Here is a 57,671-nt window from a genome sequence, read left to right as displayed (position 1 = left end):
CCTGTAAGTGCAGGCCAATTGTGTCGGTAAGCGCATAACTTGCACGAACAACACCGCCAACGCTCTTGAAACCACCTTCAGCGGTATAAGGGCCGGAAGGACCACCAGCTGGAACACTGAAGTATGTGTTCATGTAAGAACCATCCGCAGCATCAACACGCGGACCAAACACAAACGTCAGTCGATCAGTAACCTCAGTGATCACATCAATACCGGCACGACCAACAAATCCGCGGTGACCGTTGAAGCCATGGCGCACCTCAATAAAGGCGCGGAACCAATCATGACGGAAACCACCACCAAGACCAATTTCACCGGCCCAAGGCACACGGCTCGTACCATCCAAAGAGCTGGAATCTGAAGGGTTACGCTCGCCTACAAAGCCAAAGGACGGGTAGATAAAGACGCCCTGCGTTTCTCCTTCCTTCACCTGACCAAATCCCGGCAGATAAAATCTCGAGAAAGCAATCAACGGCAACGGATAGATGATGTACTCATCGGCGCCGTCATATTTTGGATTAACAAATCCAGCAACACCGATATCCATTACGTATCTCTTGCTGGCTTGCTCGTCAGTCAGGTCGCCCGGCGTGAAATTATCTTCTGCCAGCGCGTGACTGGAAACGGAAGCAAGCGCTAAGCCTGCAAGAATACGAAATGAGGCGGTCATAGGTGCAGCCTTGATCGGAAGAAACAATTACCACTTATGATATACGTTTTGACCCGATTTGCAGACCTGTAGTTTCAGGAGTTTTCTACAGACTGTTGCGCATAGGCACCACAAAAATGAACCAGAGACAGTTTTTTCATCCCTTTTCACATTGGGTGAGTAAAACATGGTCATCAATTCCACGTGAAGCTGGCGTATTTTCTTCAATATCTTCAGTAAACACCCTGATGAAAAGCCCAGTTGAATCAAAGAGCACACGATCTTTGCAGATATTTTCCTAGGCTTCTGGACAAACGCAACGTCAATTTCAAATATCGGGAAAAATAATCCGCTTGGTTTCAGAGCCTTTGCCGATTATTCCTAGAAAATTCAGTGATAGTGGCTGTTTCTCTATCCAACACGAAACAAAAACAAAACCCCAGCCATTTGAAAGGTGCCAAACACATGTTTCTCAGCGTCTTTGAAATTTTCAAGATCGGCATTGGTCCGTCATCATCCCATACCATGGGCCCGATGACTGCCGCTGCACGTTTTCTGGATGAACTGAGAGACGGACGACGGATATGGCCCGGTGCCGGCGCACCAAAGCGCCTCCGCTGCACGCTTCACGGTTCCCTGGCATGGACCGGCAAAGGCCACGCAACCGACAGAGCCGTTGTGCTGGGTTTGGCAGGCTGCACCCCGGAAACATTGGATCCGGATGAAGCCGAAGCCCTTGAGAAGAAGATCGCCAAAGAAAAGAAAGTCCACCTGCCAGACCTGCCTGAGCTGGACTTCGATCCCGACAAAGACGTGATCTTTGACTTCGAAAAGAACTTACCCGGCCACGCAAACGGCATGGTGATCGAAGCGTACGATGCGCAGGATCGCCTCCACCTGCAGGAAACCTTCTACTCCATCGGCGGTGGTTTCGTTCTGACGGAAGAAGAGCTTGACCGCATGAAAGCAGCGGAAGCGGCTGGCAATGATGCTCCCGATGAAATCAAAGGCATGCCTTATCCATTTGCGACAGCAAAAGAAATGCTGGAGATGGGTCAGAAATCCGGCAAGACCATCGCTCAGATGAAACGCGCCAACGAGATCACTTCGCTTGATCCACAAGAGCTGGACAGCAAGCTCTGGCAAATCTGGGAAGTTATGGACGGCTGCATGGAGCGCGGCCTCAACACGGAAGGTGAGCTACCGGGTGGCCTGACCGTGAAACGCCGTGCAGCAGCCATCAAGCAGCAGTTGGAAGATGAGCGCGGCAACAACATGAGCATGCCTCACGTCGCCAACGACTGGCTCTCCGTTTACGCTATGGCGGTGAATGAAGAAAACGCAGCAGGTGGCAAAGTCGTCACCGCACCAACAAACGGTGCAGCAGGCGTAATCCCAGCAACCGTCAAATATTATCGCGAACACTGCCCGGGTAGCAACGACGAAGGTATCAAAACCTTCCTGCTCACCGCAGCAGCAGTCGGCGGCATCATCAAACACAACGCATCTATTTCCGGCGCAGAAGTTGGTTGTCAGGGCGAAGTCGGCTCAGCGGCGGCTATGGCAGCAGCAGGTCTCTGTGCAGCCCTTGGCGGCACCAATGAGCAGATTGAAAATGCTGCTGAAATCGCGCTGGAACATCACCTTGGCATGACCTGTGACCCGGTTGGTGGCCTCGTTCAGGTGCCATGCATTGAGCGCAATGGCCTTGGGGCCATCAAAGCAGTTTCAGCGGCCTCGCTGGCACTGCGCGGCGACGGCTCTCACTACATGCCACTCGACAACTGCGTAGAAGCCATGCGCCAGACCGGCGTTGAAATGAACGACAAGTATAAAGAAACCAGTAAAGGCGGTCTGGCAGTCAACCTGCCAGAATGCTGATCAATCAGGCTACGGTGGCGGCAGGTTTCTGCCCCACCATCATCTGGCGTTTTGTGCCATAGCCTTTGATACGCTCAACATCAAAACCCGCAGTCTGCAAATTCCGGCGCACCCATCCGGCAGCGGTGTAGGTGCCGAACGTGCCGCCAACAGCTGTTTTCTCACCAACAGCCAACATCAGATCTCTGCCCCAAAGCTCAGGGTTCCGTGCTGGATTGAAGCCATCGAGGAACCAGGCATCCACCGGGAATGACAGCGATGGCAGCATCTCGCGCGCATCACCAACACCCAACAGCAACCGCACCCCATCGATGGTAATCGGGTTCCAACCCGGCTGAGGGTTCCAGGCTGCCAGAAGCTTGTCTTTGAGAGTTTTAAGCTCAGGCCATTGAGAGAGCGCTTTGTCAATCTCTGCTGCATCCATCGGATAGAGCTCAAACGAAACATAAGTCAGCTTCGTCCGCTCCGCCTCAGGCAAGCTTAGCAAAAGCTCCAGAGTGGCCAGAAAATTAAGTCCGGTTCCAAATCCCAACTCAGCAATGGTAAATGACGGGGCCCCCTTCCAGCGTTCTGGAAGCTTGTTACCCTGCAGAAATACGTAGCGCGTTTCGCCTAATCCACCGGCTTTGGAGTAATAAGTATCTCCAAACTGCGACGCATACGGCACATTCGCATCATCCCATTCCAATTTTGGGCGCTCTGTCATATGTCTAAGCCAAATCTCTAACGTACAAATCGGTTGGGCTTATACCCCAACCTGGGAAATAAAAAAACATGACCTACGATATAGTTGTTGTTGGTGGGGGAATTTTCGGACTCAGCGTCGCTAAAGCCGCACTCGGAAAAGGCTTGAAAGTCGCTCTTCTGGAAAAGAACACAATTGCTTCGGGTGCAAGTGCCGGTCTTGTCGGCGCTTTGATGCCTCACGTTCCTAGTCAATGGAACGACAAGAAGCAGTTTCAGCTGGACGCCCTGATCGAACTCTCCGATATCGTAGCAGAGCTTGAAGAAGCCACAGGCATGACCGTCGGCTACAGCCGTGCAGGCCGATTGATCCCACTCTACACAGAACACAAGCTCGAACATGCCCTCTCCCGCGTTGAAGAAAGCAAGCAGCGCTGGAGAAGCGATGAAACCGGCTTCACCTTCAACGTGGTGAAAGAAACACCATTCAGCGACTGGCTCACACCGGAAGCAGCACCGCTTGGCATCATCTGGGATACTCTGGCGGCACGCGCCAATCCACGCCTCGTTTCAGCTGGCCTCAAAGCTTTCCTCGAAACCCGCATCGATATCATGGAACACACTGAGTTCCTCAACTTCAATGAGACCACTAGCACTGTCTCACTCGGAAACGGCGAGACCCTGAAAGCAGATCGCGTCGTTCATTCGGCAGGCTATGAAGGATTTGGGCGGCTCAGCGAGATGGCAGGCAAAACCATCGGCATGGGCGTAAAGGGACAATCCCTTCTTCTGGAATACAAAGCTGAAAAACCTCTGCCGGTAATCTACGATAATGGTATCTACGTTGTCTCCCACGCCAATGGAACTGTCGCTATCGGCTCCACCTCTGAGCAGGAGTGGACCAGCAAGGAGCCTGTAGAAGCTGACATCCAGACCATGCTCACCAAAGCAATAGGCTTCTGCCCTTCCCTCAAAGGCGCTCCAATCATTACCCGTTGGGCTGGCATCCGTCCAAAATGCAAAAAACGTGATCCATTGGTTGGCCTCATTCCAGACACTAAGAAAACATGGGTGGCAACCGGTGGCTTCAAAATTTCCTATGCCATCTCTCACCGCATCGCAGCTTGCCTGATGCAGGAAATGTTCCCGGAACAGGGCAAACCAATTCACCTGCCAGAGAGCTTCAAGCCTACCTTCCACTTTGGCTAAAGCAAATCACCATAGCCCGTAAGCGGTTTCCCCCTCCATTTCAGGGGCATACCGCTATCGGCAATTGGCATTTTTTCATGGGCTCATTGCGGAAATTAGCTCTAAATATAGAAAAATGAGGCATACTGGATCTTGCAGGTGCCTCAGTTCAAAGTTACATGAAGAACAACTCTGTTTCCTGAGCTCTGTCTTAAAGGAAGCAATTTAGAAAGTTCATCTCCGCAAACTTGGAGTTTAACCAGTCCATGCGCGCTATCCTTGATGTCGTTTTCGTCATTTTAAATCTTTATTGGTGGGTTGTTATCGCAAACGTGATCTTCTCGTGGCTCTACGCGTTCAACGTGGTGAACTCGAGCAATCAGTTCATCGCCATGATCGGACAGACCCTCTACAATCTGACAGAGCCGCTCTTGCGGCCAATTAGACGTTTCCTTCCACCAATGGGTGGACTGGACCTTTCCCCGATCATTCTGTTGCTCGGTATATTCCTTATTCAGCGCATCATTGGCCTCTACATCTACCCCTACGTCTTCTAAGTAGTGGCAGACGAACGCCCTTGGAAACTGCAGGCTGACGGAATTCTCATTACCGTCCGCCTCACCCCCAAATCCTCCAAAGATCAGATTGAGAAAATCGGCACACAGTCTGACGGACGTCCGCTTGTCCTGGCAAGAGTTCGCGCAGTGCCGGAAAAGGGCGCAGCCAACAAAGCCGTTGCAGCCCTGTTTGCAAAAGCACTTTCTGTTCCAAAATCTTCAGCTGAAGTGATTGCAGGCTCCACGGCCCGCATAAAAACTCTGCGCGTTCAGGGAGATCCGCAGGATCTGGCAAAAAGGCTAGAAGATCATCTCTCCTAGCCTTTAAAGCATTTAGTCTTCTAGCTTACGTGCTTCTTCTTCCAACATGATCGGAATACCGTTCCGAATTGGGTAAGCCAGCTTAGCAGCGCGAGAAATCAACTCCTGGTTCTCAGCGTTGTACTCAAGCGTTGTCTTCGTCACAGGGCAGACCAACAACTCCAGAAGGCGTCGGTCCAGCTGTGGCGCTTCAAATTCGCTCATAGAGCCCTCATTCATCTCTTATCATTACCTGCATCACTGAAGAGTGCTGCCAGCACCACCGTTGCCTCGTGCCAGCTCCACTTCAGCCAGCGCAATCAGCGTATCCGCACGCACTTTCAGATTCTCTGTTTCCAACAGAGCCTGCTTCTCTTTAGGTCCATAAGGACTCATCATGCACAGCGCATTGACCAATACCTCGGTCGAAGCAGAATTCACGCTATCCCAGTCAGCTTCCAGATCATTAACGCTCAAATACTCCTTGAGCGTTGAAAGCAGCAGCTCACGGTCCACATCGTCTTCACCAAGGCCTGTCTTCAGATCACTGGCAAATCGGGTCGGATCCACGTGCCCACGACGGAATGGCGCACGTTCTTCCAACTCACCACGAAGCTCAAAGCGGGAAACACCGGAAAGCGTAATCAGATAGCGGCCATCGCCACTCTCCTGAAAACCGGTAATACGCCCCATACAGCCAACGGTGCAAAGCTTTGGCCGTCCGGCCAGCTCTTCATCGCTTGTATCAAACTGCGGCTGAATCACACCAATCATCCGGTCAGTGCGCAAAGCACTGTCGATCATCGCGGTGTAGCGCGGCTCAAAAACATTGAGAGGCATATGGGAGCGCGGGAGCAAGATAGCTCCCGGCAAAACAAACAACGGCACAACCTGCGGCAGATCATCCAGACCTGCGTAGGTCGCATTTCCAACAGTCATCGAGGCCACTTAAGTGCTCTCCGCTCTTATCATTAGGCCAAGATTACGAGAATAAAATTGAGGAGAGTTTACGGCGACCATAAACAGCACCTGCATCTTTGAAGCCCCAAGCCTCAAAAAACTGCAGCAACTGCTTGCGTGCACCATCTTCATTCCACTCGCGGTCACGGCGAATAATTTCAATCAGTTCATCAACAGCGCCGGTCTTGTCGCCCTTGCCGCTCAATGCAAGCGCAAGGTCAAAACGGGCCTGATGATCATCTGCATTTGCTTCCACACGCCCACGCAGCTCAGCAAGATCGTCCAGTCCTTCTGACTGCTCAGCCAGTTCCAGCGCAGCCTTAGCCGCAACAAACTGCTGAGAGTCCTGCTTGTCTTCCGGGACCATGTCGAGCATCTGCTTGGCATGTTCCTTCTCACCAAGCGCGAGATAGCACATGGCAAGGCCGCTCAGTGCATGCACGTTGCCAGCATCAATGGAAAGCGCGCCACCGTAAAGCTGCGCAGCTTCCGGATAGCCTTCCGCATCTCGAAGCTCATCAGCCTTCTCAAGCATCACTTCCAGATCGCTTGGGCCAATCTTCACGCCGATGCGGTCGAGGAACTTTTTAACTTCACCCTCAGTCTGCGCGCCCATGAAGCCATCAACTGGCTGGCCACCTTTAAACGCAAACACAGCCGGGATCGACTGAACACCCATCTGACCCGCAACTTCCGGGTACTCTTCGATGTTCATCTTCACCAGCTTAACAGCGCCATTCGCTTCCTTGACCACTTTCTCAAGCGTCGGAGTAAGCTGTTTACACGGACCACACCAAGGTGCCCAGAAATCAACGAGAACAACCTGATTACGGGAGCCCTCGATTACATCCTGCACAAAGGTCTGAGTGGTCGTATCTACAATCAAGTCAGCCGCAGCTGCAGGAGCAGCGGATGGGGAAGCCGCACCAGCCTGTGTGTTGGTCTGGTAACCACCGCCATATCCACCACCAAGGGAGCCTCCAAAGCTACCACCTACGGAATAACCGGATCCACTCATTCTCTTGACCCTTTACCTGAACTGGGAGCTGCTTTTATCAGCGCTCCGCATATCAAAATCTTTAACTGCTGCCTAAAATGGTCTTAGACGAGACCAATTACAATTGGCGATCACTCAGTTTTTATAGATCTTCAGTGACTTTCTGCGCCTCTGCAGACACCGCAAGCACTCTTGCGTCATGCCCACACGCCTTTGCAAAAGCCATCAGCCCATCTGCCGAAATCGCTGTCGAAGCATTGTTCAGCAGCGGATGGAAGTTCAGAACTTCCTGCTCCATCATGTTCGCGTCAAACACAACAGAAACCCGTTGCGCCTCACGATCATTGATCAGAGAAAACGGCGTCACAGATCCCGGCGTTACACCCAGAACCTCTTCCAACAGATCAGCCTTACCAAAAGATACGCGACCAGATGCACCAATGATGCTGGAGATCTTTTTCAGATCAATCGTAGCATCATGGAGCGCAACAACCAAAAAGAGATTCCCCTTCTTGTCTTTCAGAAAGAGGTTTTTGGTGTGCCCACCGGGAATACGATCATGCAAGTCAGCAGACTCAGCAACCGTGAAAACCGGTTCATGATCAATGGTAGAAACCGGAATGTTCAGCTCTTCCAAAAAGGACATCAGTTGCGAACGGCTTGCTGGCATGTAGAAGAACCTCCCCCAAGTCTCTGAGATAAACCAAGTGTTTGCCACATAAATGCTGCACCGTTTTAAGGCACCCATAAAAAAAGGCAAGCAGTCCATAAGAACTGCCTGCCTCTCGCAAACCGGGGGCGAATAGTTTGCTTAGTGAGCCGTCATGACAGACGGATCAGGGAGTGGTGTAGAATCTGTCCGAACCGGAAGGATCGGATACTCAACAACCGGCTGCTCACCTGTAAGGGTCTTCAGGAAAGCAGTGATCGCATCAATATCTTCATCAGTCAGTTCTGCACCCAGCTGAGAGCTGGCCATAATGGCAACTGCCTGTTTCAGATCCCAAACTTTACCGGAATGGAAGTAAGGGGCTGTCAACTCGATGTTACGCAATGGAGATGCACGGAAAACGTACTCTTCTTCAGCGGTTTGAGTGACAGCAAAGCGGCCTTTGTCGTTTGCCGGAAGAACATCAGCGCCTGGTTTCTCAACCACACCGAATGGATAGTACCCTTCACCACCAATGTTCACACCGCCATGACAAGCAGCACAACCAGTGTCCATAAACGCCTGAAGTCCCTGCTTTTCCTGAGCACTGAGCGCATTTTCGTTGCCCTCAAGGAACAGGTCAAACTTGGATGCTGGCGTGATCAAAGTTGCCTCATAAGCTTCGATAGCCTTCGCCATATTGTCGAAGTTCGTCGCTTTATCTTCACCGGGAAATGCTCTTGCAAACTGCTCGGTGTAGCCAGGCATACTGTTCAGCACAGCTTCAACCCGCTCTGGCGTACTGGCCATTTCAACACCAGCCTGCACAGGGCCTTTTGCCTGCTCCTTCAGATCTTCAGCACGACCATCCCAGAACTGAGCAAGGTTGAACACAGCATTCAGAACGGTAGGCGCGTTGCGCGGCCCCTTCTGCCATCCATGGCCGATGGATGTTTCCAGATTGTCATCCCCACCCATGCCAAGGTTGTGACAACTGTTGCACGACAACAAACCAGAGAGCGATAGCCGCGGATCAAAAAACAGCTTACGCCCCAGATCGATTTTTTCGCGGGTGATTGTGTTGCCTTTTACAGCAGGTACAGCGTGCGGGATCGGCTTGAAGTAAGAGCGCGCCTCTTCCAACAACTCAGACTGAGCCAAGGCTCCTCCCTGAGCAGCTAAGCTGAGAACAGATGCGCCAATCAATGTCTTAATTATAGCTCGCATGAATTCCTCCATCATCACGAGATAATGGATTTTAGAATCGCTATAAACAAAAGCACATTGATGCAACCGCTTGACATTTACTATAGGATTTTCAAAACTAAAAACCCAGAATAACGCTACCTACAATGATACAATATTTATACTTATAAAAAATATTCAGAATATGAATTGAAGATATACTTATAAATACTTCAATATTAGCAAAATCTAATCATATAGCATGCACAGTTCATCTCTTTTTGGATTTAGAATAACTCTAATATAGTATTCTGATTGAGTACTCTCAAAACCTGCAACTTGCATTTCCTAAGGGCAGCACTGGATCGCTGAAAAAGTTCTCAGCAAGTATACAAATCTGTATGTGCGACATACTGCCCCCACTTACAAAATGTGATCTCCTCCACCCAGCTACAGTTTTCTTAGCCATGATCTCACAGGTAATTTTTCCGGTTGGACAATAAATTTCCTGATCCCATTGAGATATATGAGAGAACTAATTTCCTTTTTGCAGCTCATCGCCTCAGTTTCCGACAAAATCACATAGGTTATTTTGCGCAGATGCAATTATTTCCACAACAGGAAAAACACCTTATAATTTCACCTAAGCCATTGTATTTAAATAGATTACAAGATCAGCCTCACAACAGTTACGTCCACAAGCACTTGGAAATCCCACAATGAATTTCAAATTCCTTGTTGCATTCACCCCGAGCTTTTGTCATATAGCTCCCACCTCACCGACGGGGCCGCAACAAACGGTCCTAGCGAAACAGAATGCGGGCGTAGCTCAGGGGTAGAGCATAACCTTGCCAAGGTTAGGGTCGTGAGTTCGAATCTCATCGCCCGCTCCAGTTTCTCTAAGAAGCTGAGTTTTCGCGAAGTTGGAATTTTTTGGATATGCGGGCGTAGCTCAGGGGTAGAGCATAACCTTGCCAAGGTTAGGGTCGGGCGTTCGAATCGCCTCGCCCGCTCCAAAAAAACAAAAGAACCGCCGCTAGGCGGTTTTTTGTTATCTGGACTTCTCTTTCCATACAAAGCGTTACACGGTTTCTTCCTCTTCCAGCCAAGGAGGGAATGGCGTGTTCTCAGCAGACATAATGTTCATGAACTGTGATTGGAAGTAATTCGTCCGCCCCAACACAGGCATGAACTTCTGCCGGAAGAGGCGAATAGCAGTATTGTTGGAAGCCAGAAACCGCGTCCCAGAATCCACTGTCTTCAAAACTTCCGCAGCAACTGGCCTTCGATCCAACATATATTGATGCGTAAGACCGGTAGAAACCTGCCACGCCAACCACGCAGCGTCCTCAATCCCTAAGTTCATCCCTCTCCCACCGAACGGAGAGTGTATATGCGCTGCATCCCCAACCAGAAACACGCGGCCTTTCTGGTACAGGTTCACCAGCCTGTGCGAGATGCGGAAGGTTGATTTCCAGTTGACCTTATTGACCTTCAGGATCGGCGGCATGTTCTCCAATGGATCAACATGATCCGCAACAATCCTTGCACGGGTTGCAGAAAACGGGATGACCCCAAAGATATTCGGCGATCGGTCAAACATAGTCGGCCCATCCATGGAAAGCGTCGGCTCCAGCTCCACATCTGCCAGCCCCCAATCCTGCGGGTAGGAGCTGCCTGAGAAGGTTAATCCCATCTGCGAGCGCACAACAGAGTGCGCCCCATCAGCACCTATCACCATTGGCGGATGAAGCACTTCTTCCTTACCGCTGCTTGTTTCAAGCACAGCAGTAACCTTGTCATCCTGCTGCTCCAACCGCAGCAGCTCACATTCCCGTTCAACTGGAACGCCTTGCTCAGTCAAATGTCGCTCAAGAACAGTCTCAGTCTCATATTGAGGCAGAGCCAGCATGAAGTTGAACGCCCCACCCAACTCAGAAAGGTCCACTTCCAACAGCTCATCACTGGGGCCACGAAAATGGACATGGTTCATCCGCCAGCCCTTCTCCAGCAACCTGTCAGTCACGCCAGAAGGCTTCAGAATTTGCATTGTCCTGGGGTTAATCGCGAGTGCGCGGGACTGTGCATGAGGACGCGAGTTCTTATCAATGATGCGGGGCGTGAACCCACGCCGCTTCAACTCAATTGCAGCAGTCAGCCCACTGGGCCCTGCTCCAACAATCAAAATGCGTCCTCTTTGCATTGCAATCCTACCGTACAGAAGGCTTTACGCGGCAAGCTTATGCAAAAGACGCTGTAGGAGCGTTGAACCAGTAGCACGAACTTTAATCACTCTCGGAGGAGCTTGTTTGCCCTTCTTGACCAGACGTAGGATTTAGCGTTTACCTGCGCCATCAAGCTCTCGAGCATGTTCTAAAGGATGGTAATTGATGACAACGCCCTGCCCGTGCCAATCAGGAAAAGACTTCGAAGTCTGCTGTCAGCCCTTTTTGGAAGGCAAAGCCATGCCTGAAACCGCAGAGCAACTAATGCGCTCCCGTTACAGCGCTTATGCGACACAGAACGTTGATTACCTGAAAGAAACACTCTGGCCGCGCTATCAGAAAGCCTTCAACCCTATCGAAATTGCCGAATATGCCCAACAAACCCAATGGGTTGGCCTCGATATTCTGGCAACCGAAAAGGGACAGGCAGATGACGCTAAAGGCAGTGTCTTGTTCTGCGCTAAATATCTGGCCCATGGGCAGTTTGGAGAGCAGCGCGAACTCAGCCTCTTCAAAAAACGCAAAGGTCGCTGGTACTACGTTGAACCTTTAGAAGAAGGTGCTCGCCTCTAAAGGCACTTTTCTCATTCTATAGACGCAATTTCTGACGAAGACCCACTCTAAAACAAGGTCTTCGTTTTACTTGATGCAGATAGCTGGCTCCCAGCAGCCAATGCCCCTCCCAGCACCAACTAAAATTCCAAAACTAGGCCCAAAGTGGGAGGCATGACCGAGGGTAATCCTCACTTAATCAGGCCTACTCCGTCTATTTCAGCTCATTTCAGAGTGCATTTCCTAAGCCAGCTATGAGTTTCCCACACCTTTAGGTTGCACGCCTCAGCACCCCTCTTTTTCCGATAAACATACCTTAGCGTAACGACTTAGCAGAATCGCTACAAGGTTCGCACCAGCTCCACTGCATCCAATCTTATTAAAATTCGAAAAAAAACTATTTCAAAATATCAGATTCTATGTGTATGACGCACAAATACAAACACACACCGGACATCTTATAAATGAACGTGATTCACGCTAATAGAATGGAATTCATGAAGTGGAGATCATTAATACAAAGCACACCTAATACAGTAGGATCAGGATGTGAAATCTACGAATCTACTAAAGAATTACATTTAAACGACGGATCGCTAGCTCTCATAAGTAAACCTAATCATGAATGCATAGAATTACTACAAAACTTTTCTCACAAAGAACTTACAGAAACTCAGTACCTTCAGTTCCGTGCCTACAAACTTGTCGAGACAGGTTTTGGAGGCCGCCGATTTTGGGCAGTTAAGATCGTTGCAGGCAAACATCCAAAAAATCCTGGCTTGCGATTGGCAACTGTTGGATGGGTCAAAGGCACCACAATGAAACGCGCGTTCACCGAAATAAAAAAAGTACTCAAAGGTGACGCACAAATCTGCAAAGACCCACGCCATTAAACATCAAAATAAGCTGGCAAATTGCCAATGCTGAACACATCACTCCAAATCACTGAAATGCACGCGCCAATATAACTTTCTTCAGCCTCAAGTCCGAAAGTTCCCTGCGAACGGCCCCCGACCACACCAAGCAACAAATCAAAATCGATGGTTCATAAAACAGGCTACGATCGCAGCACCTTCCCCTTTAACTCCTTAGCAGGCAAACCAGCCACAAAGCTCATGCTTAAAGAAATCCACTCCCGAAGCGTCGCCTGATCACACATCTCAGCCGCAACAAACACCAGTCCACCCATTCGCCGACCACCAAGCTCCACAATCTCGGCCCCTTCACGCCCGAGAGCCTCCGCTTCATTGTCTTTGCCAACCCGAAACATGAAGCGAGGCTCTTCACTCTTAATCCGATGCGCCCCAGCCAGCATGTTCCCATCCAGAAAGAAGCAAAGACCACCCATCATCCGCTTCTCCGAAATCCCCATGATCCCCTCCAACTCCACCCGAAGCCGATCACTCAATTCCTCATCATAAGCCATGGAATCTCTACTCCTGAGCCACAACAGACAATTCTTAAGACACCGCACAAGAGAACAGCCTGAATTACAAAATAACTCATCCCAAACTGGAGGGGATAAATCGCTAGTGGAAGTTTCGCCCTCGCGGCAAACTATGACGCGCCTTCTGGGCGAGTTCAGCATAATCTTTTGCCACTTCCGGAACTTCCTGCACCAACTTCGCTAATCCCCGCCCAGGCTGGATTTTCGCAGCTAACTCAATAACAGGACGACGCACTTCATCTGCATGAGCCAAACCGGCATCTGCAAACTCAGCAACTGACAACTGCCCAAGCAGATCTGTCATATCTTCCAAATGCTCGGCGACCACATGGATGACACCTTCAGCACTCTGAAGTCGCCCTGTTACCTTGATAAAACGGGTGCCAAGTACCAGCGCACGATATTTTTCAAAACATTTTGGCCAGACGATCACGTTCGCAATACCGCTCTCGTCTTCCAGCGTCATGAAAATCACTCCCTTCGCAGATCCCGGCCTCTGTCTCACAAGAACAAGCCCAGCCACCGAAACTTTGCGTCCAGCACGCAAATCTTTCAAATCATCGCACAAAATAACGCAAGACTGCGCGAGGGACTTTCGCACGAACCCAACAGGGTGGCCTTTCAGAGAAAGCGTTAAACTTTGATAGTCCGCCATAACATGCTCACCAGGCAACATTGGAGGCAAGTGAACATCTGGTTCTGGCCGCAATTCATGCAAGTTAGCTTGATCAAAAAGAGGCAGTCTTTCAGCCGCCCCACCAGCCTCCAAGCCTTGTGCAGCCCACAATGCTGCTCGCCGATCCAAACCAAGTGACCGAAACGCATCAGCTTCTGCAAGCTTGGCAATAACAGAACGCGGCAATCCCGTTCTCAGCCAGAGGTCACGAACAGAGTCATACCCACGACCTCGCACAGCAACGAGTTTTTCCATATCAGCTTCAGCTAAGCCTTTGACACTCCTGAATCCCAGCCGTACAGCGTGATCAGATTTAATCGTGCCCTGCATTTCCTTATGCCGAGGATGCAAGCGCCGCCACGCCTCCGCATCAGGCTCCAATACAGCATCCCAGCAGGAGAGATTAATATCCACTTCCCGAACATCAACACCGTGCTCCCGCGCATCCCTCACCAGTTGCGCAGGGGCATAAAATCCCAGAGGTTGAGAATTAAGCATGGCAGCACAAAACACATCAGGATATCGTGCCTTTAGCCAGCAAGAGGCATAAACCAGCAGAGCAAAACTCGCTGCATGGCTCTCAGGGAAACCATACTCCCCAAACCCCTCAATCTGCTTAAAGCATCGCTCTGCAAAGTCTTTTTCATATCCACGGTCAACCATCCCATTGACCATTTTATCCTGAAACGTCTTAATGGTTCCAACACGACGGAAAGTCGCCATAGCACGCCGTAAACGATCAGCTTCACCGGGAGTAAATCCGGCAGCTACGATAGCAATCTTCATCGCCTGTTCTTGAAACAGCGGAACTCCAAGTGTCTTACCCAGCACGTCTCGGAGTTCTTCTTTAGGAAAGTTGACCGCTTCTTTCTTTTGCCGACGCCGCAAATACGGATGCACCATGTCACCCTGAATAGGGCCAGGCCGCACAATCGCAACTTCAATCACCAGATCATAAAAAGAACGCGGTCTTAGCCTCGGCAACATGCTCATTTGAGCGCGGCTCTCAATCTGAAACACCCCTAAAGTGTCAGCCCGGCAAATCATATCGTAAACTTCAGCTTCTTCCGCTGGTAAGCTCGCAACTGTCCAATCTTGATTATAGTCTTTTCTTAATAAATCCAAAGCCTTACGAATAGCTGTCAACATCCCGAGAGCAAGCACATCAATCTTCAAAAGTCCAAGAGACTCCAGATCATCTTTGTCCCACTCAATTGTAGTGCGATCCTCCATCGCAGCATTCATCACCGGCACGACTTCATCCAGGCGCCCCTGAGTAATCACAAAGCCACCAACATGCTGGGAGAGATGGCGAGGAAAGCCAATCAATTCCTTGGCATACTTAAGAACTTGAGCAACCACAGCTTCCTGAGGATCTAAACCAGCCTCTCGTACCTGTTCCGCATTCCCACCTCCAGAAGAACGTCCCCAAATCGTTCCTGACAAAGCCCCCGCTGCATCCTCCGACAGGCCAAACACCTTGGCAACTTCCCTTAGGGCAGAACGAGATCGATAGGTGATGACTGTCGCAGCGAGCCCTGCCCGCTCTCTTCCGTATTTCTGATAGATATACTGAATAACCTCTTCTCGCCGCTCATGTTCAAAATCGACATCAATATCGGGAGGCTCTTTACGTTCAGGAGAGATAAAACGCTCAAACAGCAAACCAGCTCGTTTAGGGTCAACCTCTGTAATACCAATGCAAAAGCAAACAACAGAGTTCGCTGCGGATCCACGTCCTTGGCACAAAATGTTTCTGGATCGCGCAAACCTAACAATGTCATGCACTGTCAAAAAGTATGGAGCATAGTCCAACTCTTCAATTAAGTTCAGCTCATAGGCGATCGACTCTCTTACGCTTTCAGGAACCCCTTCAGGATATCTGATCTGCGCCCCTTTCTTCGCCAATCGAGCAAGTTCTTGTTGAGGAGATAAACCTGACGCGATTTCCTCTTGAGGATAGTCATAACGCAATTCCGAAAGGCTAAAATTTATCTCATCCAAAATTCTCAAGGATTCCGTCAATGCCTCAGGGCAATCATGAAATAACTGCTCCATCTCCTCATAAGTTTTCAGGTACCGCTCAGCATTAGCTTCCAGCTTACGCCCAGCACTTTCAAGTGTTTCATGCAGACGAATGCAGCTCACAATATCCTGCAATGGACGCCGCGCAGCTTCATGATAGAGCACATCATTTACAGCTAGGATGTTGAGCCCACATGCATCCGCCAACTCCATCATTTGTAGCAGGAAGCGCCTATCACTAGCCCCATACGTCAAGGCAACAGCCAGACGCACCTGCTGTCCGAATACTGCAAGCAATGCTTCTAATGTCGTTTTGAGTGCTGAGAGGTTAGTTTTATTTTCCAAGCGGTTCGCAATTGGAGCTACAACAAATCCTGGTCCCTGTGCCAATAGGTCTTCAAGACGCAAATGACACTCTCCTTTAGGGGCCCGGCGATTACCAATTGTAAGCAATCTTGTTAGACGACCATAAGCTTCCCGATCAATGGGCCAACACAGAATTTCAGGAGAACCATCGACGAAGCAGAGTCGCACTCCAGTCACCATGCGCAGCTCTGCAGTATCAGCAGCAACATGAGCACGCACAACGCCAGCAAGCGAATTGCGATCACACACACCCAGCCCACTTAAACCAATACTTTTCGCTGTAAAAACAATCTCTTCCGGCTGCGAAGCACCGCGCAGAAATGAGAAGTTAGTTGCGCAGCAAAGCTCCGCATAACCGGAGCCGCGCATCAAAGGCGATCTCATGGTAGCTCCATTTGAAGTGTACTTTTTAAAGCGGCAAATCAAGTCCGCATATGTCAGGCATACAAACCTTGCAGATACCAGCGAGGCACTTCATTTTGCGCCCCATACAAGCCTTCCCGATAGAGCCAGAAACGTCTACCTTCCCGGTCTTCTACACGGTAATAATCACGAACACCTGCTGCACTGCGCCACCAAGGAGGAGCAATTCTTTGCGGCCCCTCGCTCGAGGAAATCTCGTAAGACGCCTTTCGCCAACGAAAACGTAATGGAGGCCCTTCAGGTACCATCGCCACAGCTTCGACAGGCTCTCCACGTGGTAACATTCTTAAGGGATGCTCCAAGGGGGCTTCCTCTTTTCGCTCACCATCAACGTCAGCCCAATAAAGAGCGTTTTCACGAACGGTAGCGGCAGGTACCAATGCACTTTGCACTTCAGGTAAATGCTCATCACATGGCAGGAATCGGCTAACTTGAGCCAAGCCCAAACGCGCGCCCAGACGATCGACCAGCTCAGCTAAATCATCTTCATGATGACTATTACCTTCCAGATTCAATTGGGCAGCAGAACAACACTGTGCCTCAAGCACCGCCAAACGAATTAAGTCATAACCAAAACCGGCATCTAGCTCATCACCAACTGTTTTCAGCCTCTCTCTGAAAAGCTGCAAAATAAGATTGGGTGCACGTATTGGACCACTGGTCCCTACTGCAAGGCGATTTACAACTCCATCAACCCGAAACAGCACCAACTCAAAGGCCCTGCCGCCTTCCTGGCGTTTCTCAAGCTCTTTCTGTAAGTTTTCTGAGAGGGACTGAATAACAGCAACAACATCATCCTCTCGTGCAATTGGCTCAAAAAAGCGCCTTTCGACAACAAGAGCAGGCGTATAAAGCCTGGGAGAAATCGGTTCTCCCTCCATTCCCAAGGCCTGATCCAGTCGCCTTACAAGATTCTCACCAAACCGGTTTGCCAGAGGGGCACGTGGCCTGTCTAACAGATCACCAATCACTGTCAGACCAACACGCATGAGGGAGGTTACAATACTCTCTTCAACCCTCAATAACTCAATGCTTAACGGTTCCAAAGCATCACGTTGTTCTCTGGGGGCAATAACACCACCATCACTTCTAGCGATAGCCCATGCAGCGCCAACAGTATCGGCAACGGCCCCAGACACGTGAAAGCCTTGCAGTTTAAGACGATTGAGGCAGTCATCGAGCATTGCCTTCTCACCGCCGAAAAGATGAGCACAGCCAGAGATATCCAACAATAAAGTGTCATCACCAACAACAGCAACAAGTGGCGTATAACGGTCGCACCAATCAGCTAATGCAGCCAATAAGGATTCATTAGCTTCTGGAATATCTTCTTCAGATTGCACATCTGGTACGCGCGCCCGTGCATCACTCAGAGCCTCTCCTGGAGATAGCCCTTCTTCTTTTGCCGCACCATTAACGCAGCTTAAACGGTAGGCATTTTTAACTTTGCGATAAACTATGATCGGCTTAACGGTATGCTCGCAAAGCCACGACTTGCCCAGTTCTCTCCGGCAAACTCGATCCGTTGCCAGTTCGGCGAACCATAGGCATAGAATGCGTTGGTGCTTCTTTGAAACAGCGTTTTGCATGGTTCCACTCCAAGTCACAGAAGCCTGGTCGGCCATCTCTGTTTTTCTCCAAGGTCACCCGCCATCCTGGATTACCAACAAAAGCACGAGAGGGCATGAACCTTCGTGCACGAACTGCCCCTGAAAAGCGTGAAGTTTTGGGTGCAATACGCCAACGACTTAAAGCAGCACTCGGATGTGCCTGCGCACCATGACGCGCAAGAAGCACCGGCACACCCGATTGCTCTGCACGTAAAACCAATCTCCGTGTAACCGTCAGATCAAAATTCCGAAAAGAACCAGCAATTTCCCCCACAACAGCACAAAGCGTAGAGCACTGTGCACCTTCCTCCATCGCCCATAAAACCTCTTCAGTTTTATTAGGTTGAACGAAAACAATTCGTGCCGGATCTACACCAAACTGCGCCAAGCCAGGTGGATAAGGAATCCCGGTTTCTTGCTGCACAGTTCTGTCTGTAACCCAAAGTATCGCACCTACTCGCTGCTTACTTATCAGGCTCAAAAGTGCGCATAAGAACCCAGACAATGCACCTGAAAGGCGCATCTCACTGGCATAGAATTCATGGAGCGATGCACCGTTGAGACCATCTCTGGCAAATAATCTGTCTAACTTAGAAACACCAAGCACAATCCTTGAAGAGAGTTCATTGCTTTCTAATGCGCGCGTACATTGCACCTCGCCAAGAGGAGCCGGTCCCTGCTCAGTTTGGGCGGACGCAGGGACCGGCGCAAGCTGAACTGCGGAGGGGAGGCGTCCCTCTAACACCGCCAGGCGGTGGCGCAGCTCTGCAATTTGCGATTTTTTCGCGTTCATATCACTCTCGGCAACTTTATTTTGTTCTCTATATGTTCTCATATTGATTCCGCCAAATTGCGCAAGAGTCAAGCACCAAAAACCATCAAGATATCAGCATAAAAATTTCACAGCGCTACGACTTCAGCTAAGCCTCTGTTTTCATTTGGAGACAGATCGAGGCAGCAATCCCGGCATCTCACATTCTGAAAATATTAATTTTCATACTAGTAATAATTGACCAGAATTAATTAGGGCATATCGCGTGCAAGAACTCCTCCTCAAATGGGCAGCGGTGCTTTTACCCCATAGCACCCATGCAAAACTGCTGCCGATTCTGGAAAAAATACTCAGCACTCTCTTCAGCAAAGGCGAAGCTGGAGGAGCACAGCGGTCTGCCTTACTCGTCTTTGCATTGCGTGTCGCCAGTGCTGCACTTGCCTATATCATGCAAGTCATTCTGGCCCGTTGGATGGGAGCGTCCGAGTACGGCATCTTCATTGTTGTCTGGACGGTCGTTATCATTCTGAGCGTCTTTTCAGGGCTTGGCTTCTCAGTCTCTCTCCTCCGGTTCATCCCGGAGTATCTGGAAAAGAAGCAATACGAACTCCTCAACGGCCTGCTCTTTAGCGCCCGCTTCCTTGTTCTGCTCAGCTCAACAACCATCGCCGTCATTGGCGTTGCGATTGCGTGGCTCTTCTCTGATTTCATCAGCAACGCTTACATCCTACCGCTTTATCTGATCACCATCTGCCTGCCCATGCACACCTACACAGGCATGCTGGAAGGCATTGCCAGAGCGCAAGATTGGCAACTCAAAGCCATGGTGCCAGACTTCATTGGACGGCCCTTGCTGGTGCTTGCCTTTATGCTGATTGCACTCTGGATGGATTACCCGCCAACTGCGGTAACAGCTTGCATTGTCACCATCGCAGCTGTCTGGACCATCACCTTTATCCAGACAATCATGATGGAAGTATCCCTGCATAAGGCCCGCCACCCTGCTCCACGCAAGCTGCAGATTAAATCGTGGCTGCTGGTATCCGTGCCGATGCTGGCGGTAGATGGCTTCTTTCAGCTCATCACCAGCTCTGATGTAATCCTGATCGGCCTCTGGCTATCTCCGGATCAGGTCGGCATCTACTTTGCTGCATCGCGCACCCTCGCATTGATGCATTTTGTTTATTATGCCGTCCGCGCCGCCAGCGCTCCACGCATGGCGCGGCTCTACCATTCCAACAACAGAGCTGGCCTCAAAGACTTTGTAGGCAGCGCTGCCAAAATGACCTTCTGGCCAACACTGCTGATGGCTGGTTTCATTATGATTGTCGGGCCACTCCTCCTCTCCTTGTTTGGTGAGGATTTCGCTCAAGGCACGCCAATTCTTTACATTCTCATTATCGGCGTACTCGCCCGTGCATCTGTCGGCCCTGTAGATGCATTACTGACCCTCTCAGGTCACCAAAACACCTGCGCTAAGATCTACGCCACAGTCTTTGTTGTGAACCTTATTCTCAACTCAGCACTCATTCCGGTACTAGGCCTTTACGGAGCTGCTCTGGCAACCACCCTAGTCATCATTTTTGAAGCATGTGTTCTTTATCGCAGCGCCTACAGGCTTCTGGGCCTGCACACATTCATTTTGCCATTGAAGAGACGGGAAACTCCAGTCAATGAAGCAGGATAGCGCCACCATCAAACTGCTGACACCCGGCAAGGGCGAAGCCGCAGACCATCTGTGGCAAAACCTCTCCCAACATGCGCTGGAACCCAATCCGTTCTTCTCCAGCAGCTTCGTAACAGCCTTCAACACGCACAAGGCAAACCACTCTATCAAGCTGCTGTTGGCGCTGGATCCTTCCGGCACCAAAGCCCTTGCAGCTCTGCCGATCATGATGGTTAGGCGCGGCCTCCTCTTCAAACTGCCAAGTGCGCTGGCTGGAGATTATGGCCCACTCGGCACTTTGCTTCTCTCCGAAGAAGCAACGCCAGCGATCCTGAGCATTTTACTTGAGGCAGCCTGTAATCTGAGCCCAGCAAAAACACTGCTTCTTCCGTTCCATGGAACAGAGGGCGCTACCTATAATCAGCTGCAGAACACCTTGAGCATGCACGACTGGCAGCAACAAGTTGCTACTCAGGAAACTCGCGCATTCCAGCCTGCTGACCCTGAAGGACAAGACGCGTTTGACGCTTTGAAAAAACGCTCATCATGGAAGGGTGTCTTTAAGAACCAACGTCGACTGGAAAAGCAAGGCACACTCTCCTTCTCCATGCTGGAAACTGCAGAGGATACTCAAAGAGGTCTTGAAGAGTTCCTCAAGCTGGAAGCAGCAGGATGGAAGGGCAAGCAAGGCACGGCTCTGCTCTCCAGAGAACCTGACGCAGCCTTCACGCGCGAGATGGTCATTCAATCAGGCAAATCCGATGGCATTCGCATTGGGCAACTACATCTGGATGACAAGCTAATCGCGACCAACATCCTGCTCCGCGAGCAAGGCCGCATCTTCGGTTGGAAAACAACGTTTGACGAAAGCCTCGCCAAGTTCTCTCCCGGGCAACTGCTCATCTACTACAGCACGCAAAAGCTCTTGGAAGATCCGGCTTTCTCCGGTGCTGACTCCCTTTCGACACCAGACAACCAAATGGCCAACAAAGCCTGGACGGCAAGGTTCTCCTACACCACGCTCCTCATCGGCAAAGGCCCACTGGCCCGCTTTGCAATGTGGGAAGCAGAAACCGGCGCTCGCATAAAACAAGCATTGAAGAGCAGACTAAAGAAACTGCTGGGCCGCAAATAAACGCTAGCCTTCAACCAACTCAGCTTCTTCCTGCGCTCTGCTGCGCAAGATCCGGCGAATAACCTTCCCGCTGGTCGTCAAAGGCATCTCGGAGACAAACTCAATCTCACGTGGATACTCGTGGGCAGAAAGGCTCACACGCACGTACTGACGAATATCATCCACCAAGCCCTCGCTCGGCTCATAACCGTCTTTCAGCACAACATAGGCTTTCACGATCTCGGTGCGCACAGGGTCAGGCTTGCCCACCACGGCTGCCATTCCAACAGCTTCATGTTTGATCAGGCAGTCCTCAATCTCTGTCGGTCCAATACGATACCCCGCAGAGGTGATCACATCATCATTGCGCCCGACAAAGTGGAAGTAGCCATCAGCATCTACGACGCCCTGATCACCTGTCAGCATCCAGTCACCCAGAAACTTCGTCTCATCCGCATCTGGACGCTGCCAGTAGCCGAGGAACATAACCGGCGTACCACGGCGAACTGCAATCTCACCCTGCTCTTCGGGCTCGCAAATAGAACCATCCGGGCGAATGACAGCAACCTCATGCCCCGGCACCGGCTTGCCGATCGCACCAGCACGAGACACGCCTAAGCCAGCTCCGGAACCAAGAACGAGATTACATTCTGTCTGGCCATACATCTCGTTTGGAGAGACACCAAGAGCTTCCTGACACCAGACAAACGCCTCACGCCCCAAAGCTTCACCAGCCGAGCAAACCGAACGCAATTGAAGCTGATCTGAGTACTTACGATGATCCACGCTGCGCATCATCTTTAAGGCCGTCGGGGGAATAAACGCATTGCGAACACCGTGACGCGCCATCAGGTCAAAAGCACCTTCTGGATCAAACTTATCAATCCGCGCCGTTACAACAGGCACCCCAAACTTTAATGAGGGCAGAAGGGCATTCAACAAGCCACCAGCCCACGCCCAATCTGCAGGCGTCCAGAACAAGTCGCCAGCTTGCGGCAGCATTTCATGCGCCATCTGAATGCCCGGCAGATGGCCAAGCAGCACACGATGAGCAAGCAGAGCGCCTTTCGGCTGTCCTGTCGTGCCTGAGGTATAAATCATCAATGCAGGATTATCAGGCCCTGTCGCACAGCCCTCAAACTGTTCAGAACCTCGCTCTAACAAGCTCCAGAACTCAAGAGCACCGTCTCCAGCTCCATCAACGCAGAGCACATGCTCAAGAAACGGCAGTTGCTCACGAAGCGCAGAGAGCTTTTCAAGCCCAGCCTGATTAGTGATCACCACCTTCGCACCAGCATTCTCTAACCGATACCGCAGCGCTTCTGGCCCAAACAAGGCAGCCAGTGGCACAGCAATCGCGCCAAGCCGATAAATGGCAAGATGAGAGACAGCCGTTTCAGGCGCCTGTGGCAGCAGCAAAGCCACACGGTCTTGCGAAGCGACGCCTAGAGACTTGAGCGCATTTGCAAGCTGACAGGAGTTTCTTTTAAGACGACCATAACTCCACTCTTCCACATCGCCAGAAGGCAGCACATGCAGCAATGCAGCGCGATCCGGCTCAACAGCAGCCCAACGATCACACGCATCCTGAGCAATGTTGTAGCGCGCAGGAACGTTCCAACGAAACTCCGCGCGCAATTCCTCGTATGAAGTCAGTGGTGGCAGCACACCAGAATTCCTCTAGGCCCAAAATAATTAGTGAGGAGAGTGTACCGCTGCAGCGCACAATGAGAAACTGGCCTTTGGTCGTTCTTTTAGCAAGAACCCGAAAGGGGGTTAACGCGGTCCGGCGACAACCAAACTCCAGAAAACCTTGTACTTTGAGCGCGGCGCATAAGCCGTCGCAATACCAATGCGAGTTCCCTCAGCATCCAGCATCACCGCATTGTGCTTTGGAGAGTCACGCCAACCAGAAAAAGCCTCTGCCCATCTGCGATAACCTGCGCTCAAGTTATTGACCGCATGCACATCACCCTGCCCAGCATTCTTCATCAGAACAGAAAGCTTTAGATCACCCTTACGGGCCGCATTTACATCCTCAGCTCGGGCCATACCATCAGCCTGAGCCTGCGCAACTCGCATCAAGTCAGGATCAACAGTGACAGGAGGCAGGTCTTTTTGCGAGCGATAGCTGGAGATCATCGAAGCGACGGTGCTCGCATCAATCTGGGCAGAATGGCTCTCCAGATTTTGATAGTAGCTAGGCGTTTCTTCGGTACTGACACAACCAGAAAGCGTCACACCAACGGCAAGAAAGAGAGCAATGCCCGCACCACGAAACATCTTCATGCAAAATCACTTTTCGGCAAAATTCGAATCTCAGAGCCACACTACCTACTAAATAAGGCAAACCAAGCTCAAACTAAAAACACACGCATAAGTGAATAAAAAAGGCCGGGCGAACCCGACCTTTCAAAACAAACAGAGAGAATGCTCAGGAAGCTTCTTTCAAGGCATGAGGCTTAGCTGGCGCTTCAGCCTGCTCATCCTTGGCTTTCTCTTCAGTACCGTCATCCGCTTCCTCAGAATGCTCTTCTGGCGGCGTCAGCACACTGCCCATCTCTTCAGGGCTCAGAACACCCATGAGGCGTCCATCCTCACACACAACAGGAACCGGATAATCCGCTTCCAGAGTGGTCGGCAGAGCTTCTTCCAGAGTACTCTCCAACTCCACTGCATTGCTGTCATCAGCAAAGGCATAAAGAGATGGACTATCACCAGGTTTAGCAACTTCCTCAGCGAGGGCTTCCTGCGTAACAATACCGCGGAACTCTTTGTTCTCAATCACATAACCGAAGTCTTCGTCATGACGACGCATATCGGCCAGCGCTTTTTCCATATTGTCATGGGTAATACGCAAGGCTGGTGGCTGCATAACAGTATCAACTGTCAGCACCCGGGCACGGTTCACATCACGAACAAACGCACGCACATAGTCATCAGCAGGCTCAAGCAGAATTTCAGGCGGCGTACCAACCTGAGACAAGACCCCGTCCTTCAGGATCGCAATCTTGTCACCAATACGCAGCGCTTCATCCAGGTCATGCGTGATGAACACGATGGTCTTGTGAAGCTTTTCCTGAAGCTCAACCAACTGGTCCTGCATCTGAGAGCGGATCAACGGATCAAGCGCGGAGAACGCCTCATCCATCAGCAAAATGTCAGCATCAGTCGCAAGCGCACGAGCAAGGCCCACACGCTGTTGCATGCCGCCAGAGAGCTGGCTTGGGTACTGATCTTCAAAACCAGCAAGCCCTACCGTCTCAATCCATTCACGAGCAGTCTGTTCACGATCCGCTTTCGCAATACCCTGCACTTCCAGACCATAAGCCACATTCTGCAAAACAGTACGATGCGGCATCAGGCCAAAGCGCTGGAACACCATGGACATACGATGGCGGCGGAAGTCCTCCAGCTCTTTCATGGAAAGGCCCATAACATCCTCGCCATCCACCAGAATGTGCCCGTCAGTTGGCTCAATCAGGCGGTTGAAGTGGCGGATGAGTGTGGACTTACCAGAACCGGAAAGGCCCATGATCACAAAGATCTCGCCCTTCTCGATGCTGAGAGAGACATCATGCAAACCAAGGGTGTGGCCAGTTTCAGCAAGCAGCTGATCTTTGCCCATACCATCTTTGACTTTGGCAAGCTCTCTATCGGGAGCGCTACCAAAAATCTTGGTAATGTTTTGTACTTCGATCAATGCCATATCAGCGCCTCACCCTGTTACCTTGCGATGCGCCTGCATCCGTTGTCCGGCAGACTGTGTGATACGGTCGAACACAACAGCAAGAACAACAATTGCCAAGCCGCCGAGCAAACCCTGCCCTGCATCATTGCGTTGCAATCCAAGCAGAACGGTTTCACCGACGCCACGTGCACCAATCATGGACGCAATCACGACCATAGCCAACGCCATCATCATAGTCTGGTTAATACCCTGCATGATGGATGGAAGCGCAAGTGGGATCTGAACACCCTTCAGGATCTGCCAACGCGTGGCACCAAAGGCCCGGCTCGCCTCAACAACCTCAGCATCAACATAGCGAATGCCAAGATCAGTCAGGCGGATGAGCGGCGGAGCGGCATAGATAACGGTCGCCAGAATAGCTGGCACCTTACCCAGACCGAACAACATCGCCGCCGGAATGAGATAAACAAAGCTCGGGATTGTCTGCATTAAGTCCAGCACCGGATTGAGCAAAGCTCTGAAGCGGTTTGAACGGGCAGAGATAACACCAAGCGGCACGCCGATAATCACGGAAATGAACACAGCAACCAGCAGAATTGCCACTGTCTGCATCGCCTTTTCCCAAAGGCCGAGCGTACCAATAAACCACATCGCGGCCACCATCACCGCGCTAAGCCCCCAACGACGGCTAGCAGCAAAGGTGATCAGCCCGATGCACACCAGAATGATAACCGGATCAGCCCCACGTAGGAGCCGCTCCAGCCTCACCAGCAAAAACAGGATGGAGTTGGAAAAGGCTTCAAATCCATCGCCGTAGTTCACGACGAGAAAGTCAACCAGATCGTTTGTGGAAGTTCGGATAGGTTTCCCAAAGTTGGGAAACACGTCGAAAGCCATGTGATCCTCTTATTCTTAGCAAGGATCACGGAACCTGGTCCCGTGATCGTTTTCTTATTCGCTAATTCTCAAAAAGCACTCAGGTCTCTTTGAAATTACAGAGCAGATTTCACACGCTCAGCGACATCAGCCGGAACCCAGCCTGTCCAGATTTCTTCGTTGTTTTTCAGGAACTCAACTGCAGCATCGTCAGTGGTGCCACCCGTGTCCTGCATGTAGGCCAGCGCCTTGGAAACGTCGTTACTGGTGGTCTCATAAGCAGTCAGGAACTCAACCAGTTTAGGCGCTTTCGTATGGAACTCGGTGTTTACAAAAACGTGCGTAGCAGAAAGCGGGTACGCAACAGCTTTGGTCACCTTGGACGGATCAGTCTCAGCAGAGAGCTCATCCCAGACTTCCTTGTTGTATGCAGGCTCTTCCAGCTGGATCAGATCATCAGCAACCTTACCCATCACCCAGGTTGGACCCCAGTAGTAGAACAGGATCGGCTTCTTACGGCGGATGTTGGATTCAATCGCAGCAGCCAGCGCAGCACCTGTGCCCGGACGGAAGTTCACGAAAGTATCGTTCAGCTTGTAAGCATTCAGCTTCTTGGAGTTGATGACCTCACAGCCCCAACCAGCAATACAGTTGTAGAAGCGGCCCTTCTCTGGCTCTTCCGGATCAGAGAACACATCCTTGAACTTTGGAAGATCAGCAACGGACTTCAGGCCCTTTGCAGGCGCATCATCCCCCTCAACCAGATACTTCGGCACAAACCATGCCTGCGTCGCATCCGGGAAGTTCACGCCAAGATCAACAAACTGCTTCTTTGCCTGACCTTCAGCAAGGGCTTCAGTCACGTTATCCGGCCAGATTTCCATAGTCACGTCGATATCGCCACGCGCCATACCGTTCAGAAGCGGAATGGTGGAGCCTGGAATAACATCAGTTTGGCAACCGTAACCCTTCTCAGCAATGAACTGAGCAACGGAGTTATGAAACGCATTGGAGTCCCAGTCCAAACCAGCAAAAACGATAGGACGGTCCAATTCACAAACAGGATCTGCAGCTTCTGCTGATGACACAGCAAAAGGTAGTGCAACTACGCACGCAGCGAGAGCAGATTTAAAATTCAACACGGATGCCTCCAAACAACCAAAACATATTTTTTGTTCGGTCAGAGAGAAAAGCCGCCAAAGACAGCTTGTCGTTCTGGCCGTAATGCTAAGTCAAAAACTCAGCAATTGCAGGACACGCTAGGTTGAGCACATCAACTGCACGATTAAAAATAGATATATTCAAATTTCTGTCAACTTAGACATCTGCTCAAGATATTTTTGCAAAATAAATCAAAAAAGAAATACTTTATAAATACAACGAATATGAAGTTATAAACCTTATATAACGCCTTACTACCACCAATTAAAACGCAAAATAAGAGAAAAAAAATTTACGGAAGCAAAACAACTATTTTAAGCTTTCTTTTACAGAAAATTCCCACGGAAAATTCAGGTAATTTCACAGTAAATCCAAATAAAAAAACGACTCCAAATAGAACCGCTTAATCGCACAAATTACAAAAAGAAAAATACAGAGAAAATCTGCTTTGAATTGCTAATATTGAATGGTCATTCAATAAAAAATATAAGAGAGAAACTTATAAGAAAAAAGGAAGTTGGCAGCACATGCACACCAACTTCCTTTGTTAAGCCTGCTTAGCTTTGAGTGGCTTCCATAACATCCTCAAGAGACCGCAAACCGGTCTTAGGGGAACATACCAAAACCGACATGTTTCCAGGGGCATGTTGGTTCTTCCACATTTTCATATGAGCCTGCGGAATCTGCTCCCATGAGAATACTTCACTCATGCAAGGGTCGATACGGCGATCAATCACGAACTTGTTCGCCTCACTCGCCTGCTTCAGGTGCGCGAAGTGAGAACCCTGAATACGCTTCTGACGCATCCATACGTAACGCGCATCAAAAGTGATGTTGAAGCCGGTCGTACCCGCACAGAACACCACCATACCGCCACGCTTAACCACCAGCGCGGATACTGGGAAAGTCGCCTCACCCGGGTGCTCAAACACCATATCGACGTCATTGCCCTTGCCGGTAATCTCCCAGATGGCCTTGCCAAACTTACGGGCTTCCTTCGTCCAGGCATCAAACTCAGGCGAGTTCACCTTCGGCAACTGGCCCCAGCAATTGAAGTCCTTTCGGTTGATCACGGCTTTAGCGCCAAGCGACATCACGTACTCGCGCTTGCTCTCGTCCGAAATCACCCCGATTGCATTCGCCCCCGCAGCTGCAATCAGCTGCACAGCAAACACACCAAGACCACCGGAAGCACCCCAAACCAGTACGTTCTGGCCCGGCTTCAACTCATGCGGCGCATGGCCAAACAACATGCGGAAAGCAGTCGCCAGAGTCAGCGTATAACAAGCGCTTTCTTCCCAGGTCAGATGCTTCGGACGATGCATCAACTGCTGAGACTGAACACGTGCAAACTGCGCAAATGACCCATCAGGCGTCTCATAACCCCAGATCCGCTGGGAGCTGGAGAACATTGGATCACCACCGTTACATTCCTCGTCGTCACCGTTGTCCTGGTTACAGTGAACAACAACTTCATCGCCGACTTTCCAGCGCGTTACCTTGGAACCAACGGCCCACACGATGCCAGAAGCATCAGATCCCGCAATGTGATACGGCGTTTTGTGAACGTTCAACGGAGAAATCGGCTCACCAAGAGCAGCCCAAACGCCGTTGTAGTTCACGCCAGCAGCCATCACCAGAATGAGTACTTCGTGGCTGTCCAACTCCCATGTTGGCACCACTTCTTTGACCATTGCTGTATCAGGGGAACCATGGCGATCCTGGCGAATGGCCCACGCCCACATGTTCTTTGGAACATGTCCCAGCGGTGGAATTTCACCAATCTCATAAAGGTCCTTGAACTCAGAGCCTCCCTCTGACCCAGCTTCGACAACCCGTGCAACGGAACTCATGATATTCTCCTCCAAGTTTGCGTTGCGCCCTTCCCTCATGAGAGTGAAAGCATGTCCTTCTGCTAACGCTTCCAATCCACTATTTGCTGCAACGCAAAACAATACAACCTGTCAATATCGGCTATTTGGGAATTATCATTACAAAGAACTCACAAAATATATACAACTATTGCTTAACTTGCGAAGAATACTTCTTCTAATGTTGCATTGCACCAACCACTAAAACCTATGCAAAGGTGTGGGCAGAATAGAGATCTTGTCCCTTATAAAATGCTGACAGGATCAGGGAGGCAATAGACTATGAGTACCGGTTCACCTAAAGGTGCAATTAAAGACCGTCCGTGGATGTTCCGCACATACGCAGGGCACTCAAACGCTGCAGACAGCAACCGGCTCTACCGCACGAACCTGGCGAAAGGGCAGACGGGCCTCTCTGTCGCGTTCGATCTCCCGACACAGACAGGATACGACCCGGACCACCCGCTTTCACGCGGCGAAGTCGGTAAAGTAGGCGTACCAGTCTCGCACCTAGGCGACATGCGCACGCTCTTCAATGAGATCCCGCTGGAGCGCATGAACACCTCCATGACGATCAATGCGACAGCCCCGTGGCTGCTGGCGCTCTATGCCGCTGCTGCAGATGAACAGGGCGCAGACCGTTCTTTACTTGCAGGCACCACACAGAATGATCTGATCAAGGAGTATCTCTCCCGCGGTACCTATGTTTTCCCACCTGCCCCGTCCATGCGTCTCACAACCGATGTGATTTCATGGACATACACGAGTATGCCCAAATGGAACCCGATGAACGTGTGTTCCTACCACCTGCAGGAAGCTGGAGCGACACCAGTACAGGAGCTCTCCTTCGCTCTCGCCACAGCAATCGCTATTCTGGATAACGTACGCGCCTCTGGCGTGGTGTCCGAAAGCGATTTCCCGAAGCTTGTGGGCCGCATCTCCTTCTTCGTGAACGCAGGCATGCGCTTCATCACTGAGATGTGTAAAATGCGTGCGTTTACAGAACTTTGGGATGAGATCTGCCGCGAACGCTACGGCGTTGAAGAAGAACGTTACCGCCGCTTCCGCTATGGCGTTCAGGTTAACTCACTGGGCCTGACAGAGCAGCAACCGGAAAACAACGTCTACCGCATCCTCGTGGAAATGCTCGCCGTCGTACTTTCCAAGAATGCCCGTGCCCGCGCTGTCCAGCTGCCAGCATGGAACGAAGCCCTTGGCCTGCCACGCCCATTCGACCAGCAATGGTCCCTGCGCATGCAGCAGATCATGGCCTACGAGACCGACCTGCTGGAATATGCAGATATCTTCGATGGCTCCAAAGAGATTGAAGCCAAAGTCGAGCTGCTCAAAGAACAAGCTCGGGAAGAACTTGCCCGCATCGCAGAGATGGGCGGCGCAGTCGCAGCTGTCGAATCCAGCTACATGAAACAGAAGCTTGTGGAGTCCAACTCCAAACGTCTGGCAGGCATCGAGTCCGGCGACCAGATCGTTGTTGGCGTCAACAAATGGACTGAAACCGAGCCTTCACCGCTCGCCTCTGACGAAGACGGAGGCATCCTCACCGTGCCTGAACATGTGGAAGAGGAAGCAATCCAACGCATTCAGGCATGGCGTGAAGAGCGTGATGACAACGCGGTTCAGGCCGCGCTTCAGGAGCTGCGCGCTGCTGCTTCATCCGACGACAACATCATGGAAGCCTCCATCAAAGCGGCTAAAGCTGGAGCGACCACAGGTGAATGGGGTGCAGCCCTGCGCGAAGTCTTCGGCGAGTACCGCGCACCAACCGGCGTCGGCAAAGCAGCACCTGATGACAACGAAAACCTCGCAGACGTTCAGCAGAAAGTCTCTGCTCTCTCAGAAAAGCTAGGCCGTCGCCTCAAGTTCCTTGTTGGCAAACCGGGTCTGGATGGCCATTCAAACGGCGCAGAGCAAATCGCAGTCCGCGCCCGTGATTGCGGCATGGAAGTCGTCTACGAAGGCATCCGCCTCACACCAGCGCAAATCGTCAACGCCGCTCTGGAAGAAGGCGTCCACGTCATTGGCCTTTCCATTCTGTCCGGATCACATCTGGCACTGGTTCATGATGTGCTCGATAAGATGAAGGAGAACGGCCTAGAAGACATCCCGATCATTCTGGGCGGCATCATTCCTTCTGAAGATGCGGAAGAGCTGAAAAAAGCAGGTGTTGCAGCTGTTTACACACCAAAAGACTTCCACCTGACGGAAATCATGTCAGACATCGTCCGCATCGTGGATGAGCAGGTCAACGAAACCGTCTAATCCCAAACGTAGTTACGCAGGTTGGGCAAGCTGAACAGGCTTTTGCCCAACCAACCGGATGCCAGCTGCATCCTTGAACCGCTCTATCATCGCCTCAATAAAAATCTCTGCCTTCCGCGTCATCGCCTCGCGGGATGGATAAACGAGATAAACCGGCTTTTCCTCGCATTGATAATCTGGAAGCAACCGCTGCAATTGGCCGGTTTCCTCATAATCCTGCATCATAAACAATGGCATACGTGTGAAACCAACGGAGTTCAAAAGCGCCTGCACCATCACCTGCGGATGCCCAGCGACAAACTCAGAATTCACCCTCACCTCATGCCGCTTGCCATGCCTGAAAAGGTCGAGTGAATCGACAAGTTTTTCGTTCCGGTACTGAATGTAATTGAGTGCAGAAAGAGCCTCCGGAGTTTGCGGCACACCATGCCTGGCAAGATAATCCGGGCTTGCCGCCAAACAGGTCTCGACAATCGCAATCTTCCTGGAAACACCGGAGGTATCCCCCGTTGCGCCAGTGCGAATGGCCAGATCAATGCCATCCTCGACCACATCAATAAACTGGTCTTCCATCCTGATTGAGACCGTAAGATCCGGATACTGCTTTCGCAGATCAAAAATGAGCGGTGTAATTATATCGCCACCCATGGGTTGCGAAACAGAAACAACCAGTGATCCACTCTCAGCAGCCACCTGTTCCTGAACAGCCTCAAACATCAGAGCACTCTGACGCAGCATCTTCTGGGCATGCTCATAAACGATCTTGCCCGCCACTGTTGGCTTCACACCCTTGTTCGTTCGGAAAACCAGCTCCTGCCCCACCTGCGCTTCCAGCAAGTTCAACTGCTGGCTCATGGCAGGCTGGCTGATGTGGCGTTGACGCGCACCACCGCTCAGCGATCCACTATCGATAACGCGAACAAAACTCTCCAGTAAATTCAGAAGATCCATGATCTGCCCCATAAGCACTGCTTATATCCAAGATAAGGCTTGGCCCTCTGCACTTCCAGCATCAACCCAACAATATTGCTCCCATCGCTTGTAGATGAGGAGCCTTTCATGACACTTTCACGCCGATCTTTTTTATCCGCAGCCGCCTCTGTTGCAGGCGCAGGCGCAATTGCCCCTGCAATGTCGAGCATCGCATTGGCAGCAGCACCCAAAATTGGCGCACAAGTTCCTGGCATCTATCGTTTCTCGGTAGGTGACATTGAAGTAACGGCAATTCTTGACGGACACTTGGGATTAGATCCGTCATTGGTCGTGGGGTTTGACCAGAAGGTAGCGGAAGAAACTCTTAAGCAGAACTTTCGTAGCCCCAATACAGGGGACATGTCTATCTCTGTAAACGGATATCTCATTAATACGGGGGAACATCTTGTCGTTGTCGATACCGGCACCGCAGACCTGATGGGCCCAACTCTGGGCCGCTTCCACCAAAACCTGAAGAACGCCGGGTATAACGCCGCTGACGTCGACGCAGTCGTTCTGACACACCTGCACATCGACCATATCGGCGGTCTTGTCTCCAAATCAGGAGAGAAACTCTTCCCCAACGCAGAGTTCATTGTTCACGAGGTTGAGCATACGTTCTGGAATGACGAAAACACACGCGCACGCTTCCCCAAAGACCTACAGAATTTCGTAGATCTCGCACAGAACGCCTCAAAGCCTTACGACAATAACAAAACACTCATCAGCAAGGACGGTGAGTTCATCAAAGGGCTGGATGCCGTTCTTCTCCCCGGCCATACACCGGGCCACATGGGCATCCGCATTCACTCCAACAATGAGGAAGTACTGATCTGGGGCGATACAATCCACTCCTCGGCCCTCCAGTTCGCCAATCCGGACTGGACCATCGCCTTCGACATCGATCAGGACATGGCCCGAAAAACACGCCGGACGATACTGGATCGCGTCTCAGCCGACAGAACTCCAGTAATTGGCATCCACCACGACTTCCCCGGCCTTGGTCACGTCCGCAGAGATGGTGATGCCTTCGCCTATGTGGAAACCAGCTGGCAGCATAAGCTCTAAAAACAAAAGCTCACGAGGCACCTCGTGAGCTTTTTCTCATTGAGCAGGCGATAATGGCGTTGCCGGTACAGATGGCGGCGCGATTGGCTGTGCCGGCGTCAGCGGAATAGACGGCGTGACAGGCGGAGCGATCGGTTGCGCTGGCGTTAAAGGAACAGCTGGCACTTCAATTGGCCGCGATGGCTGCAACGGATAAGCCGGGATCTCACGCCGTGGGTGTGGGTAAGGACGCCAATGCGGATAGCGTGGGTAGATCGGATACCGCCGATAGATAAATGGCAGTCCCACATAAGGCGCAACATATGGCAGCGTGCGTGAGTAATGCGGTCCCTCGACGCCATAACGGATATACCGCGCAGAAACCCACCCCGGAGCACCACGGAAGGTCAGATCACACCATGAGCCGTTCTTGGTGCAGTAGTTGATGAACACCACACCACCTGCCGGAATGGTCGTAATGACAGGATACTTGGTTCCCGGCCCTGTTCTCATATTCACACCAGTTGTCGTGTAACCAGCATGTCCACTCTGCGCAAAGGCAGCGTTGGAATAGATGATAACGGCCAGAAGAACGAGGCCAGCCAGCACCCAGGCTATAATCTTCATGATGACCTCTTCCTGTTGCTCTGAACAATCAACGGCCATAAGCCGGACCTCCATAAGAAGGCCCTCCAAATCCCGGCCCAGCGGGGGCACCACCAGCAGGCGGCAAACCAGTTATCGGTGGAGCGGGAGGCAACGGACCGGATGGCCCCGGTATTGGCGGTGGCAATGAGCCCGGACGCGCAGAACCTGCTGGATAAGCACCGGGAGGTGGATTGAAGGACGGATGATCAGCACCCCGATCCGTTGGCAGATACGGCTGCGCCTGCCCCGGCCTCAGGCTATCACCCGGTTCAACGGGCCGATCAAGAGGCTTGATGGGCGGTATGATGTTGCTGCGTTCACTGAACTGAACCTGCCGGAATCCCGGATAATCAACGGAACCTGAGCGTGTCGACAAACTGCTGGCACTCACAGATTGAGCCACCATACCCGCTGCAAGACAACAGCCTACAAACATTGCGTATTTCATTTGACCCTGATCCTAACTGCAGGCTGGCCAAAACTTACAGCCAGCATAATTAGGAGAAGAGTGCCACCAAGGGGCTAACAACGTGGCCTGACAAAACATCGGGTTTTAAAAGCAATTTATGTCTTGCCTTGAAGAATATAACGTGAACAAAATCGCAGTTCATATCAGTTTTTCTGGCCAGAACCGCGCCTAACCCTTAGGTTTAGGCCATGATTCTCCAAAGCAGGTAAGAACGCCCCCATGACGAAGCGCCTCAAAATTGTAACGTGGAACATTAACTCAGTCCGTCTCCGTCTTCCGATCGTCGAGAAAATGTTACTGGACCACGCCCCGGATGTGTTGTGCCTGCAGGAAACAAAATGCCCGGATGGCAGCTTCCCAACAGCCGCGATCAACAAACTGGGTTACCGCCATGTAGAGGTGCACGGCCAAAAGGGCTACCACGGCGTTGCCCTGCTCTCGCGCGTACCGTTAGAAAACGTTGAGCGCAAAGAGTTCTGCGAAATGGGCGACACCCGCCACATCGCAGCTGATGTTGCTTTCAATGGCGGCAAAGTCCGCATCCATAATTTCTACGTCCCAGCAGGCGGCGATGTGCCGGATCCAGAGGTCAACGACAAGTTCGCCCACAAGCTCAAGTTCCTCGATGAAATGGAAAGCTGGTTCAAAGGCTTCGACGGCCAGTCCATCGTTGTTGGCGACCTGAACATCGCCCCTTACGAAAACGACGTATGGTCCCACAAGCAGCTCATCAAAGTGGTGTCCCATACGCCGCTGGAATGTCAGCGCCTTGAAGACGTGCGTGAAGCTGGCAACTACGTCGACACCATGCGCAAGCACATGCCGATGGATCAGAAGATCTACACCTGGTGGAGCTACCGTGCGAAAGACTGGTCCGCATCAGATAAAGGCCGCCGCCTTGACCACGTCTGGATGACACCGGAAACAGCACAGCACACCAAAGACGTCCAGATCATGCGTGATGCCCGCGGCTGGGAAAAGCCATCCGACCACGCCCCAGTCATGGCTGTACTGGAAGCTTAATCTTCCAACACGCAATACGATGTGAGTAAGAAGCGGGAGCAACCTCCCGCTTTTTCTGTATCTACGCCTTACGGAATGAGTAGAACTTTGCCCTTGGCTCTGCGGCTGGAGATCTCCTCCAGACCAAGAGCAATATCCTCAAACGGATATTCAGCGTGGATATGCGGCTTCAATTTGCCCTCAGCCACCCATTGGAACAACTGCTCACAATCCTTGTAATGCTCCTCAGGTTCCCGAACCACCGCATCCCCCCAGAACACACCGAGGATGTCACAGCCTTTCAGCAGCGCCAGATTAGCCGGGATCCTCTGAATAGTACCGGACGCAAAGCCAACAACCAGATAACGCCCGCGCCAGCCAGTGGCCCGCAAGGCATCATCCGCATAGTCGCCGCCGATCACATCATAAACGACCTCAAGCCCTTTGCCGTCTGTCAGATCTTTCAGCTTCTGCTTCAATCCACCTTGAGAGTAATCAACCAACTCATCAGCACCACAAGCTTTTGCATGGGCCAGCTTATCTTCAGAAGAAGCACAGGCAATCACGCGACCACCCATCAGCTTGGCAACCTCAACAGCCGCCTGCCCGGCTCCACCGGAAGCTCCAAGAACAGCAACGCTTTCCCCCGGCTGCAAGTGCGCTCTGCTGCGCAGGCCATGGATCGCCGTGCCATACGTGATCAAAAGACCTGCCGCATGCTTGAGCGAAACGGCATCAGGCACCAGAACCACTTCATCCTCAGGAGCAACATACAGCTCACGTGCTGCACCCCATTTCGCATAGGACGCCACACGATCCCCAACCTTGAAGCGAGTCACACCTTCACCCACAGCTTCAACAATACCGGCCATCTCACCTGATGGAGAAAACGGAAGCTCAGGCTTGAACTGGTATTTGCCCTGAATGATCAGAGTATCAAAATAGTTGAGTGCCGCTGCCTTCACGCGAACCAACACTTCTCCCGGCCCAGCACTTGGATCTTCCAGTTCCCGAACAACCAGATCACTCGGCCCACCAAGCTTTTCGCAGATAACAGCTTTCATGAAATACAGCCCTCTCTCTTACCCGCAAAATTACACGCGCAATCGCCAAACCTCAAAACCGCCATTGGTGTCACTTTACGATTAAAACACCTCCGAGCCCTCACAGACTTGCAGGAACACCGCAGTTGGAGGTATGAAGCGCACAACATCAACAACGAGAACAACTGGGCATGCGCGGTTATTTTGCTATTGGCTCTGAAGGGCTTTCCAAATCCATGAATGTTGGCACGCTGATGCGTACAGGTCATGCATTCGGAGCAAGTTACTTTTTTACAGTCGATGCACACATCAAAGGGCTTGGAGCTGCCATGAAGGCCGACACCTCCAAAAGCCCGGACCACCTGCCGTACTTTGCTTGGAACTCGGTTGATGAAATGCAGTTCCCACGCGGCTGCAAACTCGTTGGTGTCGAACTCACCGACGATGCAATCGAGCTGCCAAGCTTCGGTCATCCGCTGCAAGCAGCCTACATCCTTGGCCCTGAGCGCGGCTCCCTCTCCAAAGAGATGCAGGAACGCTGTGACTACATCGTCAAAATCCCAACCAAGTTCTGCTTGAACGTTGGCGTCGCTGCTGCTCTGGTTTTGTATGACCGCTACATGGCGCACGGAAAGTACGCCGAACGCTCTATAACCGCTGGGGCACCTAAAGACCCGCTACTGGAACACGTTCATGGTGCTCCGATCTTCAGAACTGGTCGAAAAGTTCCGGGCTTCGATAGCAACTCCTGAGTGATTCGAGAGCAGGTTGCCATTTCTGATATGCATTCTCAAATGGCAACCTTTAATTCTCACCATGGCAAATGCATTGCGTAAATTTTTAAATTAACGCGCTTGGCCCGACACAGCGTCTCCACATTACAAATTCGTAATTCTTAACGGCTCTTTGCTTCGCATTTTCTCTCAATCTGTGAACACTATGTGGAAAGGCGCCCATATTTTTTACTGGGTAAAATGCTGCCAATTAATTTGAAAAGACATCGGAAAATCTGAGCTTTTAAAGGCAATTAGCGCTTATTTACTAGCGCGTTAAATACAGCAAATAATCAACTTGCATATCTACTGTCTTCCGTCACTTAAAACGGAAATTCATTAGTGGCTTTACGCTTGATATTATGGCTGTGCGTGCCACACTCCCGCCAGATTTCTGTTGCCAGCATTCATGGAGCGGTTCAAAGGCAAATAATTTTTTGCCTCTGTAAAAACAGGGTATCAACCCTTTTGTAACCATCTTTAAAGTAACCCTAACATTAAGTTTTATGGGTTTTCGCACAGAATCTCAGATTTTGTCGTACGCAACGCGGTTTGGAGAAGATGCAAGCACGTATCCTGATAACTGCCTTAATGGCTCTTGGTATCTCGGGCGCGACTGCAAATGCGCAGTCTCCTGCCCTCTTGAAAGAAAACAAGGATTGGGCAACCTACACCTTCAACACCCAGAGCGGTGGTAAGGTGTGTTATGCTATTTCCGCACCAACACAATCACTGCCGACAGATAGAAACCACGGTGAAGTCTTCTTCTTCGTTTCTACCCGTCCAAGTGAAGGCGTATCCAATGAGCCAAGCTTTATAGTGGGTTATCCATTTAAAGAAGGCTCTCTGGTCACGACCAATGTTGATGGTCAGCAGTTCACCATGTTCACCAAAGGTGACGGCGCATGGGTTCAGAACGCTGCGGAAGAGAAGCGTTTGGTTGACGCTATGAAAGCAGGCAGTTCCATGTCTATTTCTGGCGAGTCCGCTCGCGGCACCAAAACTTCCTACAAGTTTTCCTTGAGTGGCATCACTGCTGCTGTAAGGGATGCTACCAGCGCCTGCCAATAAGGCGCTGACACTCAGAATTGTTTGAGAGCATAGAGGTCTCTTGCCTGCGCCAGCTTGCCGCCACGCAATTTGAGATCTGGGATTTTCAAACTACGCGATTTCGGCTATAAGCGTGCCGAATACGTAGGCGGTTGCTGCTGGCGACCGCCTCTTCGCATTTTTGGCAGCGAGCAATGGGCACTCATTTCCCGCTTTTTCCTGCTAAACCGTATTGCTGAAGAGTGAGGCACATTCTTCGGGCTTGAATACGCAAAGAACATAAGCTTAAAGCCGAGCATCTAAGAACAACTGGTGAATGACCATGGCGGTATCGTTAGACATCGCGCACAAATCCGCTGATCCGGCGGCGACCAGCGCAGCAAAATCAACTCCTGCAACAGATCCGGTGCAGGAAGAAAAGCCATCCCTTATCGGCCTCAGCCGTGAAGAGTTGGGCAATGCCCTTGCTGCAGTAGGTGTCCCAGAACGTCAGATCCGCATGCGCGTGAACCAGCTGTGGCACTGGCTCTACGTTCGCGGCATCTCTGATTTCAGCAAGATGAGCAACGTCTCCAAAGACCTGCGCACTAAGCTGGACTTCGCATTCACCATCGCCCGTCCGGAAATTGTCACAGAACAGATCTCCGTAGACGGCACCCGCAAATGGCTGTTCCGCTTCCCGTCCCGCGGCGCTGGTAAACCGGTTGAGGTAGAAACCGTCTACATCCCGGAAGAAGACCGTGGAACGCTCTGCATTTCCTCTCAGGTTGGCTGTACCCTCACCTGCACCTTCTGCCACACCGGCACGCAGAAAATGGTTCGCAACCTGACCGCAGAAGAGATCCTCGCACAGCTGATGCTCGCGAAAGACCGTCTCAATGATTTCCCGGATGCAGATGCACCAGAAGGTGGTTTGGACGCATCCACATCCAATCGCCGCCGCATCACCAACATCGTGATGATGGGCATGGGCGAGCCACTCTACAATTTCGAGAACGTCAAGAAAGCACTGCTGATCGCCTCCGACGGTGATGGCCTGTCCCTTTCCAAGCGCCGTATTACGCTTTCCACCTCTGGCGTCACCCCAGAGATTGCACGCACCGGTGACGAAATCGGCTGTATGCTGGCAATCTCCCTGCACGCAGTGAATGACGAGCTCCGTAACGTACTGGTTCCGATCAACAAGAAGTACAATCTGGAAACGCTTCTTCAGGCATGCCGTGACTATCCGGGCCTGTCCAACGCAAAGCGCATAACCTTCGAATACGTGATGCTGAAAGGCGTCAACGACAGCCTTGAAGATGCGAAGAAACTGGTACAGCTGCTCAAAGGCATCCCGGCAAAGATCAACCTGCTGCCGTTCAACCCATGGCCGGGCTCTCCATATGAGTGCTCCGACTGGGAACAGATCGAAGAATTCGCAGATGTTGTGAACCGCGCAGGCTACGCTTCTCCAATCCGTACCCCACGTGGCCGCGATATCTTCGCTGCCTGTGGCCAGCTGAAGTCCGCTTCTGAGCGTCTCCGTAAATCAGAGCGTGAAGCTCTTGAAAAAGCGCAGACCCAGGGCGACGCCTAACCAAAGCTCAGCAATAATTACTCGAAAGGCCGGTGCTTGAGATAAGCGCCGGCCTTTTTCTTTGCGTTCACTCCATGTGCACGGACTTCAGATATCGTGCCGTCAGGACAGATGCGATAACTGGACATCACCCCCATGACAGACAAAGCACATCCCTCGCAAAAAAACGCTACAACCACTGGCATGAAGGCCAAAGGGTTCTACAACAAGAACTCTGCTCCACAGCAAGCCACCATCGCTTATGTGTACCCATGGCTTCACGAAGCTGTCGGCAACCTGCCAATGCCAACAAACGGATCACCGCTCCGATTTGTTGATTACGGTTGTTCTGAGGGGGCCAACTCCATACAGATCATGGCTCAGCTCACTGAGGCCACAAGACAGCATGGCACCAATCCAGTTCAGACAATCCATAGCGATCTGCCCAGCAACGATTACACTACCCTGCTCCACACCATAGGAAACCGAACCCAACCGCCTTACACCGATCCATCTGTCTTCGGCAGCATCGTCGGCGGTTCCATGTTCAACCAGTTGCTACCACCCGGCTCTGTGCATCTGGCAACGTCCTTCAATGCCACAGTATTCCTCTCAGAACGCCCGCTTGAACGCCTGCCCGACTACGTTATGCCCAACGGCCCAAGTCTCTCAGATGAAAGAGGCTCTATCTCAGCGAAAGATAAGGAAGTCTGTGAAAAGCAAGCCGCCCATGATCTGGAAACATTTCTCAAAGCACGCGCAAACGAACTCGCCCCCGGTGGCAAACTCATGCTGCAAACTGTCGGCAGAAATGAACACGTCTCAACCGCAGACGGGATCGTAAACCTATTCAACCTGTCTCTGCTCGATCACGTCGCCGACGGCTCAATCTCTCAAGATACTTATGAGCGCTACTATCATCCCGTCTACATACGCAGCCTGGAACAGCTCACAGCACCTGTAAAACCTGGGAGCGGGTCGTTGTCTCATCTGTTCAACATAGACAAAGCAGAATGCTACGAAACACCGGTCCCATTCGTAGAGCAATACAAGCAGGACAACGATGCCTCCGCCTATGCTCGGCAAATTGTGAACTTCTATCGGGCCTTCACCGAAGCTCCCCTAAGAGCAGCCCTCTCACATCTCCCAAACACCACAGAGCTCCTCGACAGCATCTACGCCCGCGGCGAACACCGCGTCCGCGAAGCCCCCCACCTCTACGACTTCCACTTCATCAGCGTAGCCATGCTGCTGACGAGGACGGAGAATGGGTGACGTGATCGGTTGATTGCTCAACTTAGAGCAAACATGTGAGCACTGCTAACTCTCGCCATAGTCATGATGAATGGTTCTAGCTAATCTCATATCCTATTGGCTCCAATCATGTTTATTGCTCATTTCCCTGCTGGCTACCTGCTTGGAAAAGCAGCTACCAAACAGCTGAACCTGAAGTCCCGGCAACTCGTCCTTTGGATCGCAATCGGCAGCATTCTTCCTGATGCTGACATGCTCTACTTCTATCTTGTAGACAGCCAGAGTACCCATCACAGGCACTACCCTTCTCATTGGCCGATAACCTGGCTCACGCTCCTTACGCTATCAGCCATCCTGTTGTCGAGAAAATCCCGCTCGGGTGTTGCTTTGTTCGGAGTAAGCATCGGCGGCCTGCTACACATGATTTTGGACAGTGTTGCAGCACCTGTCTTCTGGCTTGCCCCGTTCTCCAAACTCCAAGTCGAACTCATAAAAATCCCGGCTATCTACGAGAATTATATCTGGAGCTTCGTCCTGCACTGGACATTTGCAATTGAAATCCTCATCTGCTCAATAGCTATTGGTGTATTCTTGAAAAGCAGAAGATCACCGCATCAGACACAGACATAAAGGATTGCACAATGATCGACGGAACCAAGCTCTTTTTTCAGCTGCTCCGTATCGCTTTAGGCTTCTCATTGGCAATCATCGCAGCCGGTCTGTTTTTGTCCTGGGGCTTCTTCAGAACCCTGAGCGTTCATGGTGGACCTGAGGCAGATATCATCCAGCTCATTGCAATCACGTGGAGCACGATTATCTCCGCAAGCGTAATTGGAGCTCTGTCGCTCATCCCGAGCGGTTTCGCCATTGGCTTTGCTGAACTGATGAAATGGCGAGGCGTCATCTATCATGTCTCCGCAGGTGGCCTCATCGCCCTCGTCCTCTGGGGCATCGGCGGCGCACTTCCCGCTGACTTGTTCTACGTCTCAAACGAAGCAGGCAGCATCATTGCCTACTCTGCACCCGGAACCCCAACACCACCAACCGAAGGCCTCCGCCCCGGCTCATCCGTTGCAGCCTCCGCAGGCTTTATCGCCGGTTTCATCTACTGGCTCATCGCCGGCAAAGCATCCGGCAGCTGGTGGATAAACAAGCGATCGCCCTCTGACACATCTCGTTAGGAGAGGTGTTCCCTCACTTTGGGGCAGTCATCATCATGGCAAAACACACTGCAAAAACTAAGTGGTTCAACATATAAAAAGACGCCAATATAAACCTTGCAGAGTGCAATTTAAAAGATATAAAGCTAACTTCTTCAATCAAGAATTTGCACCCGCACATCCGTGCAATTGAAAGGTGAGTTATGAACAAAGCAAATTACTTTATGCAGTTGAAAACAATCAGAGACAACGTTGCTGAAGACAAGCAGTCTGACTTCGACGTGATGTTTGCAGGTAAAGAGAAGAACCCGACCGTAGCTCTCGTACTTGGCCTATTCCTCGGAAGTCTCGGCATCGACCGTTTCTACACTGGTCAGATCGGCCTTGGCATCCTGAAGCTTATCACTCTCGGTGCACTCGGCATCTGGACACTGATCGACTGGTTCCTGATCATGGGTGCGGCTCGCAACAAAAACATTCAGCTTGCGACTGAAACCGCTCTCTACGTGAAGTAAGAACACGAAAAAGCCGAGGCGCCAACCTCGGCTTTTCTTTTGCTATTCTGCGCGATCTTTCAGCAATCGCAGGGCGTTGGTTACCACGATCAGCGTAGCCCCCACGTCCCCGAGGATCGCGGCCCAGAGGCTGGCGAAGCCGAGGGCGGTCAGGATCACCAGCAGGCCTTTCACGATAAACGCAAAAGCAATGTTCTGGTGGATGATCTGAAGCGTCCGTTTTGAGTGATGGATGAGCCACGGCAGACGGGAAAGATCATCTTTCATCAACGCGATATCAGCCGTCTCAATCGCGGCATCAGAGCCAATCGCGCCCATTGCCACACCGAAGCTCGCCCGGGCCATCGCAGGTGCATCGTTCACACCATCACCGATCATCGCCACAGTCTCATATTCATGAGAGAGCTGCTCAACAGCGGCCACCTTATCTTCCGGCAGCAACTCAGCACGCACTTCGTCGATCCCAACAGAAGCCGCAACCCGCTCCGCCGTTGCCTTGTTATCACCTGTCAGCATCACCAGCTTCTCAACGCCAGCCTTATGCAGTTGGGAAACCAGCTCCTCTGCGGTGTCGCGAACAGTATCGGCCAGCGCGATCAGGCCACATACGTGAGCATCGGTGCCAACCGCAACCACGGTCTTGCCTTCAGCTTCCAGCTCACGTGCTTTGGCATCTGCTTCACCAATGTCGAAGTCTTTTTCATTCAGGAACCGGCGAGATCCGAGCCAATAGCTCTTGCCATTGCGCTGACCGGAAAGGCCACGCCCCGGCAACAGCTCAACATTCTCAGCAGGCTGATACGCAACGCCATCTTCCTTCGCTCGTGTCAGGATCGCTTCTGCCAGAGGGTGAGAACTACGGGCTTCCAGAGAAGCTGCACGCACAAGAAGCTCTTCCACGCTATGGCCGGACAGCGGGTAAACATCTGTCACTGTTGGCAGGCCATTGGTGATGGTGCCGGTCTTATCAAAAGCCAAAGCCTTCAAACGAGCAGGCAGTTCAAGGAACACACCACCTTTGATCAGCACGCCATTGCGAGCGGCAGAGGTCAAACCAGCAACAATGGAGACAGGCGTGGAGATCACCAGCGCACAGGGGCAGGCAATGACCAGCAGAACCAACGCGCGATAGAACCAATCCATCCAGGCCGCACCAAACAGCAACGGCGGAATAACAGCCAGCAACACAGCCAGAACCATCACAGCTGGCGTATAAACACGAGCAAACTTCTCAACCCACTGCTCAGCAGCAGCGCGACGCGCCTGTGCTTCGCTCACCATGCGGATGATACGGGCCAGCATGGTGTCATCAGCGCCCTTGGTCGCCTCTACCTCAAAGCTGCCTTCGCCATTGATGGTACCAGCATAAACGTCATCACCAGCCTCCTTCATCACGGGAACGCTTTCACCCGTAATCGGAGCCTGATCGACACTGCCGACCCCTTTGCGCACCACGCCATCCAGCGGAATACGATCACCGCCGCGCACAACAAACACTGCACCCGGCTTCACGCTGTTGGCAGCAACTTCCTCTTCGCCGCCATCTGGCTTGAGCAAGCGCACAACAGTTGGTGCAATATCCATAAGCGCGGCCACAGCCTTGCGAGCGCGCCCAACACTCCAGCTTTCCAGATAAAGTGAGAGAGAAAACAGGAAGGCAACGGTCGCCCCTTCAAACCACTCACCAATACCAATTGCACCAGCAACCGCCACCAGCATCAGCAGGTTCATGTCAGGCCGCAACGTCCTCAGGGCATACCAGCCCTTTGGAGCCACCAAACGCAGACCAGCAACAATGGCAAGCATATACAGCACTTCAACCGGCCCGGAAGGAACGGAGTCAAAGACGCTGAACACGTCTGTGGAACTGGTGCTTGAGAAGAACAGAGTTGCCTGAACAATAATGGCAGCCGCCCAGAACAAACCACTAGCAACGGTAAAGGTGCCCAACCGCCGGTGCTGTTTTGCACGTGCATCAGCTGCTTCCTGCTCAATGAACAGAGCGGCTTTCATTCCCGTGCTATCAACCGCCTTCATAATCTGCTCGTCGGTGACATCACGAGCAACGGGAGAAACAATCATCTTCCCGTTCAACACATCAAACGCCAGATACTCGGGGTCGCCAACAACGGGGCCAACCACACGGCGAAGAATACCCATCTCTTCCGCACAGCACAGCCCTTCAACACGGAACGAACGCGCACCTTTCCAGTTGGTTACATCGGGGATAGCAACTTCATTTTCGCTGGCACAGCCACATCCGGTATGAGCGTGAACATGCGTGTGCTTGTGCTCGTGGGCCGAACCACAGCACTCATCCGCAGAAGCTTCAGGCTTGGAAGAACAACAAGAGCTCTCTTTCTCTTGCGCATCGCCTTGACCAGAACAACAAGAACTCTCTGCCTTTTGAGGCTGCTCAGCCTTATTGGAGCAGCAGCTTTTTGTAGCGTGATCTAGTGGCTCTTCCGGTGAGATGTTTTGGCTTCGACCTTCCGCGTTGGACATGATCTGCTCCATGCAATTTTATCATTGCAAGAGAAGATAAGACCTCTAGTCGCTGTAGCTTCAAGGGTAAAAATGCGATTTCTATGAATTTTCTTTTCGAAGACACGATCGGTTTTGATCAAGCCGAGCAGCTAAGGCTTCAGATCTCACGGCTTTCCATGTTTTGTCTGAACGCTCTGCAGCATGCGTTCCAGCATCGGAAGCAACAGCTTCTGCTCTTCCTCAGTCAGGTCAGCCAGCAAAACCCCATTCACATGCCTGTACATATCAATGAGATGAGAAAGCCCCTGCCCTTTTTCCGTCAGATGGATTTTCACAGAGCGCTTATCATCCTCAACCGCTGACCGGCTCACCAGTTCTTTGCTTTCCATCCGATCAAGCAAACGCGAAAGCGCGGCAGTTTTCTTGCCAGAGTAATCAGAAAGCTCCGAAACACTCAGTCCGTCTTGACGCCACAGCGCAGAAAGCACCACCCATTGTGCCAGAGAAAGGTCATGGGGACGCAGATAGTCTTCAGCCAGGCTACAGGCCGCCTCAGACAAGGTGTTCAGCAATCTACCCATGGACGGCAGATATGAAATCGTCTCGGTCATCGAATTCCAGAAATTATTGCTTCTATTATATTATTGACATCTAATTTACATGTAAACTAAAATCAGATCATTCCTATCGCCAAAGGTAATTCTAATGTCTTCGCCACAAAAATATAGTCGCCCGACAATCATCCTGCACTGGCTGTTTGCCGCCACCATCATTGCTGTTTTCATTCTGGGCAAAGTCCTTGAAGGAACGGCTGTCTCACCTGAAAAACTCAACATCTTCATGGCTCATGCAGGCCTTGGAGCTCTTACAGGGCTGTTTCTGATCTACCGCATCGTGCTGCTCATCAAACACGCACGGCCAAAACCAGATCCTGATTGGGGTATTGTGATGATCAGCCTGTCAAAGCTGGTTCACCTACTGCTCTACCTCGCCCCGCTAGCTCTCGTCATCTCAGGCATGGGCATGTCGCTGTTTGCTGGTCTGATGGAACTGGCAATCGCTGGAGACTGGCAGGCATGGCCAGAGAACATCACAATTCCACCAGCTGCACTTCATGGCTTCGCAGCGCCTGTTCTGCTCGCCTCATTCGCACTGCACGTGATCGCAGCGCTCTATCATCAGTTTGTGCTGAAGGATAATCTGGTCGCCAGAATGAAGACGGCTTAAGCAGATCACTGCGTATCGCCGAAAAGTGGGAACCGGTTTTCGGATAAAGATACGCAAAGTTAAAGCCTAAAGCAGTTCATGTGTTTCTACGAAGCCAAGGACTGCTTTACGGCATCTACAGCTTGTAGATGCCTTCCTTATCAGCGCAGGTTTCCAGCGCTTCAGCTGCAGTACGCCCATCCAGCAAAGGTGCTTCCGGCCAGATCTCGGTCAGCGGAATAAGCACGAACGCACGTTCGCCCATGCGCGGATGCGGAACCTGCAGCCCCTCTTCCTCAACGCTTGCATGATCATAGATGAGCAGGTCGATATCAATCGTCCGCGGCCCCCAGCGCACATCACGCACACGGCCAAGCTGCTTTTCGACATCCAGACCTGCATTCAGCAGGTCACGCGGAGACAGAACCGTCTCCACCGTAATGCAACAGTTGCGGTAGTCATCCTGTGGCACTGGCCCCCACGGCGGTGTGCGATAATCGGATGACTTTTTTAAAACAGATATTCCCTCGACAGCATTCAATGCGGCCACTGCACCGTCGATATTCGCTTTGGTATCGCCAAGATTTGAGCCCAAACCAAGTGCTGCAACAATCTTTTCTTGTGTCATTATTGGCTGCTGCCTAGTTCTTTCATTGCTTGGAAGATCCGCACGGCATCAGCATGCGGCTTCACATCATGCACTCGCAGAATTTGCGCTCCGTGTTGTAGCGAAAGCGTGTGGACTGCAAGCGATCCAGCCATACGCTCTGGCGCTTCATTATTCAACACATATCCAATCATACGTTTGCGAGATGCCCCCGCAAGGATTGGGCGGTTAAACTTACGAAGCTCAGAAAGCCGGTTCAGGATCTGATAGTTCTGCTGAAGGGTTTTGCCAAAGCCAAAGCCCGGATCGAGGATCTGATGCTCTTCCGGAATGCCAGCATCTGTAGCCAGCTTGAGTGACTTTTCAAAGAAGCGCTCGATGTCAGCCATGATGTCCAGCTGCTCATCAACCTCGGTGCGGTTATGCATCATGATGACAGGCACACCGGCATCCGCCACAACGCCAGCCATGTCAGGGTCTTTCTGCAAGCCCCAAACATCATTGACGATGTGCGCGCCAGCCTTGCAGGCGGCGGCGGCAACCTTGGCCTTATACGTATCGATGGAAATCAGAACCGGTAGCTCTTTGATGAGATCCAGCACCGGCAGAACCCGCTCCAGCTCGTCCAGCTCCTCAACCACAGTCGCGCCGGGCCGCGTGCTTTCGCCGCCAACATCGATGATATCCGCCCCTTCGGCAATCATCTCAATCGCATGCGCAAGCGCAGCAGCGGGAGCATCAAACTGCCCACCATCAGAAAAGCTATCCGGGGTCACGTTCAAGATGCCCATGACAAGCGGCCGCTGAGAGCTTTCCAGCACTCGATGATCAAACTCTGCCATAAGGGTCCCTCCCACTTTCTGGTCCCTCATAGCCTCCCAATGCGCACGTTTCCAGCAAAAATCGAGAGATCCGAGAACAGTTCACCATCCTCAGACCAATCGTTAGCCAGCAAGAGCGAAGAGTGATCGGTACTCCAACACTCAGTTCAGTGCATTTTACAGAACTTCACGCTCGTAATAAGTAATCACTGGCGCATCCTGCATGAAGGAGAGCAACTGGCTCATGACGCCGTTCTCTGAGATGAACTGAATGTAGGCTTGGTGATGCTCTTGAGATAGCCATTCTTCAAAGAGCATCAAATCTTGCTGCTCAGCATTATAAAAAACACCAACGCTCAGAGCACCGGAAAACCCGCGTACATTGGGAAGGTTGGCCTGCAGAAATTGCTGCAGCTCCGCATAGCGAGCCTCTTTAACCTTCATTTGCAATGTAACAGTGATAGACATGTTTTTCTCCTTTAAAAACAAGGAGAAATTATCCATTCATCTCATTCGCCTATACGCGCAAAACACCAAAAATGCCGTTTTCAGCTCACGAATTATCCGGCAAAACTATCTTGGTAGGACAACCGCGCCTGCTTCGGCGTTTCATCATAACGCCCTTTGAAGGCTTTAATGAAATGGGAGGTGTTCACAAAGCCAATCTGCATCGCGATCTCTGTCACGCTAAGCTTCCCCTCAAAAACAAGCTCCCGTGCCTTCTCTAAACGAGTATCCAGCAGCCACTTGCTCGGCGTCACACCATTGAGGCGCTTGAAGTCCCGGTTAAAGCTGGAAACTGACCGTCCCGAAAGTTTGGCAAAGTCTTTCACTGAGAGATTGTAGGCGTTCCCGTGCCGCATCAGATGCTTGATGTTTCGACGTTTCCCGGCAGCGCTTGCCCCGATCAAAAAACTGAGCAAACGTTGCTCATGCCCTAGCAAATCCACCAGATACAACAGCTCAAGCAGCTTCATGCGCACCAGATCCGGAGGTGCCTTATTGAGATCTTTATAGATAGATTTCAGGCCCGCCACGTATTCGCTTATGGAAGCATTGGCGGCAACTTTGAACGGCTGATGCGCTGCTGCTTTATCACCTTCTGCAATGCGCTTGCGCCTCAGGAATTCTGCAATAACAGCAGTATCAAAGAAAAAAAGGATAGCCTCCAAAGGCCCATCTTCATTGGTGAAGTCCGAAATCATATGAAGATCGCGCCCCATGAAGAGCATCTCACCATCATGCAAAACGAACTCTTCATGCTCAGCCGAAGAAAAACTCTCCCGCCCTGAGATCACGAAAGCCAGACAAGGTGTGCTTGTAAAGAACTCGATGTCCCGCATGTCCTCGCGGATAAACTTATGAAAAATAGAGGCCTTCCCGTCTGACATAATCAAACGCGCATCAGCCATATCATGAAGCGATTCCGGAATGAGCAAAGTGTTGTCCGAGCAATATTCGGCGATCAGCTGGTTCATAATCATCTCATAAATTCAGCCAGTTACGAACTGACCGGCTCTTCCACGCCTCGTTTCTTAACCGGCAAAATCAGCAAGAACAGCGCGATGAACGCCATTCCTGGCATGACAACACCAAGCGCCGTCACAGGATCAGGCACCACAATAGCCGTGACAAGGCTGCCAAAGAACCCGCCCGCCATCTGAATGAAACCCATCAGAGCGGAAGCAGCACCAGCAATCTCAGGAAACGGCTCCATCCCCCGCATGGAAAGCGCAGGCATCGCCATGGACGCCCCAAAAGCAAACACCCCGATTGGGATCATGATGCTCAGAAAGCTCAGATATTCAAGCTGAGTGACAACAAACAACGCCAGACCACCCAAACCGCAACAAATCAAGGCAGGCGCAAGCAGCGTTTCTGTGCTGAACCGCCGAAGCAGCAACCGCGTCACCACCCCACCCATGAAGAACGAACCAGACTGCAGAACCATCCCCATGCCAAACTGCAAAGGCGTCAGACCAATCCGCTCAATCAAAACAAACGGCAGCACCGTGGAGAGCGTATAGATCACCCCGATCGTAAACCCGAGGATCAGCGAGGGCTGCATAAACTCAAAGGAGCGCAGCAGCCTCCAGTAAGACGCTAGGATCTGCTTCGGGCGAATAAGGCGGGCATCCCGATAGGTGTTCGTTTCTGGTAGAATAGTCAGCGTCAGCAACAGGATGAAACCGGCATACGCCACCATCAAAACAAAGATCGCCTGCCAACCAAACGCACTCAACGTCAAAGCGCCAATGGTAGGCGAAATCGCAGGCCCGATGCCCAGCATCACCGCCAGCAGGTTCATAATCCGCGCGCCAGCCTCACCGGAAAACTGATCCCGAACAATCGCCCGCGCCACAGCAATCCCGCTGGACGCGCCAATCCCTTGAACCAACCGCCCTAGCAACAGCATCTCAATGTTGGGAGCCAACCAGGCAAGAAGACTGCCCAGCAGATAACAACTGAAGAACCCGAGAATAATAGGCCGCCGCCCAAACGCATCCGAGAGCGGCCCGCAGAGCAACTGAGCGAGCGTAAAGCCAGCGAAGTAAACCGTGAGCGTGAGCTTGGCGACCGCTTCCGTTGTTCCAAACACCTCAGCCAGCGTCGGCAAGGCAGGCGTGTAAAGCGCCATGGAAAGCGGACCAATTGTAACTAGCAATGCCCCGAAAACCGCAGTCCGTCCTGCAGAGAGCTGCAGCTCTGTGGGTGTACCCGTTGCCTTTTTCATTCCCGAACCCCAAGGCAAGGCACGTTGCTAACCCGAATGCGCTTCACCAGTTTTCTTGAAAATCACGTGTTGAGCGGCAACTCTAGGGAAATTGCTTAGAGCGCACAACGAAAAACAGGTGCCCGATTATCCATCGGACACCTGTTCAAAATCAAAGAGCAATGACGCCAAGCCTTATCCCACAACACGAAACTTCGCTGCTTCCTGCGTTGGAGAGCTGCCGAAGAAGCGCTTGAACTCACGGCTGAACTGAGACGGGCTTGCATAGCCAACCCGGTAAGCAGCCTGACTGGCACTCATGTTCTGGCTCAGCATCATGGAGCGCGCCTTATGCAGGCGGATCGACTTCACATACTGCAGCGGAGACAGGCCAGTTGCACCCTTAAAGCCGGCATGGAAAGCAGAAATGCTCATGCATGCCATCTTCGCCATTTGGTCCACGCTCAGATTTGTTGAGAAATCCTCGTGCAAAACTTGAAGAACTCGCGCGATGCCCTGAGACTTCTCACTGTTCTGGAAAAGTACACGTAGGCTTGCACCGTACTCGGACTTGAGCACGTGATACAGAAACTCTCGATAATATCCATCAGCGAGAATTTTCGTTTGTTCTTCGCTATTTAGCGTCTGCATCAGACGACAAACGGAAAACAACGCTTCTTCAGAAAGGTGCGCTGGACGACCAAGCATTTCGCCATACTCAAACTCGAGTGGCTCCTGCTCAATCAGCAGCATCAGTTCTGCCAATACGTTGATATCAATCGCTAAATTGACCGCGTAGAGAGGTTTCTCCGGCGAAGCTTCGACGATCTCGATCTCAAGTGGAATCGGAGACACAAGTGCCGCATAGCTCTGCTGGGAATAAAGGAAACTCTGGCTACCCAAATGGCCTCTGACCAGACCCTGAAAAACGATACGAATGCTTGGTGAATACATAACAGCGCGAGGCTTTGTCGCGGTTGTCATGCGAATCACTTCTACACATTCATGTCTGGTTGCACTCACGCCCTCGCTTGGGGCGAGAGGGGCAAACCATTCTTCTAACCACTGTTGGGTTGCAAATTGCATTGGTTTTCCAACAACTTTTGGGATTACGCGCACAGGGGGTATTCTATTGTCTTATAATCACCCACCACGAATAAGTTGGTGTAAATATTGGGGATTGCAATACCCAATATTGCGATATTGAATGGTATTAGATTGCCATATTCCTTTTTGTAGTCAAGCGACTGTCTACTGATGGTCCCGACCCATAATTTATTAGTTAGCCGAAGGTCTAAATTAAAGGAGCACTGCTTGCTTTTACCTGAACTGTCTAACCTTGAACAACAGAAACAGGAGCTTCAAGCAAGCTTTCGCGAACGTGGATACGCATTTCACCACCAAATTGACACGCCCGGACGGATCTGGAGAAATCTGTTTGCGGAGGCAGAAGAGATTTTCGTCGCCCTGACACCTGGCATGTCTATAGGGATCAATGGTCAGTTTATCAATTTAGAGCCCTTCGAAGAATTCTATATTCCTGCAGGCAAGAGCTTCGATATCGTAGGCCGTTGCCCGGATGAGTGCCAATGGATGCACGCGTACGACCTTGCTGAGATCGATGTGCGCTCAAGATTGGTGAGAAAATCCGGCCTGCTTTCTATCGACGATTACAACTTCCTCAATGAAGAGTAAGTGATCTGGCACACTTTTGCGCCGAAAGCCGCAATAAACCTCATTTTTTGATGTCTTGGTGAGAACTTGTCAGCTTATCGGAAGCTGAATTGCGTTCTTTTTCCGGCAAAATCTATCAAACCAGCCAATCTGACCTAGAAAAAAGCGTGCTCGACTAAATACTTAGCAGTTTTTTGGCGAGATGGTTTGAAATGACACAAAAATAGGATAGAAGAGCGCATCTTTCATTAGAGAAAAACCAGATTGAAGGAATGGCGTGGATCGGGCACCTCATGATCCTCCCACACGCCGCGACTTCCTATGGCCAGACGGAGCCTCCATGAAACTTCGCAATATTGCGATCATCGCCCACGTTGACCACGGCAAGACAACCCTGATCGACGTCCTGTTGAAGCAGTCCGGCGTCTTCCGCGACAACCAGCGCACCGAAGAACGCATGATGGACTCCAACGATATCGAGCGTGAGCGCGGCATCACCATTCTGGCGAAGAACACTTCGCTTGTATGGAAAGACACCCGCATCAACATCGTTGACACCCCAGGCCACGCCGACTTCGGCGGTGAAGTTGAACGTATCCTTCACATGGTTGACGGTGTTGTCCTGCTCGTTGACGCAGCTGAAGGCCCAATGCCGCAGACCAAGTTCGTACTTGGTAAAGCGCTGAAGCTTGGCCTCAAGCCAATCGTCGCGATCAACAAGATCGACAAACCTGAGCAGCGTGCTGACGAAGTGCTGGACGAAGTATTCGACCTCTTCGCATCTCTGGATGCGAACGAAGAGCAGCTCGACTTCCCAGTCGTCTACGGTTCTGCAAAGCAGGAATGGATGTCACTTGAACCAGCAGGTCCTCAGGACTCCATGGCTCCACTGTTCGACATGATCCTCGACAAAGTGTCCGAACCACAGGCTGAAGAAGGTGAATTCCGCCTCCTGGCAACCACCATCGAATCCGATCCGTTCCTCGGTCGCATCCTCACAGGCCGCATCGCTTCCGGCGTTGCCAAGCCAAACATGGCTGTGAAAGCCCTGTCCCGTGATGGCAAGCTGATCGAAACCGGTCGTATCTCCAAGGTTCTCGCATTCCGTGGTCTTGAGCGTCAGGCAATTGACGAAGGTGAAGCAGGCGACATCGTTTCCGTAGCAGGCCTCACAAAGGCAACTGTTGCTGACACCATTGTTGACCCGCAGGTCACTGAGCCAATTCAGGCACAGCCAATCGATCCGCCAACCCTGTCCATGATGTTCCGCGTGAACGATGGTCCTCTGGCAGGCACCGAAGGCTCCAAGGTTCAGTCCCGCGTTATCCGCGAGCGTCTGCTGAAGGAAGCTGAAGGTAACGTTGCACTGCGCGTTGAAGAAACCGACGAACCAGATGCATTCATCGTTTCTGGCCGCGGCGAACTTCTGCTCGCAATCCTGATCGAAAACATGCGCCGTGAAGGCTTCGAGCTTTGCGTTGGTCGTCCGCGCGTTGTTTATCAGGAAGACGAAGCAGGCAACCGCCTTGAGCCAATCGAAGAAGTTATCATCGACGTTGATGACGAGTTCTCCGGTGCTGTTGTTCAGAAGCTGACCGAGCGCAAAGCAGAACTGCTTGAAATGCGTCCGTCCGGCGGTGGTCGTACACGTCTCGTGTTCAACGCACCAACCCGTGGCCTCATCGGTTATCAGGCAGAACTGATGTCTGACACCCGTGGTTCTGCAATCTTCAACCGCGTATTCCACGAATACGCACCGTACAAAGGTCAGATCCAGGGTCGCCACACCGGCGTTCTGCTGTCCAACGGTCAGGGCGAAGCAGTTGCATACGCACTGTTCAACCTGGAAGATCGCGGTCCAATGATGATCGATCCGGGCACAAAGGTGTATCAGGGCATGATCGTAGGTGAGCACACCCGCGGTAACGACCTTGAAGTGAACGTTCTGAAGGGCAAGCAGCTCACCAACATCCGTTCTGCTGGTAAGGACGATGCGGTTAAGCTGACCACCCCAATGAAGCTGAGCCTTGAAGGCGCGCTCTCTTACATCTCAGAGGATGAGCTGGTGGAAGTTACCCCAGAATCCATCCGTCTGCGTAAAGCGCTGCTCTGCCCGCATGAGCGCAAACGCGCTGAGCGTGCTGCAAAAGCTAGCTGATCAGCTCACAATTAGAATTCCAAAGGGAGGGCCTCGGCTCTCCCTTTTTTGTGAAGGCTAAGTATTCGGCAAATATTGCGACTTGAGGTCATCAAAGGCAATGTGCGATATTATCGAATATTAAGTGAGATCGAGCACTTGCGGACAGGCGACCAAACCAATCCCGCAAGTGCAGCTTTTTCTTGCTCACCATACCCAGTCTTTAAGGACTAAAGGCTGGGTTTTATTTTATCGGCCTCGAACGGGCGAGCTTGCGTTCGGGGCCGGTTACTCTTCTCTTCATATTAAGATCTCCATTACTGTCATTGAACTAGAGCTATACCGCCTACAGCCCTTTGGAGTTGCCTAAGAACTAGATGTTGGCGTTCCTGCATTTTTCGCTGCCGCAGCTCGTTGTTCATCCCACAGTTCTCGAATCCCCTCTATCTCACCGAAGGCTCCAATTTCCGCCATTCGATCGATGAAACGACTATAAAGGTCGGTCGAGACAAGGCCTTTGCTATACATGAACTCAACGCCAGTATTCGGATTCAGCAGCAAGACGTAATGAAAATCGCCAGAAGCACCCTTCTTTGTTGAAATCATTTCTAGCTCTTGCAACTTCCTCATGCGTTTTCGCCAAGTATCAACTGCACGCTCCCCACCGAATCCAGCCTCTGCAGCAAAAGTCGCTTGGTTCTCGATCATCAAAAGTGGGTGATCTGGTGCACGCGCCCAGAGGGAAAAAAGCACATGCCCAGGAGGTGTACCTTTCGATGCCTGATCTACTGCTTGCATAATGATCGGCATGGTTCGCGGTATCGTGCTATATCCATCATTATTCTTGCGGTGCCACATGTGGCGTGGATCTGTTCCTGGGAAATGTAGCTCCATCTGTTGTTGAGCTCGCTCAACCATGTTTAGCCGCTTAGTTTTTGCCTGACGTCCGTTTGCCATCGTTTAGTCCCCATGCGTTCGATACAGACTAATTTACACGTAAGACTAACTTTGAAAATGATTAATGGAGCGCATCAGACAGCTGCTTTCAGGTACTTAAATAACGCATACAACTACCTAAATTTACACAACTCAACCCAACTGAAGTATGCGAATTGCGCTGTACAGCTCAAATATATTTTTATTATCATTTTTTATCAGTAGGTTATAAATGTTTTGCGGTGCTCTATGGGCTCCATGTGCTTTACGTGCTCGTATGTGCTCTCCGTGCTCCTGGTGGGTGGGTACGGGAGGGAGGGCAAAGTAATGACCACAAGTCACAAAATTTTCTACAAGATTGCCCACACCCCAAGCAATTGATGCCAGAGCAAACTATGTTCTTAGCAAATCTGTGCCCAAAATCACGATGAACTCAACCCCCGAACCTAGTAAGGCTCACTCAGCTGGCTCAACAGCTTTGGCAGCCGGATCACCCTCACCGCTCTGCAAACCGTCTTCCTGCGCCTTCAAACGCTCCTGCTTACGCTTCCAGTTCGCCTTCGCCTTCTTTGTGGTCATGCGAGACCCATCCGGCGTCCAGCCCGGCGTGCGGAACATGTAGCCATAGACATCTTTCAAAGAGCGCGCGGTCTTCAGGTCCTTCACCATCGCAATCCATTCATGGAATGCAACGATCAGCAGGTTGTTGGTTTCAAGGTTCTTGCCAATCCCATACCGCGGCGGGTCTTCCGCAACTTCCGGGCTGAAGGTGCCAAACATCCGATCCCAGATGATCAACGTGCCTGCGTAATTGGAATCCAGATACCTTGGATTCGTTGCATGGTGAACGCGGTGATGGCTCGGCGTGTTGAAGATCCACTCCAAAGGCCCCATGCGATCCACCAGTTCTGTGTGAATCCAGAACTGATAAAGCAGGTTCCACGCCGCAACGAAGAAGATCATCTCCGGCGGAAATCCAAACAATGCAATCGGCAGGCCAAAGATGAAGGTAAGCGCAATGGTGCCCGTCCACGTCTGCCGTAAAGCAGTCGACAGATTATAACGCTGCGAAGAATGGTGGTTCACGTGGCTCGCCCAGAACCAGCGATACTCATGCCCAAACCGGTGCTGCCAATAATAGGCAAGATCATAAAGCACAAAGCAGATCAGGATGGTCCACCAGTTGACCGGTACGTTTTCAATAAGGCGATGGCTATACACCCAGCTATGCGCCGCATATGAAACAGCCGCTCCAAACACGATCTTTACGACAAGACTCCCAATCCCCATCGCCAGACTGAAAAACGTGTCTTTGACGTCATACCCATCAATACCGCGCAGCTTCAAAGCCACGCCTTCAGCAATCATCAGAATAATAAAAAATGGTACCGCATACGAAATCGGATCAAAAAACTCCATTGAGATGGCCCTCCCCAACCAAACTCAATTGCCCGCAGCACTCCCAACACACACGAGCAACTTACCTTAACGGTAACATACTCCTGTATGTGTCATCAAACCCCGGCTAAAGATCCCATAAAACGCCCAGAACACGCCCTTTACAGCCCCTCTTCAAAAAACTTATCCCCCTCATCAAAAACCTCCTTAAGCTTGTCGATGTGCCCACGCATTCGGGCAGGAGTGGACCGTCCGCTCCGTGGCGTGGGCGGGGTTGGGCTACCGGCGTGAGGTAACGTATCGTGTCGGGAGGTCCGGTGAAGCGCCATACCCTATTGAGACCACAGTGGTAGTAGGGAGCTTGGGGTCGTTCCGGAGGGCGTCCGGTGGTGACAG

The 57,671-nt window shown here is 51.5% G+C and carries 53 protein-coding genes and 2 tRNA genes (1 of these 55 only partly in view); 23 read left to right on the top strand and 32 right to left on the bottom strand.

Translation table 11 applies throughout. From position 1 onward, the window contains the following. On the bottom strand, positions 1–670 hold the 5' portion of the coding sequence (locus AC3CB2_RS12190) for a MipA/OmpV family protein (protein ID WP_352931939.1). 113 nt of this gene lie to the left of the window's left edge; only the first 670 of its 783 coding nucleotides appear in the window; its start codon is at positions 668–670; its stop codon lies off the left edge, out of view. Between the two features lie 444 nt (positions 671–1,114). Here AC3CB2_RS12190 and AC3CB2_RS12185 point away from each other — a divergent pair, with 444 nt between their 5' ends. Then, on the top strand, positions 1,115–2,530 hold the full coding sequence (locus AC3CB2_RS12185; protein ID WP_014283068.1) for an L-serine ammonia-lyase: 1,416 nt from the start codon (positions 1,115–1,117) through the stop codon (positions 2,528–2,530). A gap of 4 nt (positions 2,531–2,534) precedes the next feature. Here AC3CB2_RS12185 and mnmC2 read toward each other — a convergent pair whose 3' ends face one another. Then, complete coding sequence (gene mnmC2, locus AC3CB2_RS12180; RefSeq protein ID WP_352931941.1) at positions 2,535–3,236, bottom strand: tRNA (5-methylaminomethyl-2-thiouridine)(34)-methyltransferase MnmC2; 702 nt, start codon at positions 3,234–3,236, stop codon at positions 2,535–2,537. Positions 3,237–3,304: 68 nt separating this feature from the next. On the opposite strand from mnmC2, the gene AC3CB2_RS12175 reads away from it, so the two are divergent. From AC3CB2_RS12175 to AC3CB2_RS12165, 3 genes are all read left to right on the top strand, one after another. Next, positions 3,305–4,423 carry an NAD(P)/FAD-dependent oxidoreductase gene (locus tag AC3CB2_RS12175; protein WP_352931943.1) on the top strand — a complete coding sequence of 373 codons (1,119 nt, stop codon included), beginning with the start codon at positions 3,305–3,307 and terminating at the stop codon, positions 4,421–4,423. Between the two features lie 245 nt (positions 4,424–4,668). Further along, on the top strand, positions 4,669–4,959 hold the full coding sequence (locus AC3CB2_RS12170) for a YggT family protein (RefSeq protein WP_352931945.1): 291 nt from the start codon (positions 4,669–4,671) through the stop codon (positions 4,957–4,959). Positions 4,960–4,962: 3 nt separating this feature from the next. Then, on the top strand, positions 4,963–5,280 hold the full coding sequence (locus AC3CB2_RS12165) for a DUF167 family protein (protein WP_352931947.1): 318 nt from the start codon (positions 4,963–4,965) through the stop codon (positions 5,278–5,280). A 12-nt stretch (positions 5,281–5,292) separates the two neighbouring features. On the opposite strand, the gene AC3CB2_RS12160 is transcribed toward AC3CB2_RS12165, so the two are convergent. The 5 genes from AC3CB2_RS12160 to AC3CB2_RS12140 all read right to left on the bottom strand — a co-directional run bounded on the left by AC3CB2_RS12160 (position 5,293) and on the right by AC3CB2_RS12140 (position 9,092). Continuing rightward, entirely contained in the window at positions 5,293–5,484 is a 192-nt protein-coding gene (locus AC3CB2_RS12160; protein ID WP_008550557.1) for a Trm112 family protein, read from the bottom strand. Between the two features lie 33 nt (positions 5,485–5,517). Then, on the bottom strand, positions 5,518–6,198 hold the full coding sequence (locus AC3CB2_RS12155) for an LON peptidase substrate-binding domain-containing protein (RefSeq protein ID WP_008550327.1): 681 nt from the start codon (positions 6,196–6,198) through the stop codon (positions 5,518–5,520). A gap of 43 nt (positions 6,199–6,241) precedes the next feature. After that, entirely contained in the window at positions 6,242–7,237 is a 996-nt protein-coding gene (trxA, locus tag AC3CB2_RS12150; protein WP_352931950.1) for a thioredoxin, read from the bottom strand. Between the two features lie 121 nt (positions 7,238–7,358). Then, the gene (locus AC3CB2_RS12145; RefSeq protein ID WP_054785585.1) at positions 7,359–7,886 is read right to left on the bottom strand and encodes a prolyl-tRNA synthetase associated domain-containing protein; all 528 of its coding nucleotides are present in this window, start codon (positions 7,884–7,886) and stop codon (positions 7,359–7,361) included. 141 nt (positions 7,887–8,027) lie between these two features. After that, entirely contained in the window at positions 8,028–9,092 is a 1,065-nt protein-coding gene (locus tag AC3CB2_RS12140; protein WP_352931952.1) for a cytochrome-c peroxidase, read from the bottom strand. A 776-nt stretch (positions 9,093–9,868) separates the two neighbouring features. On the opposite strand from AC3CB2_RS12140, the gene AC3CB2_RS12135 reads away from it, so the two are divergent. Together AC3CB2_RS12135 and AC3CB2_RS12130 are read left to right on the top strand one after the other, a co-directional pair. Beyond that, positions 9,869–9,943 (top strand) — tRNA-Gly (locus AC3CB2_RS12135). A 48-nt stretch (positions 9,944–9,991) separates the two neighbouring features. Further along, positions 9,992–10,066: transfer RNA gene (locus AC3CB2_RS12130), tRNA-Gly, on the top strand. A 65-nt stretch (positions 10,067–10,131) separates the two neighbouring features. Here the strand turns inward: AC3CB2_RS12130 and AC3CB2_RS12125 are convergent. Further along, on the bottom strand, positions 10,132–11,253 hold the full coding sequence (locus AC3CB2_RS12125; RefSeq protein WP_352931954.1) for an FAD-dependent oxidoreductase: 1,122 nt from the start codon (positions 11,251–11,253) through the stop codon (positions 10,132–10,134). A gap of 187 nt (positions 11,254–11,440) precedes the next feature. Here AC3CB2_RS12125 and AC3CB2_RS12120 point away from each other — a divergent pair, with 187 nt between their 5' ends. Both AC3CB2_RS12120 and AC3CB2_RS12115 read left to right on the top strand, forming a co-directional pair. Beyond that, positions 11,441–11,848 carry a YchJ family protein gene (locus tag AC3CB2_RS12120; protein ID WP_352931956.1) on the top strand — a complete coding sequence of 136 codons (408 nt, stop codon included), beginning with the start codon at positions 11,441–11,443 and terminating at the stop codon, positions 11,846–11,848. Between the two features lie 476 nt (positions 11,849–12,324). Further along, positions 12,325–12,720 (top strand): hypothetical protein, encoded by a 396-nt coding sequence (locus AC3CB2_RS12115; protein ID WP_128647530.1) that lies wholly within the window; start codon positions 12,325–12,327, stop codon positions 12,718–12,720. 164 nt (positions 12,721–12,884) lie between these two features. On the opposite strand, the gene AC3CB2_RS12110 is transcribed toward AC3CB2_RS12115, so the two are convergent. The 4 genes from AC3CB2_RS12110 to AC3CB2_RS12095 all read right to left on the bottom strand — a co-directional run bounded on the left by AC3CB2_RS12110 (position 12,885) and on the right by AC3CB2_RS12095 (position 19,209). Beyond that, positions 12,885–13,253: a TfoX/Sxy family protein gene (locus AC3CB2_RS12110; RefSeq protein WP_352931958.1), complete on the bottom strand. Its 369-nt coding sequence runs from the start codon at positions 13,251–13,253 to the stop codon at positions 12,885–12,887. 103 nt (positions 13,254–13,356) lie between these two features. Next, positions 13,357–16,710, bottom strand: coding sequence for an error-prone DNA polymerase (locus tag AC3CB2_RS12105; RefSeq protein ID WP_352933007.1), 3,354 nt, complete (start codon positions 16,708–16,710; stop codon positions 13,357–13,359). Between the two features lie 68 nt (positions 16,711–16,778). Then, complete coding sequence (locus tag AC3CB2_RS12100) at positions 16,779–18,224, bottom strand: Y-family DNA polymerase (protein WP_488389886.1); 1,446 nt, start codon at positions 18,222–18,224, stop codon at positions 16,779–16,781. A gap of 7 nt (positions 18,225–18,231) precedes the next feature. Beyond that, a complete protein-coding gene (locus AC3CB2_RS12095; RefSeq protein ID WP_352931960.1) occupies positions 18,232–19,209 on the bottom strand; it encodes an ImuA family protein in 978 nt (325 codons plus the stop codon). A 202-nt stretch (positions 19,210–19,411) separates the two neighbouring features. Between AC3CB2_RS12095 and AC3CB2_RS12090 the strand changes: the two genes are divergently transcribed. Both AC3CB2_RS12090 and AC3CB2_RS12085 read left to right on the top strand, forming a co-directional pair. After that, positions 19,412–20,833: a lipopolysaccharide biosynthesis protein gene (locus AC3CB2_RS12090; RefSeq protein ID WP_352931962.1), complete on the top strand. Its 1,422-nt coding sequence runs from the start codon at positions 19,412–19,414 to the stop codon at positions 20,831–20,833. Then, on the top strand, positions 20,820–21,947 hold the full coding sequence (locus AC3CB2_RS12085) for a GNAT family N-acetyltransferase (RefSeq protein WP_352931964.1): 1,128 nt from the start codon (positions 20,820–20,822) through the stop codon (positions 21,945–21,947). Before AC3CB2_RS12090 ends, AC3CB2_RS12085 begins: the two co-directional genes overlap by 14 nt. 3 nt (positions 21,948–21,950) lie before the next feature. Here AC3CB2_RS12085 and AC3CB2_RS12080 read toward each other — a convergent pair whose 3' ends face one another. The 6 genes from AC3CB2_RS12080 to ccrA form a co-directional block, all read right to left on the bottom strand. Then, positions 21,951–23,594 carry an AMP-binding protein gene (locus AC3CB2_RS12080; protein WP_352931966.1) on the bottom strand — a complete coding sequence of 548 codons (1,644 nt, stop codon included), beginning with the start codon at positions 23,592–23,594 and terminating at the stop codon, positions 21,951–21,953. A gap of 108 nt (positions 23,595–23,702) precedes the next feature. Further along, a complete protein-coding gene (locus AC3CB2_RS12075) occupies positions 23,703–24,215 on the bottom strand; it encodes a CAP domain-containing protein (protein WP_352931968.1) in 513 nt (170 codons plus the stop codon). Between the two features lie 145 nt (positions 24,216–24,360). Continuing rightward, positions 24,361–25,635: a quaternary amine ABC transporter ATP-binding protein gene (locus tag AC3CB2_RS12070; RefSeq protein ID WP_352931970.1), complete on the bottom strand. Its 1,275-nt coding sequence runs from the start codon at positions 25,633–25,635 to the stop codon at positions 24,361–24,363. A gap of 9 nt (positions 25,636–25,644) precedes the next feature. Next, a complete protein-coding gene (locus AC3CB2_RS12065) occupies positions 25,645–26,502 on the bottom strand; it encodes an ABC transporter permease (protein ID WP_083416910.1) in 858 nt (285 codons plus the stop codon). 107 nt (positions 26,503–26,609) lie between these two features. Then, a complete protein-coding gene (locus tag AC3CB2_RS12060; RefSeq protein WP_008550338.1) occupies positions 26,610–27,635 on the bottom strand; it encodes an ABC transporter substrate-binding protein in 1,026 nt (341 codons plus the stop codon). Positions 27,636–28,211: 576 nt separating this feature from the next. Continuing rightward, positions 28,212–29,507: a crotonyl-CoA carboxylase/reductase gene (gene ccrA / locus AC3CB2_RS12055; RefSeq protein WP_054784898.1), complete on the bottom strand. Its 1,296-nt coding sequence runs from the start codon at positions 29,505–29,507 to the stop codon at positions 28,212–28,214. A gap of 300 nt (positions 29,508–29,807) precedes the next feature. Here ccrA and AC3CB2_RS12050 point away from each other — a divergent pair, with 300 nt between their 5' ends. Beyond that, complete coding sequence (locus AC3CB2_RS12050; RefSeq protein WP_352931973.1) at positions 29,808–31,805, top strand: methylmalonyl-CoA mutase family protein; 1,998 nt, start codon at positions 29,808–29,810, stop codon at positions 31,803–31,805. A 12-nt stretch (positions 31,806–31,817) separates the two neighbouring features. Here the strand turns inward: AC3CB2_RS12050 and AC3CB2_RS12045 are convergent, their stop codons facing one another. Then, on the bottom strand, positions 31,818–32,756 hold the full coding sequence (locus AC3CB2_RS12045; protein WP_352931975.1) for a LysR family transcriptional regulator: 939 nt from the start codon (positions 32,754–32,756) through the stop codon (positions 31,818–31,820). Positions 32,757–32,864: 108 nt separating this feature from the next. On the opposite strand from AC3CB2_RS12045, the gene AC3CB2_RS12040 reads away from it, so the two are divergent. Then, positions 32,865–33,845: an MBL fold metallo-hydrolase gene (locus AC3CB2_RS12040; RefSeq protein ID WP_054784891.1), complete on the top strand. Its 981-nt coding sequence runs from the start codon at positions 32,865–32,867 to the stop codon at positions 33,843–33,845. A gap of 36 nt (positions 33,846–33,881) precedes the next feature. Here AC3CB2_RS12040 and AC3CB2_RS12035 read toward each other — a convergent pair whose 3' ends face one another. Together AC3CB2_RS12035 and AC3CB2_RS12030 are read right to left on the bottom strand one after the other, a co-directional pair. After that, positions 33,882–34,451: an SH3 domain-containing protein gene (locus AC3CB2_RS12035; RefSeq protein ID WP_208990317.1), complete on the bottom strand. Its 570-nt coding sequence runs from the start codon at positions 34,449–34,451 to the stop codon at positions 33,882–33,884. Between the two features lie 28 nt (positions 34,452–34,479). Continuing rightward, positions 34,480–34,920 (bottom strand): hypothetical protein, encoded by a 441-nt coding sequence (locus AC3CB2_RS12030; protein WP_352931977.1) that lies wholly within the window; start codon positions 34,918–34,920, stop codon positions 34,480–34,482. 240 nt (positions 34,921–35,160) lie between these two features. Between AC3CB2_RS12030 and xth the strand changes: the two genes are divergently transcribed. Continuing rightward, positions 35,161–35,964, top strand: a complete 804-nt coding sequence (gene xth / locus AC3CB2_RS12025; protein ID WP_193384383.1) for an exodeoxyribonuclease III — start codon at positions 35,161–35,163, stop codon at positions 35,962–35,964. A 68-nt stretch (positions 35,965–36,032) separates the two neighbouring features. Here the strand turns inward: xth and AC3CB2_RS12020 are convergent, their stop codons facing one another. Then, on the bottom strand, positions 36,033–37,007 hold the full coding sequence (locus AC3CB2_RS12020) for an NADPH:quinone oxidoreductase family protein (protein WP_352931979.1): 975 nt from the start codon (positions 37,005–37,007) through the stop codon (positions 36,033–36,035). 170 nt (positions 37,008–37,177) lie between these two features. Here AC3CB2_RS12020 and AC3CB2_RS12015 point away from each other — a divergent pair, with 170 nt between their 5' ends. The 7 genes from AC3CB2_RS12015 (at position 37,178) to AC3CB2_RS11985 (ending at position 43,296) form a co-directional block, all read left to right on the top strand. Continuing rightward, positions 37,178–37,738 (top strand): RNA methyltransferase, encoded by a 561-nt coding sequence (locus tag AC3CB2_RS12015; RefSeq protein WP_352931981.1) that lies wholly within the window; start codon positions 37,178–37,180, stop codon positions 37,736–37,738. Between the two features lie 612 nt (positions 37,739–38,350). Continuing rightward, positions 38,351–38,830 (top strand): invasion associated locus B family protein, encoded by a 480-nt coding sequence (locus tag AC3CB2_RS12010; RefSeq protein WP_008550537.1) that lies wholly within the window; start codon positions 38,351–38,353, stop codon positions 38,828–38,830. Between the two features lie 301 nt (positions 38,831–39,131). Then, positions 39,132–40,388 carry a dual-specificity RNA methyltransferase RlmN gene (rlmN, locus tag AC3CB2_RS12005; protein ID WP_488389884.1) on the top strand — a complete coding sequence of 419 codons (1,257 nt, stop codon included), beginning with the start codon at positions 39,132–39,134 and terminating at the stop codon, positions 40,386–40,388. 135 nt (positions 40,389–40,523) lie between these two features. Then, positions 40,524–41,642, top strand: a complete 1,119-nt coding sequence (locus AC3CB2_RS12000) for a class I SAM-dependent methyltransferase (protein WP_352931985.1) — start codon at positions 40,524–40,526, stop codon at positions 41,640–41,642. A 108-nt stretch (positions 41,643–41,750) separates the two neighbouring features. Then, the gene (locus AC3CB2_RS11995; protein WP_352931987.1) at positions 41,751–42,251 is read left to right on the top strand and encodes a metal-dependent hydrolase; all 501 of its coding nucleotides are present in this window, start codon (positions 41,751–41,753) and stop codon (positions 42,249–42,251) included. An 11-nt stretch (positions 42,252–42,262) separates the two neighbouring features. Continuing rightward, positions 42,263–42,802, top strand: a complete 540-nt coding sequence (locus tag AC3CB2_RS11990; RefSeq protein WP_352931990.1) for a translation initiation factor 3 — start codon at positions 42,263–42,265, stop codon at positions 42,800–42,802. 182 nt (positions 42,803–42,984) lie between these two features. Continuing rightward, positions 42,985–43,296 carry a TM2 domain-containing protein gene (locus tag AC3CB2_RS11985; protein WP_014283103.1) on the top strand — a complete coding sequence of 104 codons (312 nt, stop codon included), beginning with the start codon at positions 42,985–42,987 and terminating at the stop codon, positions 43,294–43,296. A 42-nt stretch (positions 43,297–43,338) separates the two neighbouring features. Here AC3CB2_RS11985 and AC3CB2_RS11980 read toward each other — a convergent pair whose 3' ends face one another. Further along, on the bottom strand, positions 43,339–45,801 hold the full coding sequence (locus AC3CB2_RS11980; protein WP_352931992.1) for a heavy metal translocating P-type ATPase: 2,463 nt from the start codon (positions 45,799–45,801) through the stop codon (positions 43,339–43,341). A gap of 146 nt (positions 45,802–45,947) precedes the next feature. Next, complete coding sequence (locus tag AC3CB2_RS11975; RefSeq protein WP_352931995.1) at positions 45,948–46,394, bottom strand: MarR family winged helix-turn-helix transcriptional regulator; 447 nt, start codon at positions 46,392–46,394, stop codon at positions 45,948–45,950. Between the two features lie 94 nt (positions 46,395–46,488). On the opposite strand from AC3CB2_RS11975, the gene AC3CB2_RS11970 reads away from it, so the two are divergent. Next, on the top strand, positions 46,489–47,010 hold the full coding sequence (locus tag AC3CB2_RS11970) for a cytochrome b (protein ID WP_352931997.1): 522 nt from the start codon (positions 46,489–46,491) through the stop codon (positions 47,008–47,010). A gap of 115 nt (positions 47,011–47,125) precedes the next feature. Here AC3CB2_RS11970 and folK read toward each other — a convergent pair whose 3' ends face one another. The 6 genes from folK to AC3CB2_RS11940 all read right to left on the bottom strand — a co-directional run bounded on the left by folK (position 47,126) and on the right by AC3CB2_RS11940 (position 52,153). Then, complete coding sequence (folK, locus tag AC3CB2_RS11965) at positions 47,126–47,617, bottom strand: 2-amino-4-hydroxy-6-hydroxymethyldihydropteridine diphosphokinase (protein ID WP_008550687.1); 492 nt, start codon at positions 47,615–47,617, stop codon at positions 47,126–47,128. Then, on the bottom strand, positions 47,617–48,438 hold the full coding sequence (folP, locus tag AC3CB2_RS11960; protein ID WP_352931999.1) for a dihydropteroate synthase: 822 nt from the start codon (positions 48,436–48,438) through the stop codon (positions 47,617–47,619). The genes folK and folP overlap by 1 nt, the downstream gene beginning before the upstream one ends. 156 nt (positions 48,439–48,594) lie before the next feature. Continuing rightward, the gene (locus AC3CB2_RS11955; RefSeq protein WP_352932002.1) at positions 48,595–48,885 is read right to left on the bottom strand and encodes a putative quinol monooxygenase; all 291 of its coding nucleotides are present in this window, start codon (positions 48,883–48,885) and stop codon (positions 48,595–48,597) included. A gap of 92 nt (positions 48,886–48,977) precedes the next feature. Then, positions 48,978–49,895, bottom strand: a complete 918-nt coding sequence (locus AC3CB2_RS11950) for a helix-turn-helix transcriptional regulator (RefSeq protein ID WP_352932004.1) — start codon at positions 49,893–49,895, stop codon at positions 48,978–48,980. Positions 49,896–49,918: 23 nt separating this feature from the next. Further along, positions 49,919–51,151 (bottom strand): multidrug effflux MFS transporter, encoded by a 1,233-nt coding sequence (locus AC3CB2_RS11945; protein WP_352932006.1) that lies wholly within the window; start codon positions 51,149–51,151, stop codon positions 49,919–49,921. A gap of 174 nt (positions 51,152–51,325) precedes the next feature. Further along, positions 51,326–52,153: an AraC family transcriptional regulator gene (locus tag AC3CB2_RS11940; protein ID WP_371256337.1), complete on the bottom strand. Its 828-nt coding sequence runs from the start codon at positions 52,151–52,153 to the stop codon at positions 51,326–51,328. Between the two features lie 291 nt (positions 52,154–52,444). Between AC3CB2_RS11940 and AC3CB2_RS11935 the strand changes: the two genes are divergently transcribed. After that, entirely contained in the window at positions 52,445–52,825 is a 381-nt protein-coding gene (locus AC3CB2_RS11935; RefSeq protein ID WP_008550598.1) for a hypothetical protein, read from the top strand. Between the two features lie 319 nt (positions 52,826–53,144). Beyond that, the gene (gene typA, locus AC3CB2_RS11930; RefSeq protein WP_008550498.1) at positions 53,145–54,962 is read left to right on the top strand and encodes a translational GTPase TypA; all 1,818 of its coding nucleotides are present in this window, start codon (positions 53,145–53,147) and stop codon (positions 54,960–54,962) included. 345 nt (positions 54,963–55,307) lie between these two features. Here typA and AC3CB2_RS11925 read toward each other — a convergent pair whose 3' ends face one another. Beyond that, the gene (locus AC3CB2_RS11925) at positions 55,308–55,898 is read right to left on the bottom strand and encodes a hypothetical protein (protein WP_352932009.1); all 591 of its coding nucleotides are present in this window, start codon (positions 55,896–55,898) and stop codon (positions 55,308–55,310) included. A 435-nt stretch (positions 55,899–56,333) separates the two neighbouring features. Beyond that, positions 56,334–57,296 (bottom strand): sterol desaturase family protein, encoded by a 963-nt coding sequence (locus AC3CB2_RS11920; RefSeq protein WP_008550134.1) that lies wholly within the window; start codon positions 57,294–57,296, stop codon positions 56,334–56,336. Between the last annotated feature and the right edge of the window lie 375 nt (positions 57,297–57,671).

The sequence above is a fragment of the Pseudovibrio sp. SCP20 genome (genome assembly GCF_057774105.1).
This window is presented reverse-complemented; position numbering and strand designations above follow the sequence as displayed.

Bases quoted from the DNA above. Each gene is read 5' to 3' on its own strand.
- AC3CB2_RS12185 (WP_014283068.1), top strand. From the start codon at position 1,115: ATGTTTCTCAGCGTCTTTGAAATTTTCAAGATCGGCATTGGTCCGTCA.
- mnmC2 (WP_352931941.1), bottom strand. From the start codon at position 3,236: ATGACAGAGCGCCCAAAATTGGAATGGGATGATGCGAATGTGCCGTAT.
- AC3CB2_RS12175 (WP_352931943.1), top strand. From the start codon at position 3,305: ATGACCTACGATATAGTTGTTGTTGGTGGGGGAATTTTCGGACTCAGC.
- AC3CB2_RS12170 (WP_352931945.1), top strand. From the start codon at position 4,669: ATGCGCGCTATCCTTGATGTCGTTTTCGTCATTTTAAATCTTTATTGG.
- AC3CB2_RS12160 (WP_008550557.1), bottom strand. From the start codon at position 5,484: ATGAGCGAATTTGAAGCGCCACAGCTGGACCGACGCCTTCTGGAGTTG.
- AC3CB2_RS12155 (WP_008550327.1), bottom strand. From the start codon at position 6,198: ATGACTGTTGGAAATGCGACCTACGCAGGTCTGGATGATCTGCCGCAG.
- trxA (WP_352931950.1), bottom strand. From the start codon at position 7,237: ATGAGTGGATCCGGTTATTCCGTAGGTGGTAGCTTTGGAGGCTCCCTT.
- AC3CB2_RS12145 (WP_054785585.1), bottom strand. From the start codon at position 7,886: ATGCCAGCAAGCCGTTCGCAACTGATGTCCTTTTTGGAAGAGCTGAAC.
- AC3CB2_RS12140 (WP_352931952.1), bottom strand. From the start codon at position 9,092: ATGCGAGCTATAATTAAGACATTGATTGGCGCATCTGTTCTCAGCTTA.
- AC3CB2_RS12125 (WP_352931954.1), bottom strand. From the start codon at position 11,253: ATGCAAAGAGGACGCATTTTGATTGTTGGAGCAGGGCCCAGTGGGCTG.
- AC3CB2_RS12120 (WP_352931956.1), top strand. From the start codon at position 11,441: ATGACAACGCCCTGCCCGTGCCAATCAGGAAAAGACTTCGAAGTCTGC.
- AC3CB2_RS12115 (WP_128647530.1), top strand. From the start codon at position 12,325: ATGAAGTGGAGATCATTAATACAAAGCACACCTAATACAGTAGGATCA.
- AC3CB2_RS12110 (WP_352931958.1), bottom strand. From the start codon at position 13,253: ATGGCTTATGATGAGGAATTGAGTGATCGGCTTCGGGTGGAGTTGGAG.
- AC3CB2_RS12105 (WP_352933007.1), bottom strand. From the start codon at position 16,710: ATGCGCGGCTCCGGTTATGCGGAGCTTTGCTGCGCAACTAACTTCTCA.
- AC3CB2_RS12095 (WP_352931960.1), bottom strand. From the start codon at position 19,209: ATGAGAACATATAGAGAACAAAATAAAGTTGCCGAGAGTGATATGAAC.
- AC3CB2_RS12085 (WP_352931964.1), top strand. From the start codon at position 20,820: ATGAAGCAGGATAGCGCCACCATCAAACTGCTGACACCCGGCAAGGGC.
- AC3CB2_RS12075 (WP_352931968.1), bottom strand. From the start codon at position 24,215: ATGAAGATGTTTCGTGGTGCGGGCATTGCTCTCTTTCTTGCCGTTGGT.
- AC3CB2_RS12070 (WP_352931970.1), bottom strand. From the start codon at position 25,635: ATGGCATTGATCGAAGTACAAAACATTACCAAGATTTTTGGTAGCGCT.
- ccrA (WP_054784898.1), bottom strand. From the start codon at position 29,507: ATGAGTTCCGTTGCACGGGTTGTCGAAGCTGGGTCAGAGGGAGGCTCT.
- AC3CB2_RS12050 (WP_352931973.1), top strand. From the start codon at position 29,808: ATGAGTACCGGTTCACCTAAAGGTGCAATTAAAGACCGTCCGTGGATG.
- AC3CB2_RS12045 (WP_352931975.1), bottom strand. From the start codon at position 32,756: ATGGATCTTCTGAATTTACTGGAGAGTTTTGTTCGCGTTATCGATAGT.
- AC3CB2_RS12040 (WP_054784891.1), top strand. From the start codon at position 32,865: ATGACACTTTCACGCCGATCTTTTTTATCCGCAGCCGCCTCTGTTGCA.
- AC3CB2_RS12035 (WP_208990317.1), bottom strand. From the start codon at position 34,451: ATGAAGATTATAGCCTGGGTGCTGGCTGGCCTCGTTCTTCTGGCCGTT.
- AC3CB2_RS12030 (WP_352931977.1), bottom strand. From the start codon at position 34,920: ATGAAATACGCAATGTTTGTAGGCTGTTGTCTTGCAGCGGGTATGGTG.
- xth (WP_193384383.1), top strand. From the start codon at position 35,161: ATGACGAAGCGCCTCAAAATTGTAACGTGGAACATTAACTCAGTCCGT.
- AC3CB2_RS12020 (WP_352931979.1), bottom strand. From the start codon at position 37,007: ATGAAAGCTGTTATCTGCGAAAAGCTTGGTGGGCCGAGTGATCTGGTT.
- AC3CB2_RS12015 (WP_352931981.1), top strand. From the start codon at position 37,178: ATGCGCGGTTATTTTGCTATTGGCTCTGAAGGGCTTTCCAAATCCATG.
- AC3CB2_RS12010 (WP_008550537.1), top strand. From the start codon at position 38,351: ATGGCTCTTGGTATCTCGGGCGCGACTGCAAATGCGCAGTCTCCTGCC.
- rlmN (WP_488389884.1), top strand. From the start codon at position 39,132: ATGGCGGTATCGTTAGACATCGCGCACAAATCCGCTGATCCGGCGGCG.
- AC3CB2_RS12000 (WP_352931985.1), top strand. From the start codon at position 40,524: ATGACAGACAAAGCACATCCCTCGCAAAAAAACGCTACAACCACTGGC.
- AC3CB2_RS11995 (WP_352931987.1), top strand. From the start codon at position 41,751: ATGTTTATTGCTCATTTCCCTGCTGGCTACCTGCTTGGAAAAGCAGCT.
- AC3CB2_RS11990 (WP_352931990.1), top strand. From the start codon at position 42,263: ATGATCGACGGAACCAAGCTCTTTTTTCAGCTGCTCCGTATCGCTTTA.
- AC3CB2_RS11985 (WP_014283103.1), top strand. From the start codon at position 42,985: ATGAACAAAGCAAATTACTTTATGCAGTTGAAAACAATCAGAGACAAC.
- AC3CB2_RS11980 (WP_352931992.1), bottom strand. From the start codon at position 45,801: ATGTCCAACGCGGAAGGTCGAAGCCAAAACATCTCACCGGAAGAGCCA.
- AC3CB2_RS11975 (WP_352931995.1), bottom strand. From the start codon at position 46,394: ATGACCGAGACGATTTCATATCTGCCGTCCATGGGTAGATTGCTGAAC.
- AC3CB2_RS11970 (WP_352931997.1), top strand. From the start codon at position 46,489: ATGTCTTCGCCACAAAAATATAGTCGCCCGACAATCATCCTGCACTGG.
- folK (WP_008550687.1), bottom strand. From the start codon at position 47,617: ATGACACAAGAAAAGATTGTTGCAGCACTTGGTTTGGGCTCAAATCTT.
- folP (WP_352931999.1), bottom strand. From the start codon at position 48,438: ATGGCAGAGTTTGATCATCGAGTGCTGGAAAGCTCTCAGCGGCCGCTT.
- AC3CB2_RS11955 (WP_352932002.1), bottom strand. From the start codon at position 48,885: ATGTCTATCACTGTTACATTGCAAATGAAGGTTAAAGAGGCTCGCTAT.
- AC3CB2_RS11950 (WP_352932004.1), bottom strand. From the start codon at position 49,895: ATGAACCAGCTGATCGCCGAATATTGCTCGGACAACACTTTGCTCATT.
- AC3CB2_RS11945 (WP_352932006.1), bottom strand. From the start codon at position 51,151: ATGAAAAAGGCAACGGGTACACCCACAGAGCTGCAGCTCTCTGCAGGA.
- typA (WP_008550498.1), top strand. From the start codon at position 53,145: ATGAAACTTCGCAATATTGCGATCATCGCCCACGTTGACCACGGCAAG.
- AC3CB2_RS11925 (WP_352932009.1), bottom strand. From the start codon at position 55,898: ATGGCAAACGGACGTCAGGCAAAAACTAAGCGGCTAAACATGGTTGAG.
- AC3CB2_RS11920 (WP_008550134.1), bottom strand. From the start codon at position 57,296: ATGGAGTTTTTTGATCCGATTTCGTATGCGGTACCATTTTTTATTATT.